The sequence below is a fragment of the Pseudomyxococcus flavus genome, assembly GCF_050038885.1.
In the GTDB taxonomy this organism is placed as follows: Bacteria; Myxococcota; Myxococcia; order Myxococcales; family Myxococcaceae; genus Myxococcus; species Myxococcus flavus.
Window position 1 is genome coordinate 9,075,233 of the sequence record NZ_CP143624.1, and the last position, 57,203, is coordinate 9,132,435.

Annotated in this window: 48 protein-coding genes (2 of these 48 running past the window's edge); 16 read left to right on the top strand and 32 right to left on the bottom strand. The window is 70.5% G+C overall.

Features of this window, described 5'->3' with window-relative positions:
- Together VZL07_RS37415 and VZL07_RS37420 are read left to right on the top strand one after the other, a co-directional pair.
- Positions 1-2,047, top strand: the 3' portion of a protein-coding gene (locus VZL07_RS37415; protein WP_426752751.1) for a protein kinase domain-containing protein. 2,186 nt of this gene lie to the left of the window's left edge; only the last 2,047 of its 4,233 coding nucleotides appear in the window; its start codon lies off the left edge, out of view; it ends in the stop codon at positions 2,045-2,047.
- A gap of 57 nt (positions 2,048-2,104) precedes the next feature.
- Positions 2,105-3,436, top strand: a complete 1,332-nt coding sequence (locus VZL07_RS37420) for a serine/threonine-protein kinase (protein WP_426752752.1) — start codon at positions 2,105-2,107, stop codon at positions 3,434-3,436.
- 7 nt (positions 3,437-3,443) lie between these two features.
- Here the strand turns inward: VZL07_RS37420 and VZL07_RS37425 are convergent, their stop codons facing one another.
- The 3 genes from VZL07_RS37425 to VZL07_RS37435 all read right to left on the bottom strand — a co-directional run bounded on the left by VZL07_RS37425 (position 3,444) and on the right by VZL07_RS37435 (position 10,222).
- Positions 3,444-4,787, bottom strand: a complete 1,344-nt coding sequence (locus VZL07_RS37425) for a sigma 54-interacting transcriptional regulator (RefSeq protein WP_426752753.1) — start codon at positions 4,785-4,787, stop codon at positions 3,444-3,446.
- A 62-nt stretch (positions 4,788-4,849) separates the two neighbouring features.
- Positions 4,850-7,828 (bottom strand): hypothetical protein, encoded by a 2,979-nt coding sequence (locus tag VZL07_RS37430; RefSeq protein WP_426752754.1) that lies wholly within the window; start codon positions 7,826-7,828, stop codon positions 4,850-4,852.
- Between the two features lie 15 nt (positions 7,829-7,843).
- Complete coding sequence (locus VZL07_RS37435; RefSeq protein WP_426752755.1) at positions 7,844-10,222, bottom strand: FdhF/YdeP family oxidoreductase; 2,379 nt, start codon at positions 10,220-10,222, stop codon at positions 7,844-7,846.
- 249 nt (positions 10,223-10,471) lie between these two features.
- Here VZL07_RS37435 and VZL07_RS37440 point away from each other — a divergent pair, with 249 nt between their 5' ends.
- The 5 genes from VZL07_RS37440 (at position 10,472) to VZL07_RS37460 (ending at position 16,350) form a co-directional block, all read left to right on the top strand.
- Entirely contained in the window at positions 10,472-11,611 is a 1,140-nt protein-coding gene (locus VZL07_RS37440; protein WP_426752757.1) for a BON domain-containing protein, read from the top strand.
- Between the two features lie 108 nt (positions 11,612-11,719).
- Complete coding sequence (gene hutU / locus VZL07_RS37445; RefSeq protein ID WP_426752758.1) at positions 11,720-13,375, top strand: urocanate hydratase; 1,656 nt, start codon at positions 11,720-11,722, stop codon at positions 13,373-13,375.
- A gap of 17 nt (positions 13,376-13,392) precedes the next feature.
- Positions 13,393-14,127: a hypothetical protein gene (locus VZL07_RS37450; RefSeq protein ID WP_426757455.1), complete on the top strand. Its 735-nt coding sequence runs from the start codon at positions 13,393-13,395 to the stop codon at positions 14,125-14,127.
- 3 nt (positions 14,128-14,130) lie between these two features.
- The gene (hutI, locus tag VZL07_RS37455; RefSeq protein WP_426752759.1) at positions 14,131-15,396 is read left to right on the top strand and encodes an imidazolonepropionase; all 1,266 of its coding nucleotides are present in this window, start codon (positions 14,131-14,133) and stop codon (positions 15,394-15,396) included.
- A 90-nt stretch (positions 15,397-15,486) separates the two neighbouring features.
- A complete protein-coding gene (locus VZL07_RS37460) occupies positions 15,487-16,350 on the top strand; it encodes a class II glutamine amidotransferase (protein WP_426752760.1) in 864 nt (287 codons plus the stop codon).
- Positions 16,351-16,363: 13 nt separating this feature from the next.
- Here the strand turns inward: VZL07_RS37460 and tsaE are convergent, their stop codons facing one another.
- The 8 genes from tsaE to VZL07_RS37500 form a co-directional block, all read right to left on the bottom strand.
- Positions 16,364-16,849 (bottom strand): tRNA (adenosine(37)-N6)-threonylcarbamoyltransferase complex ATPase subunit type 1 TsaE, encoded by a 486-nt coding sequence (tsaE, locus tag VZL07_RS37465; protein ID WP_426752761.1) that lies wholly within the window; start codon positions 16,847-16,849, stop codon positions 16,364-16,366.
- On the bottom strand, positions 16,846-18,381 hold the full coding sequence (locus VZL07_RS37470; protein ID WP_426752762.1) for an NAD(P)H-hydrate dehydratase: 1,536 nt from the start codon (positions 18,379-18,381) through the stop codon (positions 16,846-16,848). Before VZL07_RS37470 ends, tsaE begins: the two co-directional genes overlap by 4 nt.
- Before the next feature lie 4 nt (positions 18,382-18,385).
- A complete protein-coding gene (gene acpS / locus VZL07_RS37475) occupies positions 18,386-18,766 on the bottom strand; it encodes a holo-ACP synthase (RefSeq protein ID WP_426752763.1) in 381 nt (126 codons plus the stop codon).
- A 6-nt stretch (positions 18,767-18,772) separates the two neighbouring features.
- Positions 18,773-19,498, bottom strand: coding sequence for a pyridoxine 5'-phosphate synthase (locus tag VZL07_RS37480; protein WP_426752764.1), 726 nt, complete (start codon positions 19,496-19,498; stop codon positions 18,773-18,775).
- A 111-nt stretch (positions 19,499-19,609) separates the two neighbouring features.
- Positions 19,610-21,004, bottom strand: a complete 1,395-nt coding sequence (gene glmM, locus VZL07_RS37485; protein ID WP_426752765.1) for a phosphoglucosamine mutase — start codon at positions 21,002-21,004, stop codon at positions 19,610-19,612.
- A gap of 296 nt (positions 21,005-21,300) precedes the next feature.
- Positions 21,301-22,626 carry a dihydropteroate synthase gene (folP, locus tag VZL07_RS37490; protein WP_426752766.1) on the bottom strand — a complete coding sequence of 442 codons (1,326 nt, stop codon included), beginning with the start codon at positions 22,624-22,626 and terminating at the stop codon, positions 21,301-21,303.
- Between the two features lie 88 nt (positions 22,627-22,714).
- Positions 22,715-23,119 (bottom strand): OsmC family protein, encoded by a 405-nt coding sequence (locus VZL07_RS37495; RefSeq protein WP_426752767.1) that lies wholly within the window; start codon positions 23,117-23,119, stop codon positions 22,715-22,717.
- 80 nt (positions 23,120-23,199) lie between these two features.
- Positions 23,200-23,748 carry a YceI family protein gene (locus tag VZL07_RS37500; RefSeq protein WP_426752768.1) on the bottom strand — a complete coding sequence of 183 codons (549 nt, stop codon included), beginning with the start codon at positions 23,746-23,748 and terminating at the stop codon, positions 23,200-23,202.
- Positions 23,749-23,881: 133 nt separating this feature from the next.
- Here VZL07_RS37500 and VZL07_RS37505 point away from each other — a divergent pair, with 133 nt between their 5' ends.
- From VZL07_RS37505 to VZL07_RS37515, 3 genes are all read left to right on the top strand, one after another.
- Positions 23,882-24,763, top strand: a complete 882-nt coding sequence (locus tag VZL07_RS37505) for a LysR family transcriptional regulator (RefSeq protein ID WP_426752769.1) — start codon at positions 23,882-23,884, stop codon at positions 24,761-24,763.
- A gap of 129 nt (positions 24,764-24,892) precedes the next feature.
- Positions 24,893-25,588, top strand: coding sequence for a pirin family protein (locus VZL07_RS37510; protein WP_426752770.1), 696 nt, complete (start codon positions 24,893-24,895; stop codon positions 25,586-25,588).
- 31 nt (positions 25,589-25,619) lie between these two features.
- Positions 25,620-26,546 carry a pirin family protein gene (locus VZL07_RS37515; protein ID WP_426752771.1) on the top strand — a complete coding sequence of 309 codons (927 nt, stop codon included), beginning with the start codon at positions 25,620-25,622 and terminating at the stop codon, positions 26,544-26,546.
- Between the two features lie 91 nt (positions 26,547-26,637).
- Here the strand turns inward: VZL07_RS37515 and ftsH are convergent, their stop codons facing one another.
- Complete coding sequence (gene ftsH, locus VZL07_RS37520) at positions 26,638-28,554, bottom strand: ATP-dependent zinc metalloprotease FtsH (RefSeq protein WP_426752772.1); 1,917 nt, start codon at positions 28,552-28,554, stop codon at positions 26,638-26,640.
- A gap of 180 nt (positions 28,555-28,734) precedes the next feature.
- Positions 28,735-30,090, bottom strand: a complete 1,356-nt coding sequence (gene tilS, locus VZL07_RS37525) for a tRNA lysidine(34) synthetase TilS (protein WP_426752773.1) — start codon at positions 30,088-30,090, stop codon at positions 28,735-28,737.
- 455 nt (positions 30,091-30,545) lie between these two features.
- Here tilS and VZL07_RS37530 point away from each other — a divergent pair, with 455 nt between their 5' ends.
- Both VZL07_RS37530 and VZL07_RS37535 read left to right on the top strand, forming a co-directional pair.
- Positions 30,546-30,749: a TIGR04563 family protein gene (locus VZL07_RS37530; RefSeq protein WP_002638649.1), complete on the top strand. Its 204-nt coding sequence runs from the start codon at positions 30,546-30,548 to the stop codon at positions 30,747-30,749.
- Between the two features lie 6 nt (positions 30,750-30,755).
- Entirely contained in the window at positions 30,756-31,016 is a 261-nt protein-coding gene (locus VZL07_RS37535; RefSeq protein WP_426752775.1) for a TIGR04563 family protein, read from the top strand.
- A 36-nt stretch (positions 31,017-31,052) separates the two neighbouring features.
- On the opposite strand, the gene VZL07_RS37540 is transcribed toward VZL07_RS37535, so the two are convergent.
- On the bottom strand, positions 31,053-31,892 hold the full coding sequence (locus VZL07_RS37540) for a 5'-nucleotidase C-terminal domain-containing protein (RefSeq protein WP_426752776.1): 840 nt from the start codon (positions 31,890-31,892) through the stop codon (positions 31,053-31,055).
- Entirely contained in the window at positions 31,892-34,681 is a 2,790-nt protein-coding gene (locus tag VZL07_RS37545; protein ID WP_426752777.1) for a TonB-dependent receptor domain-containing protein, read from the bottom strand. Before VZL07_RS37545 ends, VZL07_RS37540 begins: the two co-directional genes overlap by 1 nt.
- Before the next feature lie 114 nt (positions 34,682-34,795).
- On the opposite strand from VZL07_RS37545, the gene VZL07_RS37550 reads away from it, so the two are divergent.
- Positions 34,796-36,331 carry a ChaN family lipoprotein gene (locus tag VZL07_RS37550; protein ID WP_426752778.1) on the top strand — a complete coding sequence of 512 codons (1,536 nt, stop codon included), beginning with the start codon at positions 34,796-34,798 and terminating at the stop codon, positions 36,329-36,331.
- A gap of 12 nt (positions 36,332-36,343) precedes the next feature.
- Here VZL07_RS37550 and VZL07_RS37555 read toward each other — a convergent pair whose 3' ends face one another.
- The 10 genes from VZL07_RS37555 to VZL07_RS37600 form a co-directional block, all read right to left on the bottom strand.
- Positions 36,344-37,255, bottom strand: a complete 912-nt coding sequence (locus tag VZL07_RS37555) for a hypothetical protein (protein WP_426752779.1) — start codon at positions 37,253-37,255, stop codon at positions 36,344-36,346.
- 115 nt (positions 37,256-37,370) lie between these two features.
- Positions 37,371-37,772: a hypothetical protein gene (locus VZL07_RS37560; protein ID WP_426752780.1), complete on the bottom strand. Its 402-nt coding sequence runs from the start codon at positions 37,770-37,772 to the stop codon at positions 37,371-37,373.
- Between the two features lie 141 nt (positions 37,773-37,913).
- Complete coding sequence (locus tag VZL07_RS37565; protein ID WP_426752781.1) at positions 37,914-38,705, bottom strand: class I SAM-dependent methyltransferase; 792 nt, start codon at positions 38,703-38,705, stop codon at positions 37,914-37,916.
- Positions 38,695-39,471, bottom strand: a complete 777-nt coding sequence (locus tag VZL07_RS37570; RefSeq protein ID WP_426752782.1) for an SDR family NAD(P)-dependent oxidoreductase — start codon at positions 39,469-39,471, stop codon at positions 38,695-38,697. The genes VZL07_RS37565 and VZL07_RS37570 overlap by 11 nt, the downstream gene beginning before the upstream one ends.
- Positions 39,472-40,018: 547 nt before the next feature.
- Complete coding sequence (locus VZL07_RS37575) at positions 40,019-40,609, bottom strand: hypothetical protein (protein ID WP_426752783.1); 591 nt, start codon at positions 40,607-40,609, stop codon at positions 40,019-40,021.
- Positions 40,610-40,711: 102 nt separating this feature from the next.
- Complete coding sequence (locus VZL07_RS37580; RefSeq protein ID WP_426752784.1) at positions 40,712-41,539, bottom strand: 3-keto-5-aminohexanoate cleavage protein; 828 nt, start codon at positions 41,537-41,539, stop codon at positions 40,712-40,714.
- Positions 41,536-41,934 (bottom strand): hotdog domain-containing protein, encoded by a 399-nt coding sequence (locus tag VZL07_RS37585; RefSeq protein WP_426752785.1) that lies wholly within the window; start codon positions 41,932-41,934, stop codon positions 41,536-41,538. Before VZL07_RS37585 ends, VZL07_RS37580 begins: the two co-directional genes overlap by 4 nt.
- The gene (locus tag VZL07_RS37590) at positions 41,931-42,716 is read right to left on the bottom strand and encodes an OAM dimerization domain-containing protein (RefSeq protein WP_426752786.1); all 786 of its coding nucleotides are present in this window, start codon (positions 42,714-42,716) and stop codon (positions 41,931-41,933) included. The genes VZL07_RS37585 and VZL07_RS37590 overlap by 4 nt, the downstream gene beginning before the upstream one ends.
- Before the next feature lie 4 nt (positions 42,717-42,720).
- Positions 42,721-43,200 carry a hypothetical protein gene (locus VZL07_RS37595; RefSeq protein ID WP_426752787.1) on the bottom strand — a complete coding sequence of 160 codons (480 nt, stop codon included), beginning with the start codon at positions 43,198-43,200 and terminating at the stop codon, positions 42,721-42,723.
- A complete protein-coding gene (locus VZL07_RS37600; protein ID WP_426752788.1) occupies positions 43,197-44,747 on the bottom strand; it encodes a lysine 5,6-aminomutase subunit alpha in 1,551 nt (516 codons plus the stop codon). Before VZL07_RS37600 ends, VZL07_RS37595 begins: the two co-directional genes overlap by 4 nt.
- Positions 44,748-45,008: 261 nt before the next feature.
- Between VZL07_RS37600 and VZL07_RS37605 the strand changes: the two genes are divergently transcribed.
- Together VZL07_RS37605 and VZL07_RS37610 are read left to right on the top strand one after the other, a co-directional pair.
- On the top strand, positions 45,009-46,544 hold the full coding sequence (locus tag VZL07_RS37605) for a catalase (protein WP_426752789.1): 1,536 nt from the start codon (positions 45,009-45,011) through the stop codon (positions 46,542-46,544).
- 174 nt (positions 46,545-46,718) lie between these two features.
- Positions 46,719-47,336 (top strand): ankyrin repeat domain-containing protein, encoded by a 618-nt coding sequence (locus tag VZL07_RS37610; protein ID WP_426752790.1) that lies wholly within the window; start codon positions 46,719-46,721, stop codon positions 47,334-47,336.
- Between the two features lie 23 nt (positions 47,337-47,359).
- Here VZL07_RS37610 and VZL07_RS37615 read toward each other — a convergent pair whose 3' ends face one another.
- The 3 genes from VZL07_RS37615 to VZL07_RS37625 all read right to left on the bottom strand — a co-directional run bounded on the left by VZL07_RS37615 (position 47,360) and on the right by VZL07_RS37625 (position 50,675).
- Complete coding sequence (locus tag VZL07_RS37615; protein WP_426752791.1) at positions 47,360-48,391, bottom strand: L-erythro-3,5-diaminohexanoate dehydrogenase; 1,032 nt, start codon at positions 48,389-48,391, stop codon at positions 47,360-47,362.
- Positions 48,392-48,562: 171 nt separating this feature from the next.
- Entirely contained in the window at positions 48,563-49,570 is a 1,008-nt protein-coding gene (locus tag VZL07_RS37620) for an alpha/beta hydrolase (protein WP_426752792.1), read from the bottom strand.
- Between the two features lie 28 nt (positions 49,571-49,598).
- Complete coding sequence (locus VZL07_RS37625) at positions 49,599-50,675, bottom strand: uracil-DNA glycosylase (protein ID WP_426752793.1); 1,077 nt, start codon at positions 50,673-50,675, stop codon at positions 49,599-49,601.
- Between the two features lie 199 nt (positions 50,676-50,874).
- Between VZL07_RS37625 and VZL07_RS37630 the strand changes: the two genes are divergently transcribed.
- Positions 50,875-51,306 carry a PaaI family thioesterase gene (locus VZL07_RS37630; protein WP_426752795.1) on the top strand — a complete coding sequence of 144 codons (432 nt, stop codon included), beginning with the start codon at positions 50,875-50,877 and terminating at the stop codon, positions 51,304-51,306.
- An 81-nt stretch (positions 51,307-51,387) separates the two neighbouring features.
- On the opposite strand, the gene coaBC is transcribed toward VZL07_RS37630, so the two are convergent.
- The 4 genes from coaBC to VZL07_RS37650 all read right to left on the bottom strand — a co-directional run.
- Positions 51,388-52,623 carry a bifunctional phosphopantothenoylcysteine decarboxylase/phosphopantothenate--cysteine ligase CoaBC gene (coaBC, locus tag VZL07_RS37635; protein ID WP_426752796.1) on the bottom strand — a complete coding sequence of 412 codons (1,236 nt, stop codon included), beginning with the start codon at positions 52,621-52,623 and terminating at the stop codon, positions 51,388-51,390.
- A 50-nt stretch (positions 52,624-52,673) separates the two neighbouring features.
- Positions 52,674-55,643 (bottom strand): carboxypeptidase regulatory-like domain-containing protein, encoded by a 2,970-nt coding sequence (locus VZL07_RS37640; RefSeq protein WP_426752798.1) that lies wholly within the window; start codon positions 55,641-55,643, stop codon positions 52,674-52,676.
- A gap of 125 nt (positions 55,644-55,768) precedes the next feature.
- A complete protein-coding gene (locus tag VZL07_RS37645) occupies positions 55,769-56,200 on the bottom strand; it encodes a hypothetical protein (RefSeq protein WP_426752799.1) in 432 nt (143 codons plus the stop codon).
- A gap of 108 nt (positions 56,201-56,308) precedes the next feature.
- A protein-coding gene (locus tag VZL07_RS37650; RefSeq protein ID WP_426757456.1) for a Stp1/IreP family PP2C-type Ser/Thr phosphatase crosses the window boundary here: on the bottom strand, positions 56,309-57,203 show its 3' portion. The gene runs 389 nt beyond the window's last position; 895 of the gene's 1,284 nt are visible here — the last part of the coding sequence; the start codon falls outside the window, past its right edge; its stop codon occupies positions 56,309-56,311.

The following is a 57,203-nucleotide window of genomic DNA, read 5'->3' on the forward strand; positions in this document are numbered from 1 at the left end:
GTGGCGGCTGGCGGCCACGCAACCCTGGGTGTTGCTCGTGGACGACGCGCACGCGCTGGACCCCACCGCCCTCGATGCCCTGGAGCTCGCGACGCTCACGGGTGGCACCGCGTCGCTCTGCGTGGTGCTCGCCGGGCGGCACCGTCTCCTCGAGATGCGCCCCTACCTCGGCGAGCGGGCCCTCCATGCCGAGCAGCGAGAGCTCCCAGCCCTCTCGGAACAGGACGCACGAGAGCTGCTCCGTCACCTCCTCCGCCCGGTGGACCTGATCGCCGAGGGTGTCCTGCGCGAGCTGGTGGACCGCTGTGGCGGCTCGCCCTTGCGCATGCAGGAGACGGTGCGCGCCCTCCGTAGCGCGGGAGCCATTCGCACCCGGCCGGACGGTGGCGCCTACCTGGCGGCCGATGCGCTGAACGGACTGAGGTCCGACCTCTCCGGCGCGGATGAGCGGCTCGCGGAGCGAAGCCTCTCGGCCCTGCCCTCCGGCTTGCGCGCGCTGCTCCAGGTCGCGGCGTTGCTGGGAGACGACGTGCGCCTGGACGAGCTGTCCGCCACGCTCGCTCAGCTGGAGCTGGACGCCTCGCTGGACCTGTCGCTCGACCCGGGAGTCGCCCTGGAGCGGCTCGCGCGCGCGGGGATGCTTGAACCCCGTGGCCCGCGACGGTGGCGCTTCGAGCACCCCACGCTGCGCGAAGCCTATGGCGCGTTGCTGCCCGCGCCGCTGAAGCGAAGCATCTGCCTGGCGGCCCTGCGCGCCCTCCCCGATGCCCCCACCGCCCGCCGGGCTCGGCTGGCGGAGTCTGCGGGAGACCTGCGACAGGCCGCTTCCCTCCACACACAACTGGCGGAGTCTGCCCGCCGCGCGCACCGGCTGCTGGAGTCGGAGCGGCACTCCTCCGCCGCGCTGGCCCTGGTCGCACGCGAAGACGGGGCGACCCGACTGGAGCTGCTGTCCGGCCGCGGGAGGGTCCGCTACCGCCTCCAGCGCATCGACGACGCCATCGAGGACCTGCGCGCCGCCCGAGCGCTGGCCGTGGCCCACCAGGACGTGGTGCGCGAGGCCGACCTGCTGCTCGAAGAGGCCACCGCCCTGGACTGGCAGGACGACGCGGAGGGGTCCACCGCACTGCTGGAACAAGCGCTGCGCTGCCTTCGAGATGGCGTTCCCCCCGCGCTGGCCGCACGGCACGCCCTGGCCCACGCGCGTGTCCTCGTCAGGCGCGAAGACCTCACCGGCGCCGTGCCCGCGCTGGAGCAAGCCGTCACGGCCGCTCGCGCAGGAGCGGACACGGAGACCGAGGCCATTGCCCTGTCCATGCTGGGCGCGATGCTCGCGTGGACTGACCGGTTGGACGAGGCCGCGAACCGTTTTGCCGAAGCCATCGCCCTCTGCGAGCACACCGGGGACACCCTCCACCTGGGCGTGGCGCTCAACAACCGGATGGTGTTGCACGTCCAGCGCCGCGACGCCGCCGCGGCTCGCGCGGACCTGGAGCGCGCGGTGTCGCTGGGGCGAGAGCTCGGCAACGTGCAGATTGAACGGACGTCGGCCTTCAACCTCGCGCTGCTGCTCGGCTACCAGGGCCGTGCCGCCGAGGCGCTCCCCCTTGCGCGCCGGGCCGGTGTCCTCAGCCAGCGCTTCTTCCCCAGGTCCATGGCCCAGGACGCCCTGCTGGTGGCACGCCTGTGCTGCGAGCTGGGTGACCTTCCAGAGGTGTCACGCCACCTCGAGTGGCTGGAAGCGCCCGACACGCAGTCGCGGCTGTCGCCAGCGGACCGTTTGATGCTCTCCGTCGTCCGGCGCGTGGTGGACGAAGCCCGGGGCCTCCAGCCCTACGCCGCGAACGAATGGGCCCGGCTGGTCGATGTGTCGGGACAGGTGGCTACTCCCGACGAGCGGCTGGAGATTCTCGTCTGGGCGGCACGCGCGGCACGCGCAGCGGGTGACGCCGCCACGCTGCGCAAGCGGGTTGAGGAAGTCGAGGCGACCGCGCGCGAGGCCCCACTCTGGACGGACCGCGTCCGGGCCCTGGTGGAGGCGCCCTGAGAGGCGTGCTAGCAGGGCACGAGCAGCGCAGGTCTGATGCGCACGGAGGTACACCCCATGGCCGGAGGGGCCCCACGCGACCACGAAGTATCCCTTTACGGTGACGAGCTGGAGCCCGGAGCGCTGGTGGGCGACTGGGTCATCGAATCCCGCGTCCATGCCGGCGTGAGCGCGTGGCTCTATCGCGCGACCCACTTCAGCACCCGGGCACCGGCCGCGGTCAAGGTCGTGCGCGCCGAGCTCAACCACGTGCCGGGCGTGCTTCGGCGATTCAAGCAGGAGGCGGACACGCTCCGGGCCTTGCGCCATCCTCACATCGTGGAGGTGCTCGAATACGGAGAGCTTCGCGACGGGCGCCCCTGGCTGGCCATGGCGTGGCTGGAAGGTGAAAGCGTGGACCGCTGGCTCACGCGCCGGGGGCCCTTCTCGCTGGGCGAGGCGCTCACGGTGATGGAGGAACTGGGTTCCGCGCTGCACCTCGCCCATGGTCTCGGCGTCCTGCACCGCGACCTCAAGGCCCAGAATGTGATGGTGCTCCCGCGCGCCGAGGGCTTCACCGTGAAGCTGGTCGACTTCGGCATCGCCCGCGTGGAGCCGCCCGAGGGGCTCACCGGCCTGACGACGGGCGGCACCGTGCTGGGCACGCCGATATCGATGGCTCCCGAGCAGATTCGCGGCCAGGCCGTGGACGCGCGCACGGACCTGTATGCGCTGGGCGTGCTGCTCTACCAGCTCCTCACGGGGACACTTCCGTTCGACGGAGCCAGCGCGGTGGAGGTCGAGGAACAACATCTGCACGCCCCGCCGCCGCGCCTCGCTGGGCGGGTTCGCGCGCCGCCCGCGCTGGACGACGTGCTCCAGCGGTGCCTCGCGAAGACACCCGAGGCACGCTGGCCGGATGTGCCCACGTTCCTGGATGCCCTTCGCGCGGCCCTCGCGCCGGGGCCTCCGGCGAGCTGGGCCGCTGCCCTCTACGTGGAGCTTCGCTTCCCCGACGTCGTGGACGAGCCGTCCGACGCGGCGCTGGATGCCCGGGACGCCGCGATGGACACGGCGCTCGCCGAGTTGGAGGCGCGTGGCTGGAGGCTCGCGCTGGAGAGCGGCAATGCCGTGCTCGCCTGGCATCCTCTGTCCCCCGAGCCCGAGGCCCGGGGCCGCGAACTGGATGACACGCGGCACCTGGCAGGCACCGTCCTTCAACGGGCGTGCGAGGTGGCGGGCGCGAACGTGGAGGTCCGCGTGTATGCCCACGCGGCCCCCATCGAGCTCGGCGAGGACGCGCAGGGAAGGCCCCGACTGCTCCGAAGCGAGCTGCTGCGCCTGGAAACCTGGGCGTCAGGCGGCACGGCAGGCCAGGTGCGCCTGTCGGAGGCCATCACAGCGCGCTGACGACGTCCTACGCTCGCAGGCCGTGCCGGCGCAGCAGCCGGTACAGATACACGCGATCCATATCGGCGGCGGCGGCGGCCTGCGACACCTTGCCCCCGTGCAGCTTGAGGAGCGCATCCAGGTACTCGCGCTCGAACGCCTCGAGCGCGCGGCGGCGTGCCTCGGCGTAGGGCTGCTTGGGGTCCACGAGGCTGCGCAGCACGGCCTGGGCGCTCACCTCGTCGGCATCGGGCGGCATGGCGTCCTGGAAGACGAGGCAGCGCTCCAGGTGATTGCGCAGCTCACGCACGTTGCCGGGCCAGGCGGCCCGCTGGAGCTGGGCGATGAACTCGGGCGTACCGAACGATGAGAGCTGCGCATCGCCCGCCCCCAGGTTCTTCAGGATGCGCTCGGCGATGAGCGGGATGTCCTCGGGCCGCTCGCGCAACGCGGGGATGATGATGCGCACCACGGCGAGCCGGAAGAACAGGTCCGGGCGGAAGCGGCCGACGTTCACCTCCGCGCGGAGGTCGCGGTGCGTGGCCGCGATGACACGCACGTTGACGGGCTGGTAGCCATTGGCCCCCAACCTGCGAATCTCCTTGTTCTCCAGCACCCGTAGCAGCTTGGGCTGAAGCTCCGGGGGCAGCTCGCCAATCTCGTCCAGGAAGATGGTGCCGCCGTCCGCCTCCTCGAAGGCGCCGATACGGCGCTGAAGGGCGCCCGTGAAAGCGCCCTTCTCGTGGCCGAACAGCTCGCTCTCCAGCAGGTTCGCGGGGATGGCGCCACAGTCCACGGTGAGGAAGGGCCCGGAGGCCCGTGCGCTGGCCTGATGGATGGCGAAGGCCGCGCGGCTCTTGCCCGTGCCCGTCTCTCCTTCCAGCAGCACCGTCGCGTCGCTCGCCGCGGCGCGCTCCAACAGCGCGAAGCTGCCGCGCGCCACAGCGGAGGACCCCACCAGCTCACCGAACGTCGTGCGATCCGAGATGAGGAGCCGGTTGCTCTCCGGGCTGAAGTCGAAGCGGACGCTGACGCGCCCCAGGCGGAGGATGCTGCCTCCGCGCAGGTACGCATCGCGCACATGGACGCCATCGAGAACGGTCCCATTGCGGCTGTCCAGGTCCCGCAGCCGGGCGCCATCCGGGTCGACCTTCACCTCGCAGTGAAAGCGCGAGACGGTGGGCTCCTCGATGACGAAGTCATTGAGCCCATGCGAACCGATGGAGCACGAATCCGCGTTGGACTCCTTCGACTGACCGGGCTGCGGGCCCTCCAGGACGGTGAGCCGGAAGCGACGGACCGCGCCTCCCGCTCCGGGTCGTCCCGTCCCCGTTGGTCGCGTCTGCTGGATGGCATCAGTCGCCTCGGACATTGGCCCCGCCCCCCTGCGGTCGATCGGAGTGACTCATCGACACATGACGCTACCACCGCGCGCTAGCCAAGACGCCATTCGACGGTGAAGTCCGGCCCATCACCTGCCGAGTCCAGGCGGGCCAATGCCTCGGGCCGTTCGTCTCCAGTCCACAGGCCCACGACGTCCTGTAGGAGCCAATGAGACAGTGGCCGGGCCACGCGCTGGACCGCCTCGCGTGACACGCCCGACAGCGAGCGCTGGCTCTCCATCAATGCGCGCACCGTGCGCGAGGGGACCACCCAGCACTCGGCTCGGGGGAATGGCGGCACCAGGAACAGGCAGAACGCGGCCTCGGTCCGCAGCAGTTGCGCATCCAGGTGCTCACGGCCGAGCTTGAACGCGGGTAGCCACTGGCCCTCCCCGCGCTGCTCCAGCTTCACGACGTGCAGGGACACCATTCGGCGCGTGCGCAGGAACTCGCCCACCGCGATGTCGAGGACGAAGGCCACCTCCACGCCGGAGCGCCCGGCGCCCGGCAGTGGCTCGGGCACTGGGGCCCTGGGCTTCGGCGCCACGGGCTCTGCCGCCGCAGCTACGAACCCAGCCGCTTGAGCCACGGCCCGCACCGAAGCCGTTGCGGTTTCCTCCTCCGCAATCGAAGGCTCCGATTCAGGCGCAATTCGCTCCGCCGACGCTGATTCGGTATTCGCAGCCGCCGCGACAGGCTCCACCGATGTTGCTTCGCTAGCCGCGGCAACGGCTCCAGCCTCCACCGGCGTTGCTTCACTAGCCGCGGCGACGGACTCAGCCCCCACCGACGTTGCATCAGCAGCCGCGACGACGGACTCAGCCCCCACCGACGTTGCATCAGCAGCCGTGGCGACGGACTCAGTTCCCACCGACGTTGCATCAGCAGCCACGGCGACGGCATCAGCCTTCACCGACGCTGCTTCGCTAGCCGCGGCGACGGCATCAGCCTTCACCGACGCTGCTTCGCTAGCCGCGGCGACGGCCTCAGCCTTCACCGGCGCTGCTTCGCTAGCCGCGGCGACGGCCTCAGCCTCCACCGACGTAGCTTCGCTAGCCGCAGCATCGGCCTCAGCCTCCACCGACGTTGCATCAGCAGCCGATGCAATTGGCATGGGCTCCACAGACGTTGTCTCGGCGGCCGCTACGGCCCCCACCGGCGTTGCTTCAGTAGCCGAAGTAATCGCCACGGTCACCACAGACGTTGTCTCGGCGGCCGCTACGGGCTCCACAGACTCGCGGCGCCGGAGCGACAGCGCCAGCGCTCGCGGCGCCGACTGTCCTTGTGCCATCAGCGCGGACAGGTCCTCCTGCACGCGCGCCAGTTCGGCGGACAGACCCTCCAGCAACTCCGCCGCCAGCGCCGGAGTGTCCTCGCGGAAGCGCGCAGGATAACGAGAGGAGAACTCGGCCTCCGCGCGACCGATAGCGCCAAGCAGCGCCTCCTCCAGGTCCCGGTCTCGCAGCCACGTCCGGCCGCCCAGTGGCACCGCGCGCGTCACGTGCAGGTGGCGCAGGGCCTCCGTCAACGTCGCAGGCCCGGTACCCGGCACGGGCTCCACGCCAGTCCCCGACTTGCTCTTCCCTTCCTCGCCCTGGAACCAGGACTGGAGGGTGCGCACACGGAGCCGGACCCGCGAGGAAGGGTGCTCCTTCAGCCGCCGAACCTGCCGCCGGTCCGTGGCGGTGCGGACCAACGCCAGCACCGTGAGCTCCGCTTCGGACGACGCGGCATCCGGCGCGCACCACAGGAAGAACTCGATGGCCGCCTTGCGAAGCACGGGCTTGCGTCCCACGCGCTCGGCGACCTCGTGCCGCCACGCGGCCAGCTCGTCCAGTCCTGGCCGCACACCTCCCGGAAGGAAGCGCGGCCAGAGCTCGGCGCACTCCTCCGCCAGCCAGTGCAGGTGCTCGAATCCCGGAGCGCCCGGCCGCAGCTTCGTCAGGGCCCGCTTGCGCCGCTCGAACGCATCCGGCACACCCTTGCGGACCGCCGCCCGGAACAACCGCTCTTCCAGCCACAGCAGCGTGAGCACCAGCCCCGGCTCGCCCTTGCGCAGCGTGGCCTGGCAGTGGTCGAGCACGAAGCGCACCGGGCCCAGGTCCGCCGCGCCTTCGAATTCGCCGCCCACCAGCGCACCCAGCGCCCCGCGGAGCCCGTCCACCGGCGGCGCATCGAAGCGCGCCAGCAGCTCGCACAGGTTCTCCACCACCTCGGGTGGGCCCCCTACCTCCAGCGTCCGCGACAGCAGCAGCCCGGCCCTCGCGCACCAGTCCGGCTCCTTCCGTCCCGCGGGGTAGCAGGCCAGGAAGCCACTCATGCCACTGCGTCCCTCGGGGGACGTCGCCAGGGCGAAGAGCCGCTCGGCCAGGACCTCCGAGGCTTCCCGCCAGGGCAGCCGCGAGGCCCGCGTCCGGATGAAGTCCGCCAGCCGGTCCCTGCCCTCCGCCACCGTCGCGGGCATCAGCGCGCGCAGCTGCTCCAGCAAGGCGATGGAGCGAGCCCCCGTGCCCAGCACCTGGCGCAGGTCCACCTCCACCGCGCCGTGGAAGCGCAGGGCCCGGCCATCGAAGGAGCAAGGCGCGTCGCCCACCATTGCCCGCAGCGATTCGGGGTGGCGCTTGAGGATGCGCGTCAGCACCGTGGTGACGGTGGCTTCCGTCTCGCGCCGCACCCGCGCAACGGTCTCCACGTCCCCCGCTTCGAGGAGCCCGGCGAGCATTGCTTCCTGCCGCCACATCAGCCGCGGCAACAGCCCCGGCAGCGGCGCCACATAGGGCCAGAGCAGCTCGATGCACGACGAGAGCAGGAACAACAGCTCGGCGGGGGTCCGTTCGCCCGAGTCGAGCCTGCTCCACGCCGCGGCCCGCGCCAGGGTGCGCTCGTCCAGCGTGGCGCCACGCACCCAGGCCGCGAACGACTCACGCCACCCGGCGGAAGCCACCGCGGCCTCCGCCGTGGACGTGCCCGTCACCGTTTCGTAGAGCGGCCGGAGCGACTCCGGCCACCCTGCTTCACTGACCGGCTGCATGGTCTCTCACGCGCCTCACGCCACCGCTCCCGCGGGCAGGGACCGCGTCTCCCCCGCTGGGGCGATGCTGATGACCACCGACTTCGAGGTCGGCGTGCGGCTCTTCTCCGCGAAGCTGTTCACGGGCACCAGCACGTTGGCCTCGGGGAAGTACGTGGCGGCGCACCCTCGCGGGATGTTGTACGGCACCACGCGGAAGCTGCGCGCCAGCCGGGTCTCACCCTCGAAGTGGCTGCGCAGGTCCACCACCTGGTCCGCCGACAGCCCCAGGGCCTTCATGTCCGAAGGATGCAGCAGCACCACCCGCCGGCCGTTGCGGATGCCGCGGTAGCGGTCGTCCAGCCCGTACACCGTGGTGTTGAACTGGTCATGCGTGCGAATCGTCATCATCAGGAGCTGCCCCGGCTCCAGCGTGATGTTCGGCAGCGCGTGCACCGTGAAGTGGGCCTTGCCGCTCGCGGTGGTGAAGCGCCCCTCGCGCGGTCCGTTGGGCAGGGCGAAGCCCCCCGGCTCGCGCACCCGGCGGTTGAAGTCGTCGAAGCCCGGGATGACACGGGCGATGCGCTCGCGGATGCGGTCGTAGTCCTCCACCAGCGACAGCCAGGGGACGCTCGACCGCGCACCGAGCACCGCCGACGCCAGCCGGGCCACGATGACAGGCTCGCTGAGCAGGTGCTCCGACGCAGGCGCCACCGTGCCACGGGAGGCCGACACCACGCCCATGGAGTTCTCCACCGTGACGAACTGCGCGCCGCCCGCCTGGACGTCGCGCTCGGTGCGGCCCAGGCACGGGAGGATGAGCGCCCGCCGCCCATGGACCAGGTGCGCGCGGTTGAGCTTGGTGGACACGTGCACGGTGAGGCGCGTGCGGCGCAGGGCCGCGGCGGTGAACTCGGTGTCCGGCGTGGCGGACAGGAAGTTGCCGCCGAGCGCGAAGAACACCTTCACCCGGCCATCGTGCATCGCATGCAGCGTCTCCACCACGTCCATGCCGTGGTGCCGCGGCGGCACGAAGCCGAACTCCCGCTCCAGCCCCGCCAGGAGCGCCGCGGGCGGCTTCTCCCAGATGCCCATGGTGCGGTCGCCCTGCACGTTGCTGTGGCCACGCACCGGGCACAGCCCCGCCCCCGGCTTTCCGATGCTGCCACGCAGGAGCGCCAGATTGACGATCTCCTGGATGCAGGCCACGCCGTTGCGGTGCTGCGTCAGGCCCATGGCCCAGCAGAAGATGTTGCGCTCGGAGCGCGCGAGGATCTCCGCCGCCGCGACCACCTGCGCGCGAGGCACGCCGCTGCCCGCCTCCACGTCCTCCCACGTCACCGCGCGCATGTGGGCGGCGTAGGCGTCGAAGCCCAGCGTCTTGTCGTCGATGAAGGCCCTGGCCACGACGGAGCCCGGCCGGGCGTCCTCCATCTCGAACAGCGCCTTGCCCAGGCCCTGCAGCAGCGCCGCGTCGCCGTTGATTCGCACCTGGAGGAACAGGGTGTTGAGCGCCGTGCCGGGCCCGATGAGGTGCAGCACGTCCTGCGGATGCTTGAAGCGGTTGAGCCCCGTCTCCGGCAGCGGGTTGATGCTGACAATCTGGCAGCCCCGGCGCGCGGCGGCCTGGAGCGACGACAGCATGCGCGGATGGTTGGTGCCCGGATTCTGGCCGATGACGAAGATGGCGTCGGCCTTGTCGAAGTCCTCCAGCGTGACGGTGCCCTTGCCAATGCCCACCGTCTCGTTGAGCGCCGTGCCGCTGGACTCGTGGCACATGTTGGAGCAGTCCGGCAGGTTGTTGGTGCCGAACTGCCGCACGAAGAGCTGGTACAGGAACGCGGCCTCGTTGCTGGTGCGGCCGGACGTGTAGAAGCTGGCGGCGTCCGGGCTGTCGAGCGCGTTCAGCTCCTCGGCCACCAGCGCGAAGGCATCGTCCCAGGTGATGGGCTCGTAGTGCGCAGCGCCCTCGCGGAGCACCATCGGATGCGTGAGCCGGCCCTGCTTGCCCAGCCAGTGGTCCGTCTGCTGGGACAGCGCCGCCACGCTCCACTGGCGGAAGAACTCCGGCGTCACCCGCGCGGACATGCCCTCTTCCGCCACCGCCTTGGCGCCGTTCTCACAGAACTCCGCCATGGAGCGGTGGCCGGGGTCGGGCCACGCGCAGCCGGGACAGTCGAAGCCCTCCTTCTGGTTGACCTTGAGCAGCAGCCGGGTGCCGCGAACGACGTCCATTTCACCATAGACGTGCCGCATCGCGGAGACGACGGCGGGGATGCCGCCCGCCACCGTCGCGATGGGGCCCACCGAGGGCCCTCGCAGTTCCTCGGGAGGCTGGGCGCTCGGGGGCGCCTTCACGAGGGAGGAAGCCGCCCCGGCTCCCGGTCCCTGTGCGTTTCGCTTCCCGTCATCCATGGCACTCCCTCCAGGCGACCTGCGGCCGGTCGACCGGCCGACCGCGACGCAGGGGACTCTACCGCGCCCGGGCCGCGCGGGAACGCTCGCGGAGCACCGGGCGCCTCACCCGCATGCCGCCTCGCCGGGCGCCTCCGTGCCCGGCCGGCCCCCGTTCTGGGACAGGCCGCGTTGCCAGGACCGCTCGCGGTCCAGAACGTCCAGGGACGAGGTCCGGGCGAACAACCCCGGAGCGAGGAGGCCATCCAGATGAACGGCAGGCGCGACGACGATCCACGGTGGGCAGACCGAGAGCGGTCCCGAGGCACGTGGGAGGACGAACGATTCCACCGGCGTGGCCCGCCGTCCCGGCCACCCGACTGGGACGAGCGCGGCGACGCGCACGGCCCCGAGCGCCGGGACACCTGGGGCGAGGAGGACGACTGGCAGCCGCGCGCCTTCGACAGCGAGCGGTACTTCCGAGACGCGGCGAGGGAGCGGGATGCGCGCGACTTCCGGCACGACCTCGACTACGGCCGCGCCGCACGCGCCCTGGACCGTGCGCGGGAATACGGCCGTGACTTCCACCTGGACCGGGAGCTGGACCGCCGCGCCCGGGACTTCGACCCGGAGCAGATTGCCCGGCAGCCCGGCTACAGCCCCAGCGGCACCTTCCGGGACGTCGGAGAAGACGCATCCGCGGACGACCGCTTCCATGGAGGCCCACGGGGCGGCCAGGGACGGGGCCGGCGGGGCCGGACGGGCGACTACGGTGGCCCAGACGCCCGGGGAGGCCCAGGGGGTGGCACCTCTGGCTACCGGGGAGCAGATGCCACCCGGGAAGGCCGCCACCGGGCCACGGGAGGCATGGACCGGAGCCGGCCCTGGCGTGCCGCCGGGCGCCTGGCGGAGACGGACGTCCGCTACGGCGGCACCCAGCCCGCGGGCCATGGGCCCGGTGTGGAGAACATGGCGCCGCCGTGGGACGGGTACGCCACCAGCCGCACCCGGCCGGAGGACCACGAGCGGGGACACGGCGGCTACGAAGGCGGCGTGGAGCGCCGGGGAGGCCACGGGCAGGTGCCTCGAGGCCGGGCACCGCGCGGCTACCAGCGCTCCAGCGAGCGCATCCTCGCGGACCTCTGCGACCGGTTGATGCAGAGCTGGGTGGACGCCGGAGACGTCGACATCCGCGTGCGCGACGGCGTGGTGCTGCTGGGCGGCGTGGTGCGCAGCCACGACGAGCGTCACGCCACCGAGGCGCTGGCCAGGGACGTGCTCGGAGTGAAGGAGGTCATCAACGACATTCGCGTCCATCGCGACGAGGGCGTCATGGCCCCGCCCGCCCCGCGCAGACCCGTCCAATACCCCGGGAGTGATGAGCCCGACGACGACACGCTGCATTCGTGAGGCGACGGACGCGACGCGGCGCGACGGAGACATCGCAGTGGCCCGGAAGCACGCCGGTTCAGGTAGTGTGCCGGGCCTTTCCGTCTGCCACACCCTAGGAGTCCGTTCATGTCCCGCGTCATCCGTGCCCCCCGTGGTTCCACCCTGTCCTGCAAGGGCTGGGTCCAGGAGGCCGCGCTCCGGATGTTGATGAACAACCTCGACCCGGACGTCGCCGAGCGCCCCGAGGACCTCGTCGTCTACGGCGGCACCGGCAAGGCCGCCCGCGACTGGCCCTCGTTCGACCGCATCGTGGCGAGCCTGAAGGACCTGGGCGACGAGGAGACCCTGCTCGTCCAGTCCGGCAAGCCGGTGGGCATCTTCCGGACGCACCCGGACGCGCCACGCGTGCTCATCGCCAACTCCAACCTCGTGGGCCGCTGGGCCAACTGGGAGCACTTCCACGAGCTGGAGAAGAAGGGCCTGATGATGTACGGCCAGATGACCGCGGGCTCGTGGATCTACATCGGCACGCAGGGCATCCTCCAGGGCACCTACGAGACCTTCGCCGCCGCCGGCCGCTACCACTTCGGCACCGATGACCTGGCCGGCCGGCTCATCCTCTCCGGCGGACTGGGTGGCATGGGCGGCGCGCAGCCGCTGGCCGCCACCATGAACAACGCGGTGTTCCTCGGCGTGGAGATCGACCCCACCCGCGCCCGCCGCCGCGTGGAGACGCGCTACCTGGACGTCGTCGCCAAGGACCTGGACGAGGCGCTGGCGCTGGTGAAGGAGGCGCAGGAGAAGCGCGTGGGTCGCTCCATCGCCGTCATCGGCAACGCGGCCTCGGTGTTCCGCGAGCTGTACCGCCGCGGCATCAAGCCAGACCTCGTCACGGACCAGACCAGCGCGCACGACCCGCTGAACGGCTACATCCCCACGGACCTGTCGCTGGAGGCGGCCGCCGAGCTGCGCCAGCGCGACCCGGAGACCTACGTCCGCCGCGCGCGTGAGTCGATGATGATGCACGTGCAGGCGATGAACGACTTCCAGGCGGCCGGCAGCCACGTCTTCGACTACGGCAACAACCTGCGCGGCCAGGCGCAGCTGGGCGGCATGGAGAACGCCTTCGAGTTCCCCGGCTTCGTCCCGGCCTACATCCGGCCCCTCTTCTGCGAGGGCATGGGGCCCTTCCGCTGGGTGGCGCTCTCCGGTGACCCGGAGGACATCCGCGTCACGGACCGCGTGGTGCGCGAGCTGTTCCCCCAGAAGGCCTCGCTCCAGCGCTGGCTGCACATGGCGGAGGAGCGCGTGGCCTTCCAGGGCCTGCCGTCGCGCATCTGCTGGCTGGGCTATGGCGAGCGCGCCAAGGCGGGCCTCGCGTTCAACGAGCTGGTGCGCAAGGGCGAGGTGAAGGCGCCCATCGTCATCGGCCGGGACCACCTGGACTGCGGCTCGGTGGCGTCGCCCAACCGCGAGACGGAGGCGATGAAGGACGGCACGGACGCGGTGGCGGACTGGCCCATCCTCAACGCGCTGGTGAACGCGGTGAACGGCGCCTCGTGGGTGTCCTTCCACCACGGCGGCGGCGTGGGCATGGGCTACTCGCTGCACGCGGGCCAGGTCATCGTCGCGGACGGAACGCCGGAGGCCGCGCGCCGCATCGAGCGTGTGCTCACCAGCGACCCTGGCATGGGTGTGCTGCGCCACGCGGACGCGGGCTACCCGGAGGCCATCAAGGTGGCGAAGCAGCGCGGCGTGAAGATTCCCGGCATCACCGCCTGAGACAGGAGCCAGCCGTGATGCGCTTGCGCGCGACAGTCGTCGGGCTGTGGAGCGCCGCCATCGCGGCATCGGCGGGGTGTGCCCCCACGGCCATGGGCCCCATGGTGATGCGCCTGGGGCCCGGACGGCCGGACCAGAATGTCATGCAGATGGGCATGCGCTCGGGCCCCCGGCTCAGCGCGCCCATCGCGGGGACGCAGCCCAATCTGCCCACGGGGGACCGTTTCCGCGGCGACGAGGCGAGCTTCTCCACGCAGCAGTGGGGCGTGGCCTTCGACGCGGCCTTGACATTGCCGCTGTCGGAGCGGCTGCACGTGCACACCGGCATCCAGGGCGAGATGTTCCTGCCCGTGCCGCTGCCCGGGTACGGGGTGTACGCCGGAGCGTCGTACTACCTGGGCTCGGAGCAGCTCGGGCTGGCTCCGGCGCTGGCGCTCCGGGGCGCCAGCGACTTCGGGCTGACCTCCTCCCGAGGCGGCCCGGGCAGCATCTTCGGCGCGGAGGTGTCCTGCGCGCTGACGATGCAGCCCGAGAAGAACGTGTCCCTGGGATTGGTGCCCTTCGTGTCGTGGCACACGGTGGCCTCGGCGGGCCGCAACGAGCACGCGCTGCACTACGGCGGCGTGGTGGCGGCGCGCATCTCCTGGGGTTGGTTGAACGACCTGGAAGTGTCCGGCGGCTTCGGCCGGGCGAAGGTCGGAAACGGGTTGAGCTGGAACGTCCCCCTCATGGGCGTTCGCGGAGGTCGTTGAGGCATGGACGTGCTGGAGTTGCTGGTTCGGAACACCTCCGAGGTGCTCACCGTCGAGGGCTCGCACCGCGAGCGCGCGGAGGACGCGCTGACGCCCCGCCCCGGCGCGGTGGTGGGCGTGAGCGGCGGCCGCATCGCCTACGTGGGGCCGGAGTCGGAGCTGCCCCCCGGAGTGGTAGGAGCGCGGACGGAGGTGGTGGATGCCCAGGGCGGCTTCGTGGGCCCGGGCTTCGTGGACCCGCACACGCACCTCGTCTTCGCGGGCGAGCGCTCCGCGGAGTTCGACCTGCGCAACCAGGGCGCCACGTATCTGGAGATTGCCAAGGCGGGCGGCGGCATCGCTGGCACGGTGCGGGCCACGCGGGCCGCCAGCGAGGACGAGCTGGTGCGGCTCGCCCTGCCCCGCGCGAAGCGCCTGCTGGAGCAGGGCGTGACGACGGCGGAGGTGAAGAGCGGCTACGGGCTCAATCTGGAGTCGGAGCTGAAGATGCTGCGCGCGGTGCGGCGGCTCGGCACGCTCACGCCGCTGGAGCTGGTGCCCACGCTGCTGTGCGCGCACGCGCTCCCCGAGGAGTACCGCGGCCGGCGCGAGGACTACGTGCGGCTGTGCATCGACGAGATTCTGCCCGCTGTCGCCCGCGAGGGCCTGGCGCGCTTCTGTGACGTCTTCGTGGAGGACAGCGCCTTCACCGTCGACGAAGCGCGCCGCATCCTGAGCGCGGGCAAGGCGCTGGGGATGGTGCCCCGGCTGCATGCGGACCAGCTCACCGCGTTCGGTGCCTCCGAGCTCGCCGCGGAGCTTGGAGCCGCAACGGCCGACCACCTGGAGCAGGTGACGGACGCGGGGCTCCGGGCGCTCGCGGCGGCCAATGTGACAGCCGTCCTCGTGCCGACCTCGACGCTGTTCCTGCGCATGCGGCCCTACGCGCCCGGCCGCCGCATCCGCGACGCGGGCCTCAACGTTGCTTTGGGCACCAATGTGAATCCAGGCTCCGCCATGAGTGAAAACACGGCGTTGGCGCTGGGACTTGCGTGCCTGGAAAACGGGCTTACGGCCGCCGAGGCGTATTGGGCAGCCACCCGGGGCGCCGCGTTGTCCTTGGGGCTGCAACGGCACGGCAGGCTGTCCGTGGGTGACCCGGGCGACCTGGTGGTCTTCAGCTGTGCTTCGTACCGCCACCTGCCCTACCATCTAGGAGTCACGCACGCGCGAGTCGTGGTGAAGACCGGACGCATCCATGTCCGGCAGCCGATGGACGGCTGCGCGTGAACCGGCGTCGCAGAGACATGGCGGCGCCGGATGGATAGATACGGGACGACATCTGTCAGGGCCGGACGTTAGGAGTATTCGCCACCAGCCATGTGCCGATTATTTGGATTCCGTTCAGCGATTCCCGCCGCCGTCCACCCCGCCCTGGTGACGGAGAAGAACTCGCTCCTCATCCAGTCGCGCGAGCACAAGGACGGGTGGGGAATCGCGGCCTACGGTGTCGAGCCAGCGCCCGTGGTGGCGCACGGTGTGGGTCCGGCGCACAGCGACCCGGACTTCCAGCGGGTCAGCAGCCGGGTGTCGTCGCACACGGTGGTGGCGCACATCCGGCTCGCGTCCGTGGGCGCGGTGGAGCTGCGCAACTCGCACCCCTTCCTGCATGGCCGCTGGTCGTTCGTGCACAACGGCACGCTGCGTGAGTTCGCGAAGCACCGGGCGGCCGTGGAAGCGCTCATCTGCCCGAGCCTCCGTGGGAACATCAAGGGCACCACGGACAGCGAGCGCTGCTTCTATCTGTTCCTCACCCGCCTGGCGGCACGGCACTCGATCGACCGGCAGGTCTCCGTGGAGGCGGTCGCGCGCGCGCTGGCGGAGACGATGTCACTGGTGGCGGCTATCACGGATGTGCCGGGGCAGGCCGAGCGCTCGGCAATGAACTTCCTCGTGTCCGACGGCTCAACGATGGTCGCCACGCGGCGCCACCGCACGCTGTTCGTGTCCACGAACGGCTCGCGCAACGAGGTGGCCACGCTGCCGGCGCCGGGCACGAAGCTGGAGCAGCTCGTCGTCGCCAGTGAGTCCCTGTGCGGCGGCCCGTACTGGGCGCCGGTGCCGGAGGAGGACATCATCGGCGTGGACGCGAACCTCGTGTTCCACCGCTGGCGTGTGACGGAGCTCGTGGGCACGGATCTCTTGCCGCCCGTGAAGACGGACGCGTCGCGCAGCGTGGCGTGAGCGCCGCGCGGTCTCAGGGCATCCACGCGTCGAGCAACGCCGCCGGCCGTGCGCCAAACGCCTCCGCCGTCAGCTCGCGTGCCTCGCCGCCCGCGTGCTTCAGCGTGACGCGCAGGTAGTCGCGGGGCGCGGCCTGCGGAATCTTGTCCAGCCACTCGACCAGCATCGCACTCTCGGTGCCTTCGAGGTCCAGGAAGCCCGTGGCGTACAGGTCGTCGTAGTCCGTCAGCCGGTACAGGTCCGCGTGGTACAGCGGGATGCGCCCCGAATACGGATAGACAATCGCGAACGTGGGGCTCGCCACCTCCGCGCGAGGCACCTTCGCCCCCTCCGCCACACCGCGCACCAGGTGCGTCTTGCCCGCGCCCAGGTCGCCAATCAGCCCGACGAAGTCACCGGGCTCCAGCAGCTCGCCCAGGCGGACACCCAGCCGGTGCGTCTCCTCGGGAGACTCCAGCCGTACCGTCCGCACCCGCGCCGCCGTCGTCTCCGCGCTCATCGCTCCCACCGAAGCCACACGTCACACAGCCCCTGCTCCACGAGGTCTCCCGCGACCAGCCCCAGCTGTCCGCGCTTCCCTGCCGCCAGGTCTCCGGCGAGCCCATGCGCGTATACCGCCGTCCAGATGGCCGCCGGCTGCGGGAACGACTGCGCCAGGAACGCGCCGCAGATTCCCGACAGCACGTCCCCCGAGCCGCCCGACGCCATGCCCGGGTTGCCCGTGGTGTTGAGGTACACGCGCCCGTCCGGATCGCTCGTCAGCGTCCGGTCGCCCTTGAGGACCAGCGTCACCTTCAGCCCCGCCGAGAACTGCCGGGCCACGTCCAGCCGGTGCGCCTGGACCTCCTTCGTGGACTTGCCCGTCAGCCGCGCCATCTCGCCCGGATGCGGCGTCATCACCACCGGCCCCTTCGCCCGGCGCAGCACCGACAGGTCCGTGGCCACCGCGTTGAGCGCGTCCGCGTCCAGCACGGTGGGCACCTCCACCCGAAATAGCAGCTCGCCTATCAGCGCCCCCGTCTCCGGTCCCCGGGGAATCCCAGGCCCGATGACGAGCGCGTCCTTGCCCTCCGCGGCGGCCACCAGCGCGTCCAGGTCTCCCAGCCCCAGCGGCCCCGAGGCCTCCAGCGGGATGCCCATGATTTCGGCCGAGTGCGCCTGGATGGTGTCCAGCGCGTCCGCGCGAGCCGCCACCGTGACGAGCCCCGCGCCCGAGCGCAGCGCCGCCTTCGCCACCAGGGCCGCGGCGCCCGTCTTCCCCCGGCTGCCCGCCACCACCAGGACGTGACCGAAGGTCCCCTTGTGGGAGTCCGGCTTGCGCACCGGCAACGTGCGCCGGGCGTCCGCCTCCTCCACCACGAAGAGCTCGGGCCCGGAGACCTCCGTCGAAGCCGCGCCCCCCATGCCGATGTCCACGCGGTGCACGCGTCCACACAGCGAGGCACCGGGCTCCAGCACCTGCCCCGGCTTGAGGAAGCCAAAGGACACGGTGGCGTCCGCCTCCACGCACGGCGCGAAGGGCTCGCCCGTGTCGCTCTGGAGCCCGGACGGCACGTCCGCCGCCACCACCTTCGCCCCCGCGGCGCGCCAGCCCCGGATCGCCGACACCGCGTCCGCGAACGTCCCCGCGGGCGCGCGGCTCAAGCCCGTGCCGAAGAGCGCATCCACCACCACGTCCCCGCGCCGGGCCGGCTCCACGTCCGCCAGCGTGCGAGGCGTCACACCAAAGCCCTTCACCGCCTCCAGGTTCCGTCGAGCCTCCGGCGTCAGCTTCGCGGGCTCGCCCACCATCACCACGGACACGCAGGCGCCGCCCTCCCGGAGGAACCGCGCGGCCACCAGCCCATCCCCGCCGTTGTTCCCCGGCCCGCACACCACCACGAAGCGCCCGCCCGGGCCGAGAAGCCCCCGAGCCACCTCCGCCAGTCCGCGTCCCGCGTTCTCCATCAGCAGCGCGGAGGGCATGCCGTGATGGGCCTCGGCGGCCTGCTCGGCCTGGCGCATCTGGGCGGCGGTGAGGACTCGCAGCATGGCTTCAATCCCCTTTCTTCTGGAGCACCACCGTGGCGGCGGCGACGTCCGCATCGTGGGTCAACGCGAGGAAGGCCTCCAGCCCTCGCGCTTCCATGACCTCCCGAGCCACGCCCGAGAGTGCGAAATACGGCGCTCCGCCCTCCCGGCGGACCTCCATGTCCTTCCAGCGGATGCCCGGCGGCGCGCCCAGCGCCTTCACCAGGGCCTCCTTGGCCGCGAAGCGCGCGGCGAAGGCGCTGGCGGCGTCACTGCGTCGGCCACACAGCGCCCGCTCCGCCTCGGTGTAGACGCGGTTCAGGAAGGGCTCGGCGCGAGGCCCGTCCAGGATGCGCTGGATGCGGGAGATGGAGCAGATGTCCAGGCCCAGGCCCCGGATTCCCATGGCGCCCTACCCCGGGTTGCGCATGAGCTCGAGCATCTCGCGCACGGCGCGCTCGAAGCCCACCAGCACCGCGCGGCCCACGATGGAGTGCCCGATGTTCAGCTCGTCGATCTCGTTGATGCGGGCAATGGGCTGCACGTTGTCGTAGTTGAGCCCGTGGCCCGCGGCCACGCCCAGGCCCAGCTTGGTGCCGGCCTTGGCGGCGTCGATGATGCGCGCCAGCTCCCGGGCCCGCTCCTTCTCGTTGCGCGCCTCGCAGTAGCGGCCGGTGTGCAGCTCGATGCGGTCCGCGTTCACCTTGTGCGCCGCCCGCACCTGGTCCAGGTCCGGGTCGATGAAGAGCGAGACGGCAATCTCACCGTCCTTGAGGTTCTTGATGATCTTCGCGATGTGCTCGCGCTGGTTGGCGACCTCCAGGCCGCCCTCCGTGGTGAGCTCCTCGCGGCGCTCGGGCACCAGCGTCACCACGTCCGGCTTGTGCTCGTAGGCGATCTTCACCATCTCCGCGGTGGCGGCCATCTCCAGGTTCAGGAGCGTCTGCACCGTCTCACGGAGGATGCGCAGATCCCGGTCCTGGATATGCCGCCGGTCCTCGCGCAGGTGGATGGTGATCTGCTGCGCGCCGGCCAGCTCCGCCAGGGCCGCGGCCGTCACCGGATCCGGATACGTGGTGCGCCGCGCCTGACGCAGCGTCGCCACATGGTCCACGTTGACACCCAGTCGCTGTCCCATCGACCGCACCTCGCTCGAGCGCGGCCGTGGGATTGTGGGAGGGCCCCGGTGCGCGCTGGCCCTTCTTCACGCCGCCAGCGTCCGGAAGTCAACCGCCGAGCGCAGCCGGCGTCAGACGCTGAGGGCCTTGGACAGCGCGTCCGCGATTTCCTTCGCGAAGGCCTGGTTGCGGGCGGCGTCCTCGCCCTCGATGAGGACGCGGGCCTTGGGCTCGGTGCCGGAGAAGCGCACCAGCACCCGGCCGGAGTTGCCCAGCCGCTGCTCCACGTGCTTGATGACCTTCATCACCGACGGCAGCTCGCCCAGCTCCTTCTTCTGCTTCACGACGACGTTGAGCAGCGTCTGGGGCACGGGCTCGAAGATGGAGGCCAGCTCGCTCAGGGGCTTGCCCGCACGGCACATCACCGCCAGCAGCTGGAGCGCCGCCAGGGTGCCGTCTCCGGTGGTGGTGTGGTCCAGGAAGATGAGGTGGCCGCTCTGCTCGCCGCCCAGGTTGTAGCCGTTGCGGCGCATCTCATCGACGACGTAGCGGTCCCCCACGCGCGTGCGAGCCACCTTCACGCCCCAGCGCGACACCGCGCGCTCCAGGCCGATGTTGCTCATCACCGTGGCGACCAGCATCTTCTTCTTGAGCTGCTTGCGCGCCACCAGCTCGCCCGTGCAGATGGCCATGATGGCGTCGCCATCCACGACCTTGCCCTTCTCGTCCACGACAATGAGGCGGTCGGCGTCGCCGTCCAGGGCGATGCCCAGGTGGGCGCCGTGCTTCACCACCGCCTTGGCGAGGTTCTCCGGATAGAGCGCGCCACACTTGTGGTTGATGTTCTTGCCGTCCGGCTGCACGCCGAGCGCAATCACCTTGGCGCCCAGCTCCTCCAGCACCGCGGGCGCCGTCTTGTAGGCCGCGCCGTTGGCGCAGTCGACAACGATGGTCATCCCCTCCAGCGTCAGCTCCCGCGGGAAGGTGGCCTTCAGGAAGACGATGTAACGGCCGCGGGCGTCCTCCATGCGGAACGCCCGGCCAATCTTGGTGGCCGTGGGGCGGATGGAGTCGATGGAGCCGCTGGACACCAGCTCTTCAATCTTGCCTTCCGTCTCGTCCGGCAGCTTGAAGCCGTCGCGCCAGAAGAACTTGATGCCGTTGTCCTCGTAGGGGTTGTGGGACGCGGAGATGACCGCGCCCGCGTCCGCCCGCATGGAGGTGGTGATGTTGGAGATGCCCGGCGTCGGCAGCGGCCCGACGAGCTCCACGTCCACGCCCATGGAGGTGAGGCCGGCGGCCAGCGCCTGCTCCAGCATGTAGCCCGACAGGCGCGTGTCCTTGCCCACGATGACGCGGTGACGGTGCGGACCATTGCGGATGAGGAACGCGAGCGCCCGCCCGAGCTGCATCGCGACCTCGGCAGTCATGGGATAGACGTTCGCCTTGCCGCGAACACCATCCGTGCCGAACAGCTTCTGGGAAGCCTGCGCCTCCTTCGGAGGCATGTTCATCCTGTACGCCATGTGTGCCGCTCCACCTTTCCCACGCCGGGCCTGCGCCGGCCTCTCGACGTCGGGGCTTATACCCCGCCCACCACGCGGGCTCGAAGTTAGGAACCCGCTGCTCCCCGGGCAACCTCCCAGGCATGCGGGCCGACGCAGTCTCGAAGAGGTTGCGAAATCAGTACCAATCCAATCGCCTGCGTCCTTACACGGCGGCTCGGGAAGCGGCCAGAGGAAGATGGCGGCGTCCGGCGCCCCGGGCACATGAGGCATGCCCCCATCCGCGCCACACCGTGAGGGCTGAAAGCCACACCGTGTTACCGGCCGTAGAGCGCGCCGCCGTCCTCACTTCGCCGGATGGCGTCGGCGACAGCCAGCGCGTCCCGAGCCTCGGCCACGTCATGGACGCGGACCACGTCCGCCCCCCCCAGGGCAGCCATGGATGCCACGGACCCCAGCGTCGCCGCCAGGCGCTCGGCGGCGGGCTTGCCGCCCGCCAGCCGGCCGAGGAAGCCCTTGCGGCTGGTGCCCACCAGCAGCGGCAGTCCCAGGACGCGTAGCTCGTTGAGGCGGCGCAGCAGGAAGAGGTTGTGGTCGAAGGTCTTCCCGAAGCCGATGCCAGGATCCAGCAGGATGCGCTGCCGGGGGATGCCCACGGCCTCGGCGCGCGCGATGGCGGCCTCCAGGAAGGCGAGGACGTCCTCGACGAGGTCATCGTAGCGAGGCGCCTGCTGCATCGTCGCGGGCGTGCCCTGGATGTGCATCAGGCAACAGGCCGCTCCGGCCTCGGCCACCACGCGAGGGAGCGCCGCATCGGCGCTGAAGCCGGTGACGTCGTTGATGAGGTGCGCGCCGGCCTTCAGTGCCTCGCGCGCCACCGCGGCCTTGGTGGTGTCCACGGAGATGGGGACGTCGGTGCGGGCGCGAAGCCCTTCGATGACGGGGACCACGCGGGCCAGCTCCGCCTCGACGCTCACGGGGAGGGAGCCCGGCCGGGTGGACTCACCGCCCACGTCGAGCATGTCCGCGCCCGCTTCCGCCAGGGCCAACCCATGGGCGATGGCGGCCTCCGCGCCGAAGTAGCGCCCGCCGTCCGAGAAGCTGTCCGGCGTCACGTTCACCACGCCCATGACGTAGGTGCGCGCGCCCCATTCGAAGCGGCGCCTGCCCAGCACCAGCGCTGGCGGCACGGTCCCCGCGGCCAGCGCGGACGCCACCGCCGAGGCCAGTGCTGACAGGCCCCGGCTATCGGCGCGTGCAGCCGTCACCAGCCGCTGGAACTGCTCGGCGCGCCCGGTCAGCAGGCCCGTCCCTGGCCGAGCCTGGGCGTCCCCGGGCAGCCAGCTGGGATAGGCGCCAGGGCCTGGAGCGCGAGGCGTGGCCCGGGAAGTCGGCAGGCCCGCCCCCTGCTCAGCGACGGCCTCCGTCGGCGGACAGGCGTCATCGGAAGCCGGGGCCAGCGGGGCAGCCGGGAGTGCCCGCAGGAACGCCTCCTCCGGCCGGCCCAAACCCGTGAGGAGCAGCCGCACGAGCGGAAGCGTCTCCCGCAGCACCGTCTGGGCATCCGGAGCCAGCCCCATCCGCCGGAAGGCCAGGACCAGGTCCTCGGGGTGCTCGGCGGTGACGGGGCGGGCGCGAATCATCGAGGAGGCTCCTGGCAGGAAGATGCGCACCGTCACCCAGGACGGGACGCACCTCCCTACCCTACCGCCCCGGCGCCGGTCCGGGGGCTCAGCCTTCGAGCGGCTCCGTCACAATCTCCACCGTCGACGTCGTCATCAGCTTGTGAATGGGGCACTGCGCGACGGCGTTGTACAGCCGCTGCGTGTCCTCGGGGGACAGCGCCCCGTGAAACGCCAGCTTCACCTTCAGCCCGTAGGTGCCCTGCCGCTCGCGCGAGTCATCCCGCTCGACCTGCGTCTCCACGCGCTCCAGGGCCAGCCCGTGGCGCTTCGCGTACCACGACGCCGTCAGCGCCTTGCAGGCCGCCAGCGCGGCGTCGAAGTAGTCGTGGGGGCCGGGCGCGGAGTCCGCTCCGCCCAGGGCGGGGGCCACATCCGCGTGCAAGGTATGGGTGCCGGTCTGGAGGACCTGACGAAACGCTCCGGGCTTCTCGGTCTGGCTGGAGAGGGGCATCACAAGCTCGGGGGAAGGCGTGGAGAGAGGTGGACCGGAGGCCCGGTGCTGGCGCCTCCGGAAGGGTCCTCGTGGACAGCTCAGGCAGCCTGCTCGGCCTGCGCCTTCACGGCCTGGACCTCGAGGGCGATTTCAATCTTCTCGCCCACGAGCACGCCGCCGGTCTCCAGCGCCTGGTTCCACGTCAGACCGAAGTCGCGGCGGTCCACCGACGTCTTCGCCTCGAACGCGGCCTTCACGTTGCCCCAGGGGTCCTTGCCCACGCCAAGCTGCTCGGCCTCGAGCACCACCTCGCGGGTGATGTCACGGATGGTCAGGTCGCCCGTCACCTTCAGCCCGTTGCCGGAGGTCTTCTCCACCTTCGTGCTCTTGAAGCGGATGCTGGGGAACTTCTCCACGTCGAAGAAGTCCGGCGAGCGCAGGTGGTTGTCGCGCTGCTCGACGCCGGTGTCGATGCTGCCGGTCTCGATGGTGACGGCGACGGAGGAGCTCGTGACGTCCTGCTCGTCCAGCGACACCGCGCCGCTGAACTTGCGGAAGCTGCCGCGCACCTTCGCGATGACCATGTGACGGACGGAGAAGTGGATGCCGGAGTGGGTGGTATCGATGTTCCAGGTCGTGGTGGCCATGTCGTGCCTTCCTTTTCGGTGAAGCGGTGTGTTCGACGAGGAGGAAGGTAGCGGGCACCCCCGGGCTTGATTAGATGGGCCAGACTGGAAGAACTGTTCCACCCATGGAACAACGCCCCGGGAAGGACGCGACATGGACCTCAACGAGCTGCTCATCTTCGCCCGCGTGGTGCAGGCCGGCAGCTTCACCGTCGCGGCACGCGGGCTGCGGATGCCCAAGTCCACCGTGAGCCGGAAGGTGTCGGAGCTGGAGACGCGCGTGGGCGCGCAGCTGCTGCAACGCACCACCCGCAAGCTCCGGCTGACGGAGGTCGGCCGGACCTACTACGAGCACTGCGCGCGCATCGTCGCCGAGGCGGAGCTGGCCGAGCTGGCGGTGACGCGGATGCAGGCCGCCCCCCATGGCCTGCTACGCGTGACGACGCCGCTCACCTTCAGCTTCATCGGGCCGCTGGTCTCCACCTTCCTCAAGCAGTACCCGGAGGTGCAGCTCGAGCTGGTGTGCACCGACCGCAACGTGGACCTGATGGCGGAGGGCTTCGACGTGGCGGTGCGCGCCGGACGGCTGGCGGACTCGTCCCTCATGGCCCGGCGGCTGGGGAGCGTGGAGCGCGTCGTCATCGCGGCGCCCAGCTACCTCAAGGCGCGGGGCACGCCGAAGACGCCCAAGGACCTGGAGAAGCACGACTGCCTCCTCTTCGGCTCCGGCCTGGAGAACAACGTCTGGACGCTCACCTCGGGGGGCCGCTCGGTCGACGTCAAGGTGCCGGCGCGGCTCGTGGTGAACGAGCCGGACATGCTCTACGCGGTGGCGCGGGCAGGGAGCGGCATCGCCCTGCTGCCCAACCTCCACTTCACCTCGGAGCTGGCCGCCGGGCGCCTGCAGCGCATCCTCCCGGACTGGAGCTCCACGGGTGCCCCCGTGCATGCCGTCTACCCGAGCACGCGACACCACTCCCCCAAGGTGATGGCCTTCGTGGAGTGCCTGCGCGAGCACTGGCCGCTCTCCGGGTGACGACCAGCGTTGTTCCACCCATGGAACGATGCATCCCATTGTCCACGCCTAGTCCCGAACGGGCCTCGGGCACATCATGCTTCTCGAAACAGCGGCCGCCATCCAGGCGCTGCCGCGGAAAGGAACGTCATGATTGCCATTCGCCCCTCCGAAGCTCGCGGTCACGCCAACCACGGCTGGCTGGACTCCCATCACACCTTCTCGTTCGCGAGCTACTACGACCCGGACTTCATGGGCTTCCGCGCCCTGCGCGTCATCAATGAGGACCGCGTCGCGCCGCACGAGGGCTTCGACACGCACCCGCACCGGGACATGGAAATCATCACCTATCCCCTCAGCGGGGCCATTGCCCACCACGACAGCACGGGCGGCACCGGCCTGCTGCGCGCCGGAGAGGTCCAGCGGATGACGGCCGGCACCGGCGTGCTGCACAGTGAGATGAATGGCGCGGACGAGAACCTGCACTTCCTGCAGATCTGGATCATCCCGGACCGCCGGGGCCTGACGCCCAGCTACGAGCAGAAGGCCTTCCCGGAGGCCGAGCGCCAGGGCCGCTGGCGCGTGGTGGCCAGCCCGGACGCCCGTGACGGAAGTCTCACCGTGCACCAGGACGTCCTGCTTCACGCGACGCTGCTGGGCAAGGGCGAGCAGGCGTCGTACACGCTGGCGCCAGGCCGCCACGCCTGGCTCCAGGTGGCGCGCGGCAAGGGCACGTTCAACGGCGTGGAGGTGAAGGCGGGCGACGGCGTGGCGGTGACGGAGGAGTCGCAGCTGGTGCTGTCCGCGACCGAGCCCATGGAAGCGCTGCTGTTCGACCTGGCCTGACCTGAACCGCCGTACGAGAGAGAGCACGACCATGAGCCGGGATGACATGAACGCGGAGCAGCTTCCTCCTTCGATGGAAACACTCATCGTCGCGCCCTCGCGGGACCTGGGCGACGGGTTCGAGGTGCGGCGTGCGCTGCCCTCGGCCCGCCGCCGGATGGTGGGACCCTTCATCTTCCTCGACCAGATGGGCCCCGCCGGCTTCGCGCCCGGCAACGGGCTGGATGTGCGGCCCCACCCGCACATCGGCCTGGCCACCGTCACCTACCTCTTCGACGGCGAGGTGCTGCACCGGGACAGCCTCGGTACGGTGCAGCCCATCCGTCCCGGCGCGGTGAACTGGATGACGGCGGGCAGCGGCATCGTCCACTCGGAGCGCACCGGCCCCGGCCCGCGCGCCGCGGGCAGCCGGCTGTTCGGCATGCAGGCCTGGGTGGCGCTGCCCAAGCGCTACGAAGAGACGGCGCCGACGTTCGTCCACCACCCCGCGGAGCAGATGCCCTTCCACGAGGGTGAAGGCGTGCAGCTGCGCCTCATCACCGGCGCCATGCACGGGCAGCGCTCGCCGGTGCAGACGCTGTCGGACATGTTCTACGCCGACGTGGCCCTTCAGGCGGACGCGCGCTTCGTGATTCCGGCCGAGCACGAGGAGCGCGCGCTGTACCTCGTCGAGGGCACGGTGGAGGTGGACGGCGTCGCCTTCCAGCCGGGCGAGCTGCTCGTCTTCCGTCCGGGCAAGGCCGTCACCGTCCACGCCACCGCGGCGGCGCGGCTGCTCGCGCTCGGCGGCGAGCCCATGGACGGGCCGCGCTACATCTTCTGGAACTTCGTCTCCAGCTCGAAGGAGCGTCTGGAGCAGGCCAAGGCGGACTGGCAGGCCCAGCGCTTCGCCCGCGTCCCCGAGGAGACGGAGTTCATCCCGCTGCCCGAGGCGCCCCTCCCCGTGCGCTACCCGTAAGCCCGGGCCGCGCTGCCCCGCAAAGCAGAAGGCCCTTCCCAGCAGCAGCGGGAAGGGCCTTCTTCATTTCAGCTCAGCCGCGGTGCCGGCCTCAGGCCTTCTTCGGCTCCATCGCCGGCAGGCTCTCGAGCGCGTCGAGAATCTTCCGCTTGTCCTTCTTCTCCGTCGCCTTCGGGGGCGCATTCACGCGCGGGGGCGGACGCTCACGGGTGAGCTGGCCACCCTGGAGGAGGATGTTGACGTCCTCGGCATCCAGCGTCTCGTACTCCACCAGCGCGTCGGACACGCGGCGCAGGGCGTCGATGTTCTCCGTCAGCAGCTGCTTGCCGCGCTCGTAGCAGCCCACGACGATGCCGCGGACCTCGGCGTCGATCTGCCGGGCGGTGTCCTCGGAGTAGTCCTTGGACGAGTTGAAGTCGCGGCCCAGGAACACCTCGCCGTCGCTCTTGCCGAACGCCAGCGGGCCCATCTTCTCGCTCATGCCCCAGCGGCACACCATGGCGCGCGCCGTCTCGGTGGCCCGCTCGATGTCGTTGGCGGCGCCGCTGCTCATCTCGTTGAACATGAGCTCTTCGGCGATGCGGCCGCCCATGGCCATGGAGATCTGGTCGAGCATCTGCTTCTTGTAGCCGTTGACCTTGTCCTCGGTGGGCAGGCTCCAGGTGACGCCCAGGGCCTGGCCGCGCGGGATGATGGTGACCTTGTGGAGGGGGTCGCAGCCCGGCAGCAGCTTGGCCAGCAGCGCGTGGCCCGCCTCGTGGACGGCGGTGTTCCGCTTCTCCTTCTCGGTCATGATCATGGAGCGCCGCTCGGGGCCCATGAACACCTTGTCCTTGGCGGCCTCGAAGTCGCTCAGGTCCACGCGCTCCTTGTTCTGCCGCGCGGCCATCAGCGCCGACTCGTTGACGAGGTTCTCGATGTCCGCGCCCGTCATGCCCGGCGTACCGCGGGCGATGACCTCCAGGTCCACCTCCGGCGCCAGCGGCACGCGGCGGGTGTGCACCTTCAGCACGCCCAGGCGGCCCTTCAGGTCGGGACGCGGCACCACGATGCGGCGGTCGAAGCGGCCGGGACGCTGCAGCGCGGGGTCCAGCACGTCCGGACGGTTGGTGGCGGCAATCAGGATGACGCCGTCGTTGGACTCGAAGCCGTCCATCTCCACCAGGAGCTGGTTGAGCGTCTGCTCGCGCTCGTCGTGACCGCCGCCCAGGCCCGCGCCACGGTGGCGGCCCACGGCGTCGATCTCGTCGATGAAGATGATGCAGGGGGCGTTCTTCTTGCCCTGCTCGAACAGGTCACGGACGCGGCTGGCGCCGACGCCCACGAACATCTCCACGAAGTCCGAGCCGGAGATGGAGAAGAACGGCACGCCGGCCTCGCCGGCCACCGCGCGGGCGAGCAGCGTCTTGCCCGTGCCCGGCGGGCCCATCATCAGCACGCCCTTGGGGATGCGGCCGCCCAGCTTGGTGAACTTCTTCGGGTCCTTGAGGAAGGCGACGATCTCCTCCAGCTCCTCCTTGCACTCGTCCACGCCGGCCACGTCCGCGAAGGTGACCTTGTTGTGGCTCTCGCTGAGGAGCTTCGCCTTCGACTTGCCGAAGGTCATCGCCTTGCCGCTGCCACCCTGCAGCTGGCGCATGAAGAAGATGAAGAACAGGAAGAGGAAGACGACCGGCATCCACTGACCGAGGATGGTCAGCCAGAGGCTGTTCTGCTCCTCCCGCTCGTACTTCACGTCGACGCCGTTGTTGCGGAGCTGGTTCAGCATCGCCGCATCCGGCGCCGGGCCCGTCGTCCGGAACTTCTCCGAGGTGTCGGTGAACTTGCCGGAGTAGGTGTTGCCCTTGACGGCCACCTCCTTGACCTTCTTCTCCTCCACCTTCGTCAGCAACTGGGTGAAGGACGGTTCCTGGACCTGGTCGTTGCCCTGGGAGAAGAAGTTGTAGAAGGCGACGAAGAGGACGATCAGGATGACCCAGAGCCCGATGGTCTTGTAAGTCGAACGCACGTGTCAGCTGCCCTTTCGGAACTCGGCGGGATGAGGGCCGCGCCAGGAAGAACCCCAGCTTTATCCATCACTTGGCCGACACCAGGCGAGCTACCCAGCGTCGGACCGTATCAGCAACAGCAAAAAGCCCTCAACTATTTAGGGGGCCGCGCCCATCCCCCGTACTGCGACTCTGCCACTCTATAACGCCGCGGTCCGCTGAATGCTCGAACCGGGGGGAAACGCCCAGAGGAACGCTCTGGAAGCCCCTGGAGAAACCGCCGGTGGCCAGAGGCCCGGAAGCCACAACACCTGGCCCTCGGCATCCACCACCACCGGCCGCGAGGCCCGCACTTCCGCGGGCACCCGAAAATCAACCAACACGTCCTGGAGCTTTCGTTGTCCCCCGGCGGTGCGAACCCGGTCCCCGGGACGGCGCGTCCGCACGGTCAGCGGCCAGCGCGTCCCGGCCCCGAGCGCCAGCCCGAGGATGCCTGGCGGCGGAGGCGTGGACGCGACGGAAAACTCCCACCCCGTGCCGGCGAGCGTCCCCTGCGCGCCCTCGCGCTCCAGGCGCAGCTCGGCGGAGGGCCGCGGGGAGGCCTGCCGCACGCAGCGCACCCGGCCGCTCGTCGCACGCAGCAGGTAGCCCCGCCCCAGCGTGGCCGTGCCGCCCTGCTCCACCGCGCGCAGCACACGTGCCAGGGTGGCTTCATCCACCGCCGCGTCCACCTCCGCCACCAGCCGGGCGAGCACGCGCCGCCGCAGCGCGGGCTCCAGCGCCCGCACGCCCACGGCATCCAGGGCGCCATCCTCCAGGCGCAGCCGCGCGTAGGCCGCGTCCGCCATGGCGCGCAGCAGGGCCTCGTCCTCCGCGGCGAGGCGCGCGAAGGCGGCCAGGTGCGGCTCCACCGCGAAGCCCGCAGCGCGCGAGAGGGCCGGCAGCACGTCCAGGCGCACGCGCGTCCGGAAGTGAACAGGGTCGGCATTCATGGGGTCTGTCGCGTAGCCGACACCCTGCTCCTCGAGGAAGGCCAGCACTTCGGCGCGAGTGCGCTCGAGCAGTGGCCGCACCAGCCCCGGCCGAGCCTCATGGATGCCCACGGCCCCGCGCAGCGCGGTGCCTCGCGCCAGTCGCATGAGGAGCGTCTCCGCCTGGTCGGAGGCGGTGTGCGCGGTGGCCACCGCCCCGAGCCCCCGCTCGCGCCGAAGCGCCTCCAGGGCGCCATATCGCGCCTCCCGCGCACGGGCCTCGACCCCCGCCCCGGGGCGCAGGTGCAGCGCGCGGACGTGGCAGGGCAACCCATGCACGGCCGCCAGGCGGGCAACCGAGCGCGTCTCGTCAGCGCACTCGGGACGCAGGCCGTGGTCCAGCGTGGCCACCTCCACGCGCAGCCGCAGCGCTCCCGCCACCCGAGCGGTGCCCAGCAGGAGCGCCGTCGAATCCGCGCCGCCCGACACGGCGAGCAGCACCGAACCTCCCTCCAGGCCCAGACGGGTGTACGCCGCGCGAAGCGTCGACGTCAGCAGCTGCGTGGCGGAATCGTGACGGGGCATCGGACCGCGGTGGAATGGAGTGTCGTGTGAGCGGGTTACAGGAGCGCGTGCGGTTGAAGGCAGGGGGGCTGATTCTTATGATCGTCACAACATCGAATCGGCGTGGAAGCGGTAGCGGAAATACACGCGGCCGCACACGTTGTTCTGGAGACGGTCGATTTTTGAGCTGTTGGACCTAGGGGTCCCCCCCCTCCCCCTCTGGGTCCACGGGTCCGCCTGGAGTTTTGCTCCTGGCGGTCCCTCTTTCCGAAGCGCCCCGGACTTCCTCGTGGAGTCCGGGGCGTTTCCTTTTTCGCGCCCGATTGCACAGCTTACGTGCAACTGGACGAGCCTGGGAACGGACCGTGCGACCGCGGAATGAGTCCTTGGAAACCGTTGACCCTCTTGGGAGTCTGTCGGATAACGGCCCAGGTGTGTTCAGGTCGTCACCCCGAATCCGCCCCGGAGACCCAAGTATGGCAGGCACCGACAAGCGCAAGCAGTCGCTGTACTTCCCCGAGGAGATGCTGAAGGAAATCCAGGAAGAGGCGACCCGCCAGGACCGCTCCCTTTCGTGGGTCGTGCAGCAGGCGTGGAAGATCGCCCGCGAGCGCATCAAGTCGTTCCCCGCCGTCAACGATGTGACTGGCGACGAGCGCCAGGATCCTCGGGAGGAGTAACGACGGATGGCTACGACGGACCATCGCAAGCAGAGTCTCTATTTCCCCGAGGACATGCTGGAGGAAATCCAGCGTGAGGCGACGCGGCAGGACCGCTCGCTCTCGTGGATCGTCCAGCAGGCGTGGAAGGTCGCGCGTGGGGACATCCGGAAGATGCCCTCGGTGAACGACGTCCTCAGCCCGCCGCCGCGTCCTGCCGCGGCGCCCGCGCCCGCCCAGCCTGTTCCGGCCGTGGCGGCGGCTCCGTCCTCGGACGAGCCCAAGTAGTCCTCCGGTGCCGGGCCTCGCTCCCGGCGCCCGCCCTCACCTGCCCGCGGGCCTCGCGGGCAGCGCGCAGTTCTCGAAGACGACCCGCTGCTCCTCCATGAGTGCCTGCACGGGCGTGGGGTGCTTCGCCTTCATGTACGCCGAGGTGATGTTGGCGTCCGTGCCCCCCAGCTTCCGCGCCTGCACCGGGTTGCGGTCCGGGTCCTTCCCCGCGTTTCCCAGCACCGCGCCGTAGCCGTCGCCTCCATCGAGGATGTACGCGTTCATGGCCACGCGGTAGCGGATGGAGGCGTCCTCGCGCGGGGGCAGCGGCACGGCTCTGCCGGCCACCGTCAATTCCCGCACGCGTGCGCCGCGGGGCCTGGAGCAATCCACGCGCAGCGAGCTGCCCTCGGACACGTGCAGGAAGGCCCCGGAGGGCGAGGCGATGCTCTGCCCTTCCAGGTACAGCGCGCCCACGGACAGCTCCATCATGTCCACGAGCTCCTTCTCGGTGAGGTCCACCGTCACCACCAGGTTCTCGAAGAGGATGAGCTCGTGCAGCACGCCGTCGGTGAGCGGCCCCTTGCGCAGCGAGGTGCGCGTGACGCAGAGGCCCTCCTGGCGCAGCGAGCCTCCATTCACCACGCCCAGCTGCGCGGGGCGCGTGGAGTCATCCTCCGCGTGGAGGAAGGCATCGGCGACGAGCTGCGCCAGCGCGTTGTTGTCATGCCGCGTGAACACCTTGTCGAGGAACACCTCGTGGCCCAGGTAGCCCACGATGGCGTCGGGGTCCTCGACCAGGGGCTGGCACGCGTCGTTGTACTCGATGCAGCCACCGTGGAGGGCCCCCACGGCGATGGCGAGCGCGGCGAAGACGGAGCGGGAGCGCGGCATCAGTACTGGGCCCTCACGGTGAGGTATCCGGACATGCCCTCGCGCGGCAGCAGCCCGGGCACGCGGTCCGGGCGGGGCACGTCATCGCGAAGGTCGTTGTCGAACAGGTTGTGCGCCACCAGGGCCACCTCGAAGTGGTCCAGGATGGGCTCGGTGCGCAGCTGCGCGGTGATGAGGCTGTACGACGGAATCTTGTAGCGGCGGATGAGCTCCAGCACGGACCGGCTGTTGTTGCGCCGCTCGGCGCCCGTGCGCACCACCACGTCGAAGTTCACATACGCGCCAATGGGCATGGACACGCCCGCGTTGAAGCGCGCCTGCGGCACGTCGGTGAGCAGCCGGGACTGGGCGGGCAGCTCCAGGTCCTCCGCGCGGGAGATGCTCGCGTTGAGCCACGCATACGCGCGCTTGGAGGCCTCCAGCCGGGCCTCGCCCTCCACGCCGTACACGCGCACGCCCAGCTCGCGGTTGCGCAGCGGGACGATGTTGCCCGACGTGTCCACGGGGACGATGGGCGAGCCGAAGAGCGCGACATAGGCGTTGGCGCGCAGCCGCACGCGGGCGTCACCGGCCGCCTGGACGAGGTCCGCGCCCAGCTCGAAGGTGTCCACCGTGGCCGGCTGGAGGCGCGGGTTCCCCTCGAAGCGGCCCTGGTTGTACTCCGTGTCCGGAATGCGCTCGACCAGCTCCTGCAGCGTGGGGGCGCGGAAGGCGCGGCCATACAGGGCCTTGAGCACCAGCGCATCGGTGGCCGCGAACACCAGGCCCACGCGGGGGTTGAACGTGGTCACGAAGCGGGTGCCGTCGATGGCGCCGGACGCATCCACGGTGGGCAGCTGCGTGGCGTCCATGCGCACGCCGAAGGTGAGCGTCAGCGCGTTGACGACGGTCCACTGGTCCTGCGCGAAGAGCCCCACGTTGAGGCGGCGGGCGGCGGGCCCTCCCACCAGGTCCCCCAGTCCCTCGGGCCGCGCCAGCCCCTCCGGACGGACCTGCGCGTCCAGCGTGTAGTTCGTCTCGTACTCGTAGGTGCCCAGCGTCTGCTGCTCCACCACCGCGCCGAGGGACAGGCGGTTGTTGGCGCCCAGGGCGATGTCCGCGTCCACGCTGCCGGTGAGCGAGCGCACGGAGACCTGCGTCTGCTCCTGCATCCCCTCCTCGAAGAGCCGGTTCGCCCCCGTGCCGGTGCTGAACGCATGGGGCGTAATCTGGAAGAAGCGGTCGGTGGACTGCTGGTCATACGCGGCCCGCGCGCGCAGCGTCACGTCGGGTCCAAAGGAGCGCTCCCAGGTCAGGTCCGCGAGGAAGACGTTCCAGCCCAGCTCCGAGTCCTCGCCCACCGTGTCGAACAGGCCCACCAGGGCGCTGCGCCGCTCGGTGAGGAAGCGCGCCGACGCGCCCAGCCGGCCCGCGCTGCCCATGGCGTAGCTGGCGCCCGCGCCCGCGTTGAAGAGGAAGCGCTCGTCACGCGTGCGCCCGGCCGGGTCCGCCACATCGCGCAGGCCCTGGGAGATGGACTCGTCGTCGAGCCCGTCGTTCTCGATGACGGTGGAGTCACCCGCCTGGCTCCACACGTCCACGTCCGCGAAGACGCGCAGGTCCCCGGCGGTGTGCCCCATCGAGAGATGGCCGTTCCCGGTGACGGCGAGCCGGTCATCCTGCTCGGGGTAGCCGCCGACGGACACGGACGTGCGGACGCCGTCCGTCCGGTCGGTGACGATGTTGACCACGCCCAGGAAGGCGCCCGCGCCATGGAGCGCGGAGCCCGGTCCCCGGATGACCTCCACGCGCTCCAGGTTCTCCACGGGCAGGTTCATCAACGCCTTGCCGTCGAAGAAGTTGTTGAGGCGGTGGCCATTGAGGAGGAAGAGCACCTCCGCGTCGTTGCGCAGGCCCCGGATGGCGGTGCGGTGGAAGCCCTGCACGTCCCGGCTGACGGACAGGCCGGGCACCACGTCCAGGACGTCCGCCACGGTGCGCGCGCCCAGCGAGCGCAGCTGCTGCCGGCCGAACGAGGCACCGATGGCGGGCACGGTCCGCACCGTCGCCTCGTGGCGCGTGGCCAGCGCCAGCGTGTCCTCCGCGCTGTAGAGGGCCAGGTCCTCCTCCAGCTCCGAGCGGGCCGGCGCGGGCTCGCGCGAGGACGTCGCGCCGGTGGGCGGGGTGTCACGCGACGCGCGGCTGGGCGCCATGGGCTCTGAGGCCGCATCCGGCGGAAGGTCCGCGGTGAGCGCGGCCATGGAGTCATCCTGCTGCCGAGGGGCATCGGAGACCGGCGCCGGCGCCTGGGTGCGGGTGTGCTCGGGCGGTGGCGGCGTGCGGGGCGTGCGCTGCGGCGTCGAGCCGCGCGGGGTTCGGCCGGGACGGCGTTCCGGCGGCGTGGCGCGCACGATGGAGGCACTGGCCGGGGTCTCGCCGCCGACGAGCACCCGGGCGGGCCTCGTGGCGGACTGGAAGAGCGGGATGCGCTCACCATCCGCGGTGAGGCCCTCGACGTAGTACTCGATGCCCGGCGGCACCACGTGCTCGGCGGGAATCACGGCGCGGTACAGGTCTCCGTACTGGCGCTCCATGGGCCGGCGGGCATAGGGCTCACCCGGGCCACGGTAGCGGACGTACAGCTCGAGCACGCGGCGGCCTTCCACCAGCGTCCCGTCGAGCTGAAGCGCGACGCGCGGCTCGGCGCGCTCCGGAGGGGAATGCAGCAGCCCCGGTTCCTCGGCGCGGCCGGGCACCGCCAGGATGAGGACCAGGCTGAGAAGGGTCGCGCGAGCGTGTGCGGTCTTCAAGGCTGAGGGTCATGGTCCATTGCCCTCCCTGTGCCGTCAAGGAACGTACCCGACGCACGGGCGCGCCGTTTTTTTGCCGGGCCCGCGGTGCCGTGCGAGGGATCGCCGCACTCCATGCGCGATTCGCTCGCCTTGCACCTCGCCCTGTTCCGACGCCAGCGCGCGCAGATCGCCCGAGTGGTCGACGGACAGACGGCATCCTTCCGAGCCTACGAGGCCCGCTTCCGGCGGCGCACCGCGGCCTATCGGAGCGTCACCACGCTGCCCGCCGTGTACCAGCAGGTGCAGGCGGCGGACGTGGTCTACGTCGGCGACTACCACACGCTCCCGCTCGCGCAGGAGACGTACCTCGCGCTCGTGGAGCGCGCGCTGGCTTCGGGCCGCCGCGTCGTCATGGCGCTCGAGTGCGTGGAAGGTCGCCACCAGGCCATCGTGGACGCCTGGCGCGCGGGCCGCGTCTCGGAGCGCTCCTTGCTGGCGAAGCTGGGCCACGCGTCCGGAAGTGGCACCCGGGCCCTGCTCGCCTTCGCGCGCAAGCACAAGCTCGAGGTGGTGGGCATCGACCGCCGGGCCCAGGGCGAGCGCTCGCTGGCGCTCCGGGACGCGTACGCGGCCGAGCGCATCGCCCGCGCCGCTCGCGCGCCGGACCGGCCGCTCGTCATGGTGCTGGTGGGCCAGTACCACGTGGCGCCGTGCCACCTTCCAGCCCAGGTGGAGCGGGCGCTGGGCGCGGAGACGCGCAAGGGGCTCGTCGTGTACCAGAACGCCGAAGGCGTCTGGTGGCGGCTGGCGCGCGAGGGCCGCGTGGGCGCCGTGGAGGCGGTGGAGCTGGCCGACGGCGCCCTGTGCCTGATGAACGCCTCGCCCGTCGTGTGCCAGCAGAGCTTCCTGGACTACCTCGAGGCCGAGGCAGGCGACGCGCCCCTGCTGGACCGCGGCGCCGCGGAGCGCTTCCGGGAGATGTCCGCGCTCATCGGCCGCCTCGCCGGGGTGCCCGTGGGACGGGCCCTGGACACGGTGGACGTGGTCACCGCGGCGGACGGCGATGTCCTGGCGCGCATCCAGCGGCGGGGGCGCTTCACCCAGACCGAGCTGTCGCAGCTCCGCCGGCACATCCTCTCGCGCGAGAGCAGCTACATCCCCCGCGCGCGGATGGCCTACCTGGCGTCGCTGTCGCTGAACCACGCGGCGGAGGAAGCGGCCCACTTCGTCCGGCACTGCGCGGTGGGTGACGCCATGGACGCGCCCCGTGGCGCGTCGGAGGCCTTCTACGCGCGCTGCCTGGAAGAGGCGCTGGGCTTCTTCGGCTCGAAGCTGGTGAACCCCCGGCGCACGTGCCTGGGCGTCGCCGAGTGGGCGAAGCGCTTCGGTGAGAGTCGAGGCGTGGAACGGCAGATCGCCGCCTTCGTCCTGGCGCACAAGGCCACGGAGTCGGAGGCCCCGGAGGAGGCGGTGAAGCTGCTCCCCCTGCGCAAGGACCGCCTGTTCCATGGCGTCAGTCACGCCCTGGGCTATCTGCTCGGAGATCAGCTCTACCAGGCCTTCGACGCGGGCCAGGTGGCGAAGGCAGAGGTGCAGGCGTTGTTCAAGGACCCCTTCGAGGATCCACGCGGCGCCTACTTCGCCTGGGCGGAGCGCCTGAGCGCCTGAGCCCGCCCTCCCCTACAGGTCCACCTGCCCGGACGGGGCGGGTGGCGCGGCCTCCGTGTCCGTCTCGAGCGGGGCAAACGTCCCATCCGGTTGCAACACCCGCCGCTGAGCGGGCGCCTCCGTCAGCACCCGGATGGCCCCGCTGGGCATGAGGACATACGCAATGGCGCGCGAGGAGTGAATCACCGCGACCATCCCCAGCTCCGGATAGAGCATCACCATCGCCAGCTCCGTCTCCAGCGGTCCTGCGAACAGGACGTGGTCGTGAGCCGACCCCTGGTACAGCGCCCCGTCCTTCCCGGGTGCCAGGCTGATGTTGAAAATACTCTGATGCAGCTTCACCGCCTCCCGCTGCGTGCGCCCATCCGGCCCGTAGCGGAAGCGCATGTCACCGCCGAGGTAGTAGCGCACCGGGTCCACCGAGCCCTGGAGCACGTACACGGTGATGTCGCCATCATCCTCCAGGACCACGACGGGGCTGATGGTGTCCCGCTTGAAGGCCTCCACGCTCGCCAGCATCGATGTCTGGACGGCGCGGGCCAGGGGACTGAAGTCCTGAGGGAGCGCGTCGAGCGCAAGCGGCTCCAACTGCTCTGCATCTTCAAGCGGCGCCTTGAAGGCATACGCCGGGGTGAAGGTCCCCGCGTCATCCAACTCGCCGAAGAGCGAGTACCAGCCGTCCTCGAGCGGCACGGTGAAGAACCACTCCCCCCGGTCAGCCTCCACGCCGTCCTGGAGGCGCAACGAGTCGGTGGCGAAGCTGGCGGCACGCACCGTGTCGTAGATGGTCCGCGCTCGCGATTGGACCCGGAGCAACTCCGCGTCATCCGGCACGGCCGCGCCGTCCTGCGCTCTGGCACGCCCCGAGTGCGCTCCGCACCCAATCAGGAGAATGGCGAACGTCAATACCAGGGACACGCGCATGAGGGACCTCGTCCAGAACGTCAGGTCCACCCATTCTGCGCCAGCCGCCCCACCCGCCGCCATGTCTCGCGATGGTGCCACGCCGGCGCCGCGGGCACCGTGCGTGCCGTGAGCGCTAGGTCTTCTGGGACGCGTTCGCCTGGATGGCCTGCTTCACCTTCTCGCGGAAGGCACGCATCTTCGCGCGGGCCTCTTCCTTCTGGGCGTCGGTGAGCGCACCGCCCGCGGCCTCACGCTGCGCCTTGAGCTCCTCGCGCAGCTGCCGGCCCTCTGCCTTGAACTGGTCGGCCTGCGCCTGGGTCAGCTTCCCCTTGGCCACGGCCTTGTCCATCCGGTGCTCCAGGCGGGCCATCTTGTGCTTGTGCTTCTTGCCCTTGTGACGGTGGTGCCCGTCATGGAGCGTGCCGTCGGCCGCCGGCGGATTGGCGGGAGCAGGCGCCGCCGTCTGGGCCAGCACGGGCGCGGCGATGAACAGCGAGGCAACGGCAGCGGAACGAAGGGCAGTCATGAGCTTCATCGTGGTGGGCTCCTCAGAGTGACTGAGGCTTCGGGAACCGGCCTTTCCCGTCGCCTCTTGCCCTGAAAAACCCCGGGTGGCGCGAAAGGTTAAATCCGCCGAAGCGGATGCCTTTACGCGCCTGCTCCCCTCCCCCACGCTCTACCGCGTCGGCAGCTTCATTGCGCGGGTGGCGATGTAGCCGCTGTAGTAGCGCGACAGCGCGTCCTCCGGACCGGACGAGTCCTCGAAGAAGCCGACGATGGCGAGCCCCGCGTCCACCTGCCCGCCAATCTGGTCCTCCAGGGAGTGCCCCACGCAGAGGGGCTCACCCACGTCCGTGAAGCGGCGGCGCTCCTCGTCGGACAGGCTGGTGAAGTCCGAATAGGGCATCCGGTACTTCAGCGTGAAGATGCCCTGTTTCTCCAGGCCCAGGTCGAACAGGAAGTTCACGGGGTTGGTGAAGCCGGACAGCAGCACGCCGCCCGGGCGCAGCACGCGCGCCGCCTCACGCCACACGGGGCGCACCGCGTCCACGAAGCAGTTGGAGCACGGGTGGAAGATGAGGTCGAAGCTCTCGTCGTCGAAGGCGGAGAGGTCGCGCATGTCACCCTCCACCAGCCGGAGCTCCAGCCCCTCACGCTCGGCCACCAGGCGATCCTGGCCGAGCTGCGCGGGTGAGTTGTCCAGCACCGACACCCGGGCACCCGCCGCGGCCAGCACTGGAGCCTGCTGCCCACCCGAGCCCGCAAGGCACAGGATGTCCTTGCCCTTCACGTCGCCGAACCACTCGCGTGGGACTGGCTTGGTGGGGGTGAGGACAATGCTCCACTCGCCCCTGCGTGCGGCGGCGATGACCTCCGGCCCGACGGGGAGCGTCCACTTGTTGCCGGCGGCCACCTGCCGGTTCCAGGCCTCACGGTTGTACGTCCGCACATCCCATTCAGTCGTCATGCAACACCCTTCCTTCCATGCCTCCGGCGACCGTGACGACCTCGCCCGTCACGTGTCCGGAGATTCGATCCGACACGAGCGACACCACCACGCGCGCCACATCCACGGGCTCGGCCACCTTGCGCAGCGGCATCGTCCGCGTGACGCGCTCGACGAAGCCCGGCTGCGCCAGCTTGGCGCGGCTGCGGTCCACCGCCGTCCAGCCCGGGCACACGACGTTGACGCGGCCCAGGGGCGCGATGCGGCCCAGCTCGTTCTTGAGGCTCTTGAGGAAGCCGCTCGCCAGCGCGCCCTTGGCGGCGGCGTAGTCGGCATGGCCTGCTTCACCGAACAGCCCCGCGGTGGAGCTGATGATGACGATGTTGCCCGTCTTCGTGGTGGCCACGTGCCGGAGGAAGGCGCGGCAGCACAGGAAGACGCTGTCCAGGTTCTCCGCCAGCGTGCGGCGCCAGCGCGTCAGCGACATCTCCCAGAGGGGCTCATCCGGGGCGGGCCAGACGCCCGCGTTGCACACCAGCACATCCAGCCGCCCCAGCGCGGCCACCGCGGCGGGGATGAGCGCGTCCACGTCGGCCTCCACCGTCAGGTCCGCGCGCACCGCGGCGCCGCCGACCACGTGCGCCAGCGCCTGGGCCTTCTCGGTACTGGAGTGGTAGTGCACCGCAACCTTCGCGCCTTCTTCCGCGAAGGTGTGGACCAGGGCGGTGCCGATGCCTCCAGCGCCGCCCGTGACCAGGACGCCTCTGCCTTGCAGCTCCGTGTCCATCCGGGTGTTCTCCTCGGTCGTGCTTTCACGGGGCCGCTTTCGCGGAGCCCCGGGCACACCGGTGGCGCCCGGCGGCTCACGACGAGAAAAGGCCCCGGCTCCTGACAAGAGCCCGCCCCATGCCCCAAGGCCAGCGGAAAGCACCCGGGGTGGGGACGGGGATGTGGGCTCCCGCGAAGCGGTCATTCTCACACGCGCTGCCCCATACGGGCGTGTGCGACCCCACCTTCCCTCGCCTTCCCCGCTCCCCGTACTGAACGCCACATGTCCGCAAGGGACGCAGTTGCGCCTGGATGCCGGCCAACGCCTGCAGTCCTCCGACGTCGGTCTTACCAATCATCCCGATGTCGATTGGCTTCTGGTTCAGCAGGAACGTCGCCGCGGCCACGCCGCCCACCATCGCGACCGCGGCCAGGACGAGGACCGCGCTCTTGCCGGACTTCCGCGTCGGCTGCGTGGATCTTTAATTCATAGGGGCACGAACCTAAATGCAACGCGCGCACGCCGAAAACCCCTGAACAGGGGGCACGTGGAAAAGGCGCGAAATTCACTCCGGATAAGAATCCTTCGCTTCCTCTTTGAGAGCGCGTTCAGCGTCCTTCCGCGCCTGACGCTCACGCGCCCACTGCGCATCCAGGTCGGCATCACGTTGACGCTCGATGGGGTACTGCGTGAGGAGGTGGGGGGCGAGCTGTTCGAGCGATTTCTTGAGCGCAGGGAACGAGGTCTCCTCCTTCACGACCAGGATCTTCCAGGGCGCTTTCACGGAGCCGCGCCGCATGTCGAAGGTGACATCGCTCGCCTGCAGCTCCGGCGGAACCGGGACGGAGATCCCCAAGGAGGAGAAGGTCCCGCAGGGAACGACCTTGACCCTCGACGTGGAGCCCGTCCAGCGAGCCCTGTTCGAACTCTTTCGACTCCCGTATTCCATCTCGCACGCGTCCAGGGCCGACAACTGCGCCTGGACGGCGGCCAGCTCTGGAAGCTGTCCCACGTCCATGGTCCACATCCAGCCCATGGGCATGCTGCCCACCGTCACCGCCGCGGTGAGCGGAATGACCAATGACACGACGCAAAGGACAATAAGGGTCTTCTTGCCCTGCGACATGCGCGCGGGCGGCGTAGGCGAGGGTTCCATTGCCGCCGAACCTTAAAGGCTCCCGCCATTCGCCGAAAATCGGGCAACGGGCGCCGCCCGACAGGATTCGGGCGGCGGCCGTTTCGAAAGCACTCCAGACTGCTACGACAGACGCAACAGCTTGCGCGCCTGCTCCGGTGTGGCCAGCTCGCGGCCGTGAGCCCGCGCGCGCTTCGCCGCCTCGGCGACGAGCTCCCAGTTGCCCTTCGCGAGCACGCCCTTGGACACGTAGATGTTGTCCTCCAGGCCCACGCGCGCGTTGCCGCCCCGCTTCGCCGCCTCGTCCACGTAGGCCAGCTGGTGCCGCCCCACGCCGGCCACCGTCCAGGTGGAGCCCTCCGGCAGCGAGGCGATCATGAAGTCCAGCACCTCCGGGCGCGGCTGCAAGGTGCCCGGCACCCCGAGCACGAAGTCGAAGTGCGCCGGCAGGTCCACCAGCCCTTCCTTCGCCAGGTAGCGGGCCTCGTCAATCATGCCCACGTCGAAGCACTCCAGCTCCGGCCGCAGGCCGGCGGCGCGGATGCGCTTGGCGATGTCACGCACGAGCGGCCGGGGATTCCAGAAGACCTCCTCGCCGAAGTTCACCGTGCCCGTCGTCAAGGTGGCCATGTCCGGCCGGTCCTCGCCGGTGAGCGTCAGCGGCCCACAGCGCTGGTCCACCGTCATGCCCACCGCGCCGCCCGTGGACGTCTGGATGAGCACGTCCGTGCGCTTGCGGATGGCGCGGATGGCCGCGCGGAACAGCTCCGCGTCCTGGGAAGGCTTGCCGTCCGCCGTGCGCACATGCAGGTGCACCATCGCCGCGCCCGCCTCACGGCAGCGCACGGCATCCTCGGCAATCTCCTCCGCGGTGATGGGCAGGTGTGGCGTCTGCTCGCGCGTCGTCTCCGCGCCCACCATGGCCGCGGTGATGACCATGGGCGTGCTCATTTCTGCCCCCGCTGCTTGTCCTTGGGCACCACACAGGTCCCCGTGGCCCGGCACACCACCACCGGCTCCGCCAGGACGTCCGCCGCCGAGTCATTCACGTCCGGACGCGGCTTGATGACCTTGCGGGCCTCGAAGCGCATCTTCCGCGACGTGTTGCCCGCGCTGACGATTTCGCCCTCCGCCTCGATGAAGTCTCCCGCGTACACCGGGGCCAGGAACTCCACCGAGTCATAGGCGCGGAACAGCCCCTCGTCGCCGTCACTGCGGATGCACAGCTCCGTGGCCACGTCGCCAAAGAGCCCCAGCATGCGCGCGCCGTCCACCAGGTTGCCGCCGTAGTGCGCGTCGTGGCTGCTCATGCGCAGCCGGATGACCGCCTTCGTTCCCGTGCTCACTGAGGCTCTCCCTGATAGTGCGCGTCCTTCGGCTCCTTGCCTTCCTTCTTGAGGAGCGCGTGGACGATGTAGTTGGCCACGTCGGACGGCTTGGTGCCGGGCCCGAAGCCGGCGTCGAAGCCCAGCTCCAGCGCCAGCTTGTGGTCCACGCGGGGGCCGCCCAGCAGCAGCTGGACCTTCCCGTGGATGCCGGCGGCCTTCGCCGCTTCGATGAAGTGCCGCGAGTTGTCCTTGTGCACGTCGCGCTGGGTGACGACCTGGCTGACCAGGATGGCATCCGCGTTGCGCGCCATGGCCTTCCTGATGAGCTCCTCGTTCGGGACCTGGCTGCCCAGGTTGAAGGCCTCGAACCAGGGGTAGCGCTCCAGGCCGTAGTCGCCCGCGTAGCCCTTCATGTTCAGGATGGCGTCGATGCCCACCGTGTGCGTGTCCGTGCCCGTGCAGGCGCCGAACACCACGATGCGCCGCTTCACCTTCTCCTTGATGAAGGCGTTGAGGTCATCGAAGGACATCTTCTTGACCACGACCTCGGGCACGTCGATCTCGGCGTAGTCCAGGGCGACGTTGGACCGGGCGTAGACGATGAAGAAGGTATAGCTGTCCGCGGCGCGCTCGGCGGCGGCCACCTTCACGTCGGTGAAGCCCATCTTCTTCGTGAAGACGGCGGCGGCCTCCTTGGCCTTCTCGGACAGCGGCACCGGCAGGGTGAACGACAGCTGCACCACGCCGTCGTCCCGCCGGTCGCCGTAGGGACGGATGATCTGCTTGCTCGGCTTCACCATCGGCTCACTTCCCTCCGGCCCGCTGAATCTTGACGCTGGTGCCCACCTTCTGGGCCAGCGGCGCGAACCGCTCCTTCTTCGCCTGCTCCAGATAGAAGATGACCGACCACGTCGTCTTTCCATCGCATCCAACGTACGTCACGGAATCCACCGCGCCGCTGCCGTCTGGCGCTACGTCCGTCTCCTGACGCTTCGCCGCCGGATGGGCGCCCACCTTCAGACGCTCCCAGCCCTTGCCGCCAATGGAAGCGACAATCTTGTCCACGCACGTCTGGGCCTTCATGCCGGCCGTCTGCACCGTGCCCACGTCCACCAGGAAGTAGGCGTCCCCGCTGGGGGCCATGAACTTCTGGGTCCCCTCCTGCTCGGTGCGGTTCCAGGAGGCGGGCACCTGGATGGACAGGTTCTTCACCTGGACCTGCGCCAGCGCGTCCGCGGAGCCGCCCGCGGTAAGGACCATGGCAAGGATTGAACCGAGCATCACTGCGCCTCCAGGAGTTCCAGGAACGGGTTGAAATAGTCCGGCGCCTTCTCCAGCACGCCGTCGAGGCCCTTACCGCCGGTCTCCTCGCGCTTCACGTCACCGAAGTGCCCCCGGCCAATGGCGGTCACCATGCCCTCGTCGCGGCACTCCTGGAGCAGCTGCTCCGCCCGGGCGAACACCTCGCGAGCCCGGTTGGCGATCTTCCCGTCCTCGCGGACGGTGAACTCCTCGTCGATGCCCCGCGCCGCGCGGTGGATGTAGGCCGCGGACTTGAGCGCCACGTAGCGGTCCGCCAGCAGCGGCGTGTGCATGGCCTCGGTCATCATGCCCAGCAGCTGGATGCCCTGCCGCGTCCACATGGCCACCAGGTTCGCCATCACGTCGTACGCGTGGCTGAAGAAGATGTCCGTCTCCTTGTGCTTGGTGGGCGGCATGTACTTCAGCGGCGCATTCGGGAAGCAGCGGCGCACCAGCATCGCCTGGGACAGCTCCAGCAGCAGCGTGTCCTCGCGGTACGGGTCAATCTCGTACGCATGGCCGATGCCCAGCTGCCAGTCCTTCAGGCCCGCGCGCTTGGCGAAGACCTCGTTGATGAACTGGCTGGCGATGACGGTGTGGGCCGCGTCGTACGCGTCGGCGGTGGTGATGTAGTTGTCCTCGCCGGTGTTGATGATGATGCCGGCCAGGGCGCAGATGCGGCGGCTGAAGTACTGGTCGATGAACGTGCGCCGCATGTTGATGTCACGGAAGAGGATTCCGTACATCGCGTCGTTGAGCAGCATGTCCAGCTTCTCGTAGGCCGCGCAGAAGGCGATCTCCGACATGCAGAGGCCGGACGAGTAGTTGGTCAGCTGGATGTAGCGCTTGAGCTTGCGGCTCTCGTCGTCCAGGGCCTCGCGCATGATGCGGAAGTTCTCCTGGGTGGCGTAGGTGCCGCCGTAGCCCTCCGTCGTCGCGCCATGGGGCACGTAGTCCAGCAGGGACTGCGCCGTGGAGCGGATGACGGCGATGACGTCCGCGCCCGCCTGGGCCGCGGCGCGCGCCTGATCCACGTCGTCGTAGATGTTACCCGTGGCCACGATGACGTACTTGTGGGGCGCGGGCGGCATGGGGAACTGCTCGCGGAGCGCGTCCCGCTGGGCGATACGGGCCTTCAGGTCGTCGAGCGCGGCGCGGGCCTCCGCGCGGACCTCCTCGCGGAGGTTGTGCTCCTGCTCGGGGGACAGGGGGGCCAGCTTCTCCGTCGGGAGCGCCGTCAGCCGCTCCACGGCCTCCAGCGGGCTCTTGGCTCCCAACTGCAGCGCCCGGCCGTACCAGTAGGCGGCCCCCTTGTTGAGGACCCCGGCGGCCTTCAGCTTGTCCACCATCAGGTTGGCGAGCGGCACGCCCCGCGCGCCGGCTCCCGAGAGGCCGAAGAAGCGCAACACGGTGCGCTCGGTCGATACAGTGGTGTTACGGCGGATGAGGTCGAAGATCGGGTTGACGATTTCGTCCGCCAGCTTGCGCGCATGGTCAATCCGCGCGTCTTCAATGAACGGGCCTGGCATGCGCGCACCTTACCCGCCAACGCGGATGCCGCTAGCGCCGATGCACCCCTGCATGACGTTGCCGCACCGCATTACCGGTTTCGGGTTCACAACACCGACGGGCCGGTGCCACGAGGCACCGAAAAAGCGGTGATGGCACCGGCCTTTCGGTGACACTTCCTCAACAGAACACCCAAACCACCGGGATTATTGGGAACCGAGAACCGGCATGGGGCGTGCTCAAGCAGGGATGGCTTCATCCCCCAAGCCCAGGAGAACCCCTTGCAAACCCGCTCCCTGCTGCTTTCGGCCATGCTCCTCGGCGGCCCGGCCGCCATGGCATCGACGCCCCCGCCCCTGACGACGGACACCGGTTCCCCCGTGGGGACCAACCAGAACTCCAAGACGGCAGGCCCCCGTGGAGGCATCCTCCTGGAGGACTTCCACCTCATTGAAAAGCTGGCCCGCTTCGACCGCGAGCGGATTCCCGAGCGCGTGGTCCACGCGCGCGGCGCCGGCGCCTATGGTGTCTTCGAGAGCTACGGCGACTTCTCGAAGCTGACGCGTGCGTCCATCTTCTCGTCCAAGGGTAAGAAGACGCCGATGTTCGTGCGTTTCTCCACGGTCATCCACCCGTCCGGCTCGCCAGAGACGCTGCGCGATCCGCGCGGCTTCGCGCTCAAGTTCTATACGGACGAGGGCAACTGGGACCTGGTGGGCAACAACCTGCCCGTCTTCTTCATCCGCGACGCCATGAAGTTCCCGGACATGGTGCACTCGCTGAAGCCGTCGCCCATCACCAACAAGCAGGACCCGCACCGCTTCTTCGACTTCTTCTCGCACCAGCCCGAGTCCACGCACATGCTCACGCAGGTGTACTCGGACCTGGGCATCCCGGCGAACTTCCGCCAGATGAACGGGCACGGTGTGCACGCCTTCAAGTTCGTCAACGCGAAGGGCGAGTACAAGTACGTGAAGTTCAACTGGGCCTCGCAGCAGGGCGTGAAGAGCCTCACCGCCGAGGAGGCCGCCCGCGTCGTCGGCGAGGACCACCAGCACGCCACCACGGACCTCTACGCGTCCATCGGCGCCGGCAAGTTCCCCTCGTGGGAGCTGAGCGTGCAGGTGCTGGACCCCAAGGACCTGGACAAGTTCAGCTTCGACCCGCTCGACGCGACGAAGATCTGGCCCGAGGCCCAGGTGCCGTCCATCAAGCTGGGCAAGTTCACGCTCAACAAGCTGCCGGACAACTTCTTCGAGGAGACCGAGCAGTCCGCGTTCTCCCCCGGCGTGCAGCCCCCGGGCATCGAGCCCTCCGAGGACCGCCTCCTGCAGGGGCGCCTGTTCGCCTACGCGGACACGCAGCGCTACCGCATTGGCGCCAACTACCAGTCGCTGCCCATCAACCGCGCCCGCGCGGCGGTGAACAACAACAGCCAGGCGGGCAGCATGAACTCCGCCAACACGAAGTCGGACGTCAACTACGAGCCGAGCGTCGCGCGTGAGACGCAGGACGCGCCGCAGCACCTCTTGTCCAACCTGCCGCTGAGCGGCACCACTCAGCAGCGTGGCATCGAGAAGACGGACAACTTCGCCCAGGCGGGCGCCTTCTACCTCGCGCTCGACGCGGGCGGGAAGGAGCGCCTCATCAAGAACCTGGCGGCCGACCTGAACCAGGTGCGCGACCCGAAGATCAAGGCGCGCATGGTGGGCCACTTCTTCATGGCCAACGCCGACTACGGCACCCGCCTGGCGAAGGCGGTGAACGTGAAGGTGGATGACGCCAAGGCCGCCGTGGCCCCGCTCGCCGCCCGCTGACGTCCCCTCAGTCCCGGGCCCTGGCGCAGCATCGCCGGGGCCCGGCCCTCCGCTGCTCTCCCTGGGTGAAGACCGAGGCGCGACGTGACCCGGCGCTGATCCCCCCTCTCGCCGCCCGTCGCCTCCCGGTCTTCTCTCAGCGGGAGCAGTCTCCCCTCGCTTCTGGAGTCCCACATGATTCGCAAACTGCTGATGGGTACCCTGGCGCTGTTGATGCTGGGCGGCGGCGTGCTGACGGCCGCCTGGATGTCCCTGCGCACCACGCCCGCGCCGCAGGGGCGGCTGCTGGCCACGAGCGACGCGGAGCGCTACCTGCTGGCCGCCGCGCGCGCCGGGGAGACGGACCTGGTGACGGGGCTCGTCAAGGCGGGCACGCCGGTGGAGGCGCGGGATGCGCGCGGCTTCTCGCCGCTCATCCTCGCGGCGTACCACGGACACACCGACACGGTGCGCGCGCTGCTGGCCGCGGGCGCGGATGCGTGCGCGGGCGACAACAACGGCAACACCGCGCTCATGGGCGCCGCCTTCAAGGGCTATGCGGACATCGTCGGGTTGCTCAATCAGCAGCCCTGCGCGGTGGACCAGAGCAACCGCTTCGGCCAGACGGCGCTGATGTTCGCGTCCCTCTTCGGCCGCAAGGAGGTGGTGGACCAGCTCCGCCAGCAGGGCGCGTCGCCCGACGTGCGCGACGGCAACGGGCGCAGCGCCCAGGACTGGGCCCGCACGCAGGAGCCGCACGCTCCCGTCCCGGAGGCCCCCTCCGCGCCGGAGACCTCCGCCTCCGCGCGGTGAGGCAGCATGCCCCGGTGCGTGCGCTACACGTACCGGGTGGCGAAGAGCTGGAGCAGCTCCGGCTCCGTGCGCAGCAGGTCGAGCGTCAGCGCCGCGTGGCCGGGCACATAGCCGTTGCCCACCACCATGGTGACGTCCTTGCCCACGCCCTCGGCGCCGAGCGCCGCCGCCGTGAAGCTGGTGGCCATGGAGAAGAAGATGGCCGTGCCGCCGTCCTTCACCGACAGGATGGTGGCCATCTCCGTGTTGCCCACGCTGGCGCAGTTGACCACCAGGTCGCAGAGCTGGCCGTCCGTCGCCCGGCTCACCGCCTCCATCACGTCCACGCCCTGCGTGGCGTCCACCTTCAGCGCGACGTCGCACAGGCCGATGCCCGACAGCAGGTCCAGCGCGCCCTGCGACACGTCGAGCGCGAGCAGCTTGCCCCGGCTCTCCAGGTTGCGCCGCGCCTGCGCCAGACACAGCGCCCCGCTCTTCCCCGCCCCCAGCACCGCCACCGTCATGCCCGGCCGCACGTGGCGGGCCACCAGCGCGGGCGCGCCACACACGTCGAGCGCCGCGAGCGCCAGCGTGTCCGGCATGTCCGGCGGCAGCTTCGCGTAGATGCCGCTGGCGAACAGCAGCGCGTGCCCGCGGATGTCCACCCGGTCGATGTCGGCGTGCACCGCCTTCACCTCCTCGATGACCAGCGGCGTCAGCGTGAGGCTCACGAGCGTCGCGATGCGGTCGCCCACCTTGAGCACGTCGCGCGCGGGGTGCTTGGCGCCCAGCTCCTTCACGCGGCCAATCAGCATGCCGCCCGAGCCGGTGACGGGGTTCTGCATCTTCCCCCGCTCGCGGACGATTTGCTGGATGCGCTCGCCGATGCGCTTCGCGTCACCGCCCACCTCGCCCTTGATCTGCTTGAAGGACGCGGCGTCGATGTTGAGGCTCTCCACGTCGATGAGCAGCTCGGACTCGCGGCACGGCAGCGAAGGGTCCAGTTGCTTCGCGCGCTGGGGCAGCACGCCCTTCTCGCCAACGACGCGGGACAGCCCGTAGAGGTCGATGCTCATGTTCCCGTCTCCCAGAAGGTTGCCGGGCGCCCGGCCCACTCGCAGCGGGGCGCACCCAGGGAGGCGTCTACCCGCTCCGGCGGGGGGATGGCCAGCACTGCGTCACGGAAGGAACTCCGGGGCGTCCCGCAGCGGGCATCCCGCCCGCCACGAGCCTCCGGTACGAGCGCGCTACTCCTGCGCCAGGTTCGGTACCAGCACGGACAACGAGCGCGCGAAGCGGTACGACACGCCGGAGTGACCGTCCTCGAACTCCTCGTGGACGCGCTCCACGCCCGCGTTCTTGAACTCCTCCGCGAGCATCCGCGTCCCCCAGCGGATGTTGAACTCGTCGCGCGTCCCGCAGTCCAGGTACACGGTCTTCAGCTTCCGGAACGCGTCCATGAACTTGGGCACGAAGCGCACCGGGTCGTGCACCAGCCACCGGTTCCACACGTCCAGGCGCAGCCGGCCCGTCGTCGCATCGAAGGGCAGCTCCACGTTGAGCGGCTCACCCTTCTTCGGCGAGTACGCGGCGGCCATCGCCAGCGTGTTCACCACGGGAAAGTCGTCGCCGCGCATCTTCGTCTCGCGGATGCGAGCGCGGAACTCCGCGTGCCACGACTCCACCCCGCCCGCCTTGAGCAGCGCCGCCGCCGCCTTCGGCAGGTCCGGCAGGTAGCAGTACTCGAAGTAGGCATCCGCGGCGTGCGCGCCCACGTGGGAGAACAGGTCCGGGTGGTAGCGGCCCATCACCAGCGCGCCATAGCCACCGGAGCTGTGCCCCACCACCGCGCGCGCGGCCGCCTTCGGCAAGGTGCGATAGGTGCGGTCCACGAACCCCACCACGTCCTTGGCCAGGTAGTCGCGGTAGCGGCCAATGGCATCGCTGTTCACCCACTGGCTTCCGCCCAGCGACGTCCAGGCGTCCGGGAAGATGCCAATGGCCGGCGGAATCGCTCCCGACTCGATGAGCGCGTCCAGGCGCTCGGGGACGGTGGGCGCGAAGCCCGAGGCGTTCGTCCACGAGCCACCACTGTTGCCGAAGGCGTGCAGGAAGTAGACGACGGGGTAGCGCCGGTCACCCGCGCCGTATCCCGGCGGCAGGTACACGGTGAGCTTGCGGCGGGCCGGGTCTCCCAGGGGGTTCGACTCCAGCGCGGGCGACAGCAGCTCACTCGACTCCAGGTGTCCATTCATCCGTGCATTCCCTTCGTCGGGCCCGCGGCTAGGCGCGCGAACCGGGTTGCTTGCCGAGAACCTTCATCACCGCCTGCAGGTCCTCCCAGGCCTTGCGCTTCTCCGCCGGGCTGCGCAGGAGGTACGCCGGGTGGAAGGTGGGCATGAGCTGGATGCCCTCATAGGTCCGCCAGTTGCCGCGCAGGCGGGTGATGGGCGTCCCGTCGCGCAGCAGCGTCTGCGCCGCGAACTTGCCCAGCGCCACCACCACCTTGGGCTGGATGGCCGCCAGCTGCGCCCGCAGGAAGGGCTCACACGCCGCAATCTCGTCCGGCTCCGGATTGCGGTTCCCGGGCGGTCGGCACTTCACCACGTTGCAGATGTAGACGTCGTCGCGGCGGTAGCCCATCGCGCCAATCATCTTCGTGAGCAGCTCGCCCGCAGCACCGACGAAGGGGACGCCTTGCAGGTCCTCGTTCTCCCCCGGACCTTCGCCCACGAACACCAGCTCCGCCCGCGGGTTGCCCGAGCCGAACACGAGGTTCTTGCGCCCCGTGCAAAGCTTGCAGCGCCGGCAGTCGCCCAGCTCACGGCGAATCTCGTCCAGCGTCGGCCGCTCGCCGTTCGACATGCCGGGCAGCGGACCGGGGTTCCGGGGCGCCTGCTGCGGCACGTCCACGAGCATCCCCGGTGTGGGGGCGCGAGGCGCGGGCGCCCGCGGTGCCGGGGACGCGGCGGCCATCGCCCGAGGCGGCGCGACAGGTGGGCTCGCGACGGGAGGCACGCGCGCGGGCCCCGCCACACCCGGCCCGGGCAGCCCGGACGCGGGCGCACCGGTGCGCTCCCAGCCACTGGCGCGGGGCTCCGGTGACGGCGGCGCCATAGACGCGCGGGGCAGCGGCGTCTCGGGGCGACTCGCCTGGGCCGCGGGCGCGGCCTCGGGTGCGCCATGGGTCCGGGCGAAGCGGGCGCGCAGCGAAGGCCCCGCGCGCTGGAGCTCCAGCGCCGCCTTGGCATCCATCATCAGCACCCGGCCGGCGGCCTCCTCCTGCCAGAGGAGGTGGCGGCGCACATCGTCCAGCAGGGCGCTCAGGTCCTGCGCGGCATCGGGCGTGTCGTCATTCACGGTCCTGGATCGGTAGCGGACGTGGCGTCCGGGCGCAAGGAAGCCGACGCCCAGGCCGGCTGTTCGCCTCACGCCAGAGGAGCTCCAGCACCCATGCCCGGAGTCCTACCCCGGCCATGGCGGCGCCGCTCCGCCATGAGGGCGGCCGGCCGCCACGCTATGTTCCGCCGCGAACCGGCGTCTCGCCCGAGGAGCCCCCATGGAACACCAAAACCCGGATTACCTCCAGGACACGGAGGCCATCTTCACGGCGGCCAACTTCGTCACGGACCTGGGCATCGAGCCCACGGCCATCCGCCCCGGCGAGGTCGAGGCGCGGCTGGTGGTGAAGTCCCGCCACCTCCAGCAGGACGGGGTCGTCCACGCGGGCGTCCAGACGACGCTGGCGGACCACACCGCGGGAGCGGCGGCCTACACCGTCATTCGCAAGGGCCAGCGGGTGCTCTCCACCGGCTTCACGGTCCACCTCCTGCAGACAGCCTCGGGCGAGGAGCTGCGCTGCAAGGCGCGAGTGCTCCGCGCCGGTCGCCGGCTCATCGTCGTCGAGTCCGAGGTCTACGCCGTCGCCGCAGGGACACCCCGGCTCGCGTCGAAAGCCACCGTCACGCTGGCGGTGATGGAGCCGCGATGATGCGCTTCGGGGAGTGAAGTCGAGCGACGCGCCTGCTTCGCCCATGCCTGCCTATGCCGAGATTCGGCAGGCAGGAACGATTCAAGCGCCTGCCCGCAGCGGCGCGGGCACCAGCAGGAGCTCCAGGATGGCGAGCGCCACCTCGTGCTTGGCGCCCTGGAGCTCGTGCTGCGCGCCCGCGCGCGTCAACACCGTCACCCGGTTGGTGTCCGTGCCAAAGCCCGCTCCGGGCGCCGTCACGTCATTGGCGACGATGGCATCCAGGCCCTTGCGCTCCAGCTTGTCGCGCGCGTGTTCCAGCACGCGCTCCGTCTCCGCCGCGAAGCCCACCAGCACCGGCCGCTTCGCCTGACCCGCCACCTTCCGCGACGCCTCCGCGAGCACGTCCGGCGTGCGCACGAGCGTCAACGACTCGGGCGTGGCCGTGGCCCCCTTCTTCACCTTCTGGGGCGCGCGCATCTCGGGGCGCCAGTCGCTCACCGCCGCCGTGGCGATGAATGCATCCACGGTGCTCACCCGCGCGAGCACCTCGCGCGCCATGTCCTCCGCGCTCACCACGTCCACGACGTCCAGCCCCGTGCGCTCCACGCTGCCCACCGGCCCGAGCACCACCGTCACCTCGGCCCCCAGGCCACGCGCCGCGTGCGCCAGCGACAGGCCCATCTTCCCCGTGGAGGGATTCGAGATGAAGCGCACCGGGTCCAGGAACTCACGCGTGGGCCCCGCCGTCAGCAGCACCCGCTTCCCCGCGAGGGGCCCGGCCCCGAAGCGCGCCGCGACGGCCTGGACGATGGCCGGCACATCCGCCAGCCGCCCCTCCCCCACGTCACCGCACGCCAGCATCCCCGCGCCCGGCCCCACGCGCGAGAAGCGCGGGTAGGCCAGCAGCGCGGCGAGGTTCTCCTGCGTCAGGGGGTTGTCCCACATGGCCACGTTCATCGCGGGGGCCAGCACCACCGGGCCCCGGAAGGCCAGCAGGGACGTCGTCACCGCGTCGTTCCCCATGCCCGCGCGGATGCGCGCCAGCAGGTCCGCGGTGGCCGGCGCCACGACGAAGGCCTCTCCCCAGCGCGCCAGGTCCAGGTGGCCGAAGTTCCCCTCCTGGGCCGGGTCGAAGTAGTCGGTGAGCACCGGGTGCCCGCTGAGCGCCTGGAAGGTGAGCGGGGTGACGAACTGGCGCGCGGACTCCGTCATGGCCACTCGCACCTCGGCCCCGGCGCGCGACAGCTCTCGCACCAGCTCGCAGGCCTTGTAGGCCGCGATGCCTCCCCCCACGCCGACGACCACCCGCCGGCCTTTCAGTGTCGTCACGTCCATGCGGCTTCCTAATGCGCGGGGCCGTGGGCTCGCAACCGTGCCAGGCGCCCTCAGCGGCCCAGCACGACCTCCGTGCTCGACGGCACGTCCACGACGCGGACCTCGGGACCTCCGGGCGTCTCCACGTGGAAGTTGCCCCACACCAGGGTGTAGCGCCCGGGAGTCAGGCCGCTGAGCCGCACCTGCTCGCTCCGGGGCTGGTAGACGAGCTGCGCCCAGCGCGAGCGCATCAGCGCCACCGATGGGGGGTTCCCCACCGCGCCCAGCTCTCCCGCGACGACCCACAGCGCCCGCCCCCGCTCCGGCTTCACCTGCACGGTGAGCGACGCGCTGCCCGGTCCAGGCCCCAGGTCCAGGCGCATCTCCGAGCCCCCCACCTGAACGACCAGCGCGGGCTCGCCGGAGAACTCGCGCTGCGCGCCCAGCGCGAAGCGATAGTTGCCCGGAGAGACGTCCACGCTGTAGCCGCCATCCGGTCCGGTGACGATGGAGAGCGTCTCGCTGCGGTCCGCGTTGACGGCCTCGACCTCGAAGCCCGCCGCGGGGCTTCCGTCCTGCCGGTACACCTTGCCGCTCAGACGCGTGGCCTGCCGCAACTTCAACTCCACCGGGCCGCGCGCGCCGCGTTCCAGGGACTGGGTGGCGCTCAACCGGCCCTTCCGGGCGGAGAGCGTGTAGCGCGCCACGTAGGGGGGGCTGGCCACCGTGAAGCTCCCGTCCTGTCCGGAGAGCACGGAGTCGTCGCAGACGTCACACGTCACCACGGCGTCCGACACGGGACCGCCACCCTCGTCGACCACGACGCCCGAGATGCTGGGCAGCTTCTCCAGCACCAGGTCGCCCAGGTCCGGTGAGGCCGGCCGGTCCACCATCAACGGCTCGTAGCCCGAGGCATCCACCGAGGCGAACACACGGTCCCCCGCCGTGGGCAGCGGCAGCTCGAAGCGGCCGTCCGGGGCGTTGACGTCGTGCTCGTCCACGCGGAAGCGCCGCACCGGCACCCCGTCATCTCCGACGACCCGCCCGCGGAAGACGTCTCGCTTCTTGAGCACCACCCGCACTGGTGGACCGCCCGCCTTGCCCTCCGCGCGCTCCACCTGGTCATAGCCGGAATGCCGCACCTCCAGCCGGTAGCCGCGGCCAGGACGCAGGGAGCGGAACTCGAAGCGGCCGCTGGCATCGGACTGCACCGGGTCGGCGCCCCGGGGCACCACCACCAGCGTGGCCCCCGCCACCGGCGCGTTCTGCCCGTCCACGACCTCGCCGCTCAGCGGCGCCCCCGGCTTGAGCTCGGCCTCCAGCTTCAGCGTCTGCCCATCCGCCAGCGTCACCTCCCTGCGCTCCGACGGCAGATAATCCGGATGCGAGGCCATCATCGAGTACGTGCCCGCGGGCATCCCGCGCATGGGGACCATCCCATCCGAACCCGACGGCCGATCGCTGCGGAAGATGCCCTGCTGCTCCACCCACAACACCACGTCCGCCCCTTCCACGCGGCGGCCCTCGGCGGACACCGTCACCTCCAGCGAGGCCCGCGGCTCGAGGGCCAGCTGCACGTCGGTGGCGGGCGCCGTCACCTGGAGCTGTCCACCGCCCCACTCCGAGTGGTGCGCGTGGAGCTCGTAGAGCCCGGGCGTGGGCACCTGCGCCGAGAAGCGGCCATCCCCATCCGCCAGGGCCGACGCGCCCGTGGGCTGCACCAGCACGGACACCCCTGGGGCGGGCCGCCCATACACGTCCAGCACCTGCCCGCTGATGACCGTGGCGCGCTCCATCTCCAGCTCGAGCGGCGTCTCCCCTGGCTTCACCCGCGCCGGAAGCTGGGCATCGCGAAAGCCCTCCGCCTGCCCCGTCAGCACGTAGTCGCCCACCGCCAGCGGCCCCAGCGTCATCAACGCGCCGGTGCCGCCTCGCTCGCGGCGGATGAGCTCTCCCGTCGGCATGCGGAGCTGCAGGTCCGGCTCGGGCACGGGCTGGCCTTCCTCGTCCACCACCGTGACGAGCAGGCTCCCCGCCTCCTCCAGCGCGAGCGTCACCTGGGTGACGGGCGCCTCCAGCATCACCGTGCGAGGCACCGACGCCAGGCCCTTGGCCTCGGCCGTCACCACCAGCTCGTCCGGATACAGGCCGGTGAAGCGCAGCGGGGCGCCATCCGTCCGCAGCTCGCGCGTCAGGTGGTCCGCGCGCAGGCGCACCAGGGCCGCTGCGGGCGCGCCATTCCGGGTGACGTGGACCTCCAACGTGCGCGCGGGCGTCAGCTTCAGGCGCACGGGCTGCGGCCCGGCTTCCACCTGGGCCTCCACCGCGGGCAGATAGCCCTCCGCCGTGGCCAGCACGTAGAAGGGCCCTTCGCCCAGGCCCGACAGGTTGAACACGCCGTCCGCGCCGCTCGTCGTCTCGAACGGCAGTGGAATGCGCCGCGACATCGCGTGGACGCGCGCGCCACGCAGGGGACGCCCGGCCTCGTCCACCACCTGCCCGCCAATGCTGCGCAGGGGTGGCAGGTACAGGTCCACCGGTTCGCCCGGCGCGGCCCGCTCCCGCAGCGCGACACCCAGCCCCGGCGCACGGGCCCACACGGAGAACGACACGCCCGCCAGACGCTCGAAGCGGAAGCGCCCCTCCGAGTCCGTGGTGACGGTGGCCCTGGGGGTCAGGAAGCCCTGCTGCTGCTCGAAGAACGCCAGCGTGTGGAGCGCCGTCTCCCGCGCCGGGCAGGCCAGGAGCGCCTGGCCGCACTCATCACAATGGACGCCCAGGAGCGTGCGCTCCGCGCTGGAGGCCAGGAACACCTCCGCGCCCGGAACGGGCTGGCCCGAGGCGTCCAGCACACGCCCCGTGAGGGAGAGCCCTTCGCCCTCGGACGAGGCGACCTCCACGGCGGCGAAGCCCGGCAGCGGCCGCGCGGCGACGGCGTGTGTCTCTGGACCGGCCTGCTTCGACGCCGAGCCGGGCCACAGCCACACCACGCCCGCCGCCAGCAGGGCCGCTGTTATGCCTATGACAATCCAGTTGCGCATGCGCACGCGGCGCGGACCTTAGCCCGGGACCGGGCGCGGAACGGCCGATTCCCCCTGGAAATTCCGGACGCGTCCGCTCCCTGACCCTCGCGCGCCGAGCGAGGTGGACGGCCGGGCACGGCGCCCTACTCGCGCGAGGACTTTCCTTCAAGGTCGTCCAGGCGCCGTTCGACGTCCTCGAAACGCGCCTGGGTCGCGTCCGCGACGGAGGCCAGCAACCGGGCCATCCGGCCCGCGTGGGCGTCCATCCGGCCCATCCGCCCCGACATGGTGCGCATGCCGTCCGCCATGGAGTCCATGGTCGACATCATGGTCTCCATGTTCGTGGCCATGGCATTCATGTTCGTCGCCATCGCATTCATGTTCGGCGCCATGGCGTCCATGTTCGTCTTCATGGATGCCCTGGTCGTCATCATGGACGACATGGTCGACCGCATCACGCCCATGCTCACGAGGATGCCTTCGACATCCCCCTGCGTCGCCCGCAGCTCATGGCGCAGCTCGGTCACCTCGCCCAGGAACTTCACCACCACGTCGCCGCCCACGGCCCTGGCCATGCGCCCTCCCGAAACGGAACGGCGCGAACGTACCTGGGGCGTCTGACGTGAATCGGACACGGCGCGCGAGCGCGTGGGGCGACGGGTGGCCATGGGATGTCCCTTCCTTCATTCCTCGGCGAACGGCGCGATGGCCTGCGCCACGGCCAGCTCCTGCCGCGCCTCGCTCAGCTCCGAGTTGGTGGCACGCAGCCGGTCGCTGAGCACCTGCACGAAGCTCCAGAGCATCTTCACCGCGAGGATGGACTCGCGCTTCATCAGCCCCATCAGGTCGGGCCGGGAGATGACCATGGTGCGCGTGGGCTCCGTGGCCCGCACCGTCGCCGAGCGCGGCGCGTTGTCGATGAGCCCCATCTCCCCGAAGTGGCCGCCCGCGCGAAGCTCCGCGATCTCCACGCCGTTCTTCTCGATGGCCACCCGGCCCCGGATGACGACGAAGAGCTCCTCGCCCGGCTGCCCCTCCACCACGATTTCGCGCCCCGCCGGATACGTGCGTGTGGTGGCGATGGACAGCACCGCCGTCTGCTCCTTGTACGTGAGGTGACGGAAGAGCGGAATCTTGCGCAGCGCCTCCATGCGCGACTGGGCCTCGCTCGACTCCTCGCTCACGGACGAGCCCTCGCCCGCGACCTTCACCACCACCGCGGTGATGTTGTCCTTGCCGCCGCGCTCGTTGGCGATGTCGATGAAGCGCTTGGGCAGGTCCGCGGGCGCCACGCCGGCGATCAGCGACAGGACCTCCTCGTCCTCGACGTAACCATGCAGGCCGTCCGAGCAGAGGATGAACATGTCCCCGGGCACCAGGTCCACGATGAGCGTGTCGACCTGGACGGACTCCTGGATGCCCACCGCACGGGTAATCACGTTGCGGTACTGCGAGGTGGCGGCCTGGTCCTTGGTAATCGTGCCGGCCTTGAGCTGCGCCGCGACCAGGGTGTGGTCCTCGGTCAGCCGGTGACACTGGCCGTGGCGCACCAGGTAGACGCGGCTGTCACCGACGTGG

Coding starts and splice junctions, on each gene's coding strand:
- VZL07_RS37420 (WP_426752752.1), top strand. CDS start 2,105: ATGGCCGGAGGGGCCCCACGCGACCACGAAGTATCCCTTTACGGTGAC.
- VZL07_RS37425 (WP_426752753.1), bottom strand. CDS start 4,787: ATGTCCGAGGCGACTGATGCCATCCAGCAGACGCGACCAACGGGGACG.
- VZL07_RS37430 (WP_426752754.1), bottom strand. CDS start 7,828: ATGCAGCCGGTCAGTGAAGCAGGGTGGCCGGAGTCGCTCCGGCCGCTC.
- VZL07_RS37435 (WP_426752755.1), bottom strand. CDS start 10,222: ATGGATGACGGGAAGCGAAACGCACAGGGACCGGGAGCCGGGGCGGCT.
- VZL07_RS37440 (WP_426752757.1), top strand. CDS start 10,472: ATGAACGGCAGGCGCGACGACGATCCACGGTGGGCAGACCGAGAGCGG.
- hutU (WP_426752758.1), top strand. CDS start 11,720: ATGTCCCGCGTCATCCGTGCCCCCCGTGGTTCCACCCTGTCCTGCAAG.
- VZL07_RS37450 (WP_426757455.1), top strand. CDS start 13,393: ATGCGCTTGCGCGCGACAGTCGTCGGGCTGTGGAGCGCCGCCATCGCG.
- hutI (WP_426752759.1), top strand. CDS start 14,131: ATGGACGTGCTGGAGTTGCTGGTTCGGAACACCTCCGAGGTGCTCACC.
- VZL07_RS37460 (WP_426752760.1), top strand. CDS start 15,487: ATGTGCCGATTATTTGGATTCCGTTCAGCGATTCCCGCCGCCGTCCAC.
- tsaE (WP_426752761.1), bottom strand. CDS start 16,849: ATGAGCGCGGAGACGACGGCGGCGCGGGTGCGGACGGTACGGCTGGAG.
- VZL07_RS37470 (WP_426752762.1), bottom strand. CDS start 18,381: ATGCTGCGAGTCCTCACCGCCGCCCAGATGCGCCAGGCCGAGCAGGCC.
- acpS (WP_426752763.1), bottom strand. CDS start 18,766: ATGGGAATCCGGGGCCTGGGCCTGGACATCTGCTCCATCTCCCGCATC.
- VZL07_RS37480 (WP_426752764.1), bottom strand. CDS start 19,498: ATGGGACAGCGACTGGGTGTCAACGTGGACCATGTGGCGACGCTGCGT.
- glmM (WP_426752765.1), bottom strand. CDS start 21,004: ATGGCGTACAGGATGAACATGCCTCCGAAGGAGGCGCAGGCTTCCCAG.
- folP (WP_426752766.1), bottom strand. CDS start 22,626: ATGATTCGCGCCCGCCCCGTCACCGCCGAGCACCCCGAGGACCTGGTC.
- VZL07_RS37495 (WP_426752767.1), bottom strand. CDS start 23,119: ATGCCCCTCTCCAGCCAGACCGAGAAGCCCGGAGCGTTTCGTCAGGTC.
- VZL07_RS37500 (WP_426752768.1), bottom strand. CDS start 23,748: ATGGCCACCACGACCTGGAACATCGATACCACCCACTCCGGCATCCAC.
- VZL07_RS37505 (WP_426752769.1), top strand. CDS start 23,882: ATGGACCTCAACGAGCTGCTCATCTTCGCCCGCGTGGTGCAGGCCGGC.
- VZL07_RS37510 (WP_426752770.1), top strand. CDS start 24,893: ATGATTGCCATTCGCCCCTCCGAAGCTCGCGGTCACGCCAACCACGGC.
- VZL07_RS37515 (WP_426752771.1), top strand. CDS start 25,620: ATGAGCCGGGATGACATGAACGCGGAGCAGCTTCCTCCTTCGATGGAA.
- tilS (WP_426752773.1), bottom strand. CDS start 30,090: ATGCCCCGTCACGATTCCGCCACGCAGCTGCTGACGTCGACGCTTCGC.
- VZL07_RS37530 (WP_002638649.1), top strand. CDS start 30,546: ATGGCAGGCACCGACAAGCGCAAGCAGTCGCTGTACTTCCCCGAGGAG.
- VZL07_RS37535 (WP_426752775.1), top strand. CDS start 30,756: ATGGCTACGACGGACCATCGCAAGCAGAGTCTCTATTTCCCCGAGGAC.
- VZL07_RS37540 (WP_426752776.1), bottom strand. CDS start 31,892: ATGCCGCGCTCCCGCTCCGTCTTCGCCGCGCTCGCCATCGCCGTGGGG.
- VZL07_RS37550 (WP_426752778.1), top strand. CDS start 34,796: ATGCGCGATTCGCTCGCCTTGCACCTCGCCCTGTTCCGACGCCAGCGC.
- VZL07_RS37555 (WP_426752779.1), bottom strand. CDS start 37,255: ATGCGCGTGTCCCTGGTATTGACGTTCGCCATTCTCCTGATTGGGTGC.
- VZL07_RS37560 (WP_426752780.1), bottom strand. CDS start 37,772: ATGAAGCTCATGACTGCCCTTCGTTCCGCTGCCGTTGCCTCGCTGTTC.
- VZL07_RS37565 (WP_426752781.1), bottom strand. CDS start 38,705: ATGACGACTGAATGGGATGTGCGGACGTACAACCGTGAGGCCTGGAAC.
- VZL07_RS37570 (WP_426752782.1), bottom strand. CDS start 39,471: ATGGACACGGAGCTGCAAGGCAGAGGCGTCCTGGTCACGGGCGGCGCT.
- VZL07_RS37575 (WP_426752783.1), bottom strand. CDS start 40,609: ATGGAACCCTCGCCTACGCCGCCCGCGCGCATGTCGCAGGGCAAGAAG.
- VZL07_RS37580 (WP_426752784.1), bottom strand. CDS start 41,539: ATGAGCACGCCCATGGTCATCACCGCGGCCATGGTGGGCGCGGAGACG.
- VZL07_RS37590 (WP_426752786.1), bottom strand. CDS start 42,716: ATGGTGAAGCCGAGCAAGCAGATCATCCGTCCCTACGGCGACCGGCGG.
- VZL07_RS37600 (WP_426752788.1), bottom strand. CDS start 44,747: ATGCCAGGCCCGTTCATTGAAGACGCGCGGATTGACCATGCGCGCAAG.
- VZL07_RS37610 (WP_426752790.1), top strand. CDS start 46,719: ATGATTCGCAAACTGCTGATGGGTACCCTGGCGCTGTTGATGCTGGGC.
- VZL07_RS37615 (WP_426752791.1), bottom strand. CDS start 48,391: ATGAGCATCGACCTCTACGGGCTGTCCCGCGTCGTTGGCGAGAAGGGC.
- VZL07_RS37620 (WP_426752792.1), bottom strand. CDS start 49,570: ATGAATGGACACCTGGAGTCGAGTGAGCTGCTGTCGCCCGCGCTGGAG.
- VZL07_RS37630 (WP_426752795.1), top strand. CDS start 50,875: ATGGAACACCAAAACCCGGATTACCTCCAGGACACGGAGGCCATCTTC.
- coaBC (WP_426752796.1), bottom strand. CDS start 52,623: ATGGACGTGACGACACTGAAAGGCCGGCGGGTGGTCGTCGGCGTGGGG.
- VZL07_RS37640 (WP_426752798.1), bottom strand. CDS start 55,643: ATGCGCAACTGGATTGTCATAGGCATAACAGCGGCCCTGCTGGCGGCG.
- VZL07_RS37645 (WP_426752799.1), bottom strand. CDS start 56,200: ATGGCCAGGGCCGTGGGCGGCGACGTGGTGGTGAAGTTCCTGGGCGAG.